This is a genomic window from Pseudomonas sp. PHC1 (genome assembly GCF_046487845.1).
Classification (GTDB): domain Bacteria; phylum Pseudomonadota; class Gammaproteobacteria; order Pseudomonadales; family Pseudomonadaceae; genus Aquipseudomonas; species Aquipseudomonas sputi.
On sequence record NZ_JBJXHJ010000003.1, the window covers coordinates 286,646 to 344,316 of the forward strand.

The window sequence follows — 57,671 nt, forward strand, 5'->3', positions numbered from 1 at the left end:
AGTGATTCCCGGATACTGGTCGGATTGGACTTGCGGCTTTCCATCGCCAGTCCCTCGTCCAGTAATCCATCGACCCTGGCGAGCAGTTGCGTGGCCTGACCGAGCAGCTGTGGTGTGGAAGCCGCAGGGGGCGTAGAGCGCATCGGCAGCCATTCCCCCTGTCTTTTCTCGTAGCGTTGAGGCGGGGCATCCGGTTTGAACGGGTCCGGAACGTGAACCGTGACGCTACCGTCCGGATCGACTTGCTTGACCCCTACCAGAACCCGGTAAGCCCCATGCTGACGGGTCCGGAAGATCTTTCGCGGGGCGCTCGGGGCGGCTGTCGGGGCGGGCTGCTGCGGCACGAAGTCCAGGTCGATGTCCTGATCGAGTGCGGGCCACTCGGTGTTGCTGTCGACCCTGGCGTAGATATCGTTCAACTGGCCTTCGATCCTCGACTCGAATGTTCCGAGTACGGAGATCGCTTCCTGCAGGTAAGGTGCCTTTATGGGCGGCAGTGCCGGCAACCGATCTGCGAAGCGGCCTTTTTCCGTTCTGATTTCATCGAGTGCCAATTGCAGGACGCCTGGCCGAGACTGGCCGGAAACGTTGTGCAGTTCTTCTACAATCAGACTGACGGCCATGTAGCTCCGTATTCCGAACGGCGGCGGGATGTTCGGGTCATCGGAGAGCAGGCGCAGGCAGAGGTTGTATCGGGTACAGTTGATCTGGTCAGCGCCGGGTATGCCTCGATTGATCTCTTCGATTTCGAGTGCAGCGCTGCGGGATACCTTGCGAACCTGATCCATTACGGCCTGGCGGTCATCGAGGATCTGCAGTTTCTTGCTCATGTGAGCGAGATTGCCTTTCAGCGCATTGACCGTCATCAGTGCAACAGTGGGGTAAGCCCGCCGATCCATGATGGCGAGCAGTTTGTTGAAATAGTCGATTCTGGCCAGCTGTTGTTCATGCAGTTCGGTTTTGTAGACACCGCCGGCTTTCATCATGACCAGCCAGTCCTTGTTGTCGATGAGTGACTGGACGTACTCGGCTTGGAGGCGGATATGTTTGAGGGTATGGACTTCAAGTCCGATCAGCGCCGCTCTTTCGATGTCGCTGCCTTCCGGCAGATGTTGGGCAACGCCCCAGAGTTCATTGAAGCGCGCGTCGGACGCTTGCAGCGCACCGAAGGCTTCCCTGACAGGCTCATACCGCTGTAGCAAAAGCGCGACATTGGCTCGGGCAGCAGGGGTTCGGGGCATTCCACCCAGAAGGCCGAAGCGGCTCGAAACCCAGCCGAGGTTGGGGGCTCGAGCAATGGCCAGGGTTTCACCGGGCCGGCTCGCGCGATAAACGTTATCGGTATCGTGGGCGACCGGATCCTTCGGGTTGACGATGCGCCAGACGTTTCTGGCGGGAGAGGAGGCATCGATGTCTCGCATGACCTGGTAGGCATGGCCCTCGATGACCGCGTATCGCTTGCCTTCAAAACCGTGCAGTCCCTCGCTGTCCGTCGATGTACCGGCGAAATCCAGAGGCGTACGAAAGCTTTCCAGGCGGTTGGGTGGCAGCGGGGAACCGATCAGGTCAGCGTCGTCGGGCAAAAACCAGCGCAGACTGAAGGGATCCTGCAACAGGATCGGCCCGGAGGGTTTCAATTCGCCGGGCAGCTTGGCGCGGTACAACCCGTTGTCGGGGTCCAGGCCCACATGCAGGACGTGGTCATCCTCGGTGCTGACGAAGAGTCGACCTTTGAGTCGGATGAGACCCTGATCGTCGGGATCCGGCAGCAAGAGACCGGGACGGATGCGATAGTCCGCCATTGAAAGTGGCACGGGAATGGCCGGTGTTCCAGCGTTCGGGATTTCGCTGACGGTCAGTGGTGGCGCCGCTGTTATCGCATCCATGTCACCGACGGTCGGCAACCTGTCCGGTCGCTGGTCGGGAAAGGGACGCGGGTTGATCGGGGGCAATCGCGAGGTCATCTCGCTCCTGGCGAGGGGGTCTGTGACCGGGCGCGAGGGCCGGGTATGTACTTCAGCGCTGGTAACACCCTTTGAAGGCGGTTTTACGGGCATGTCTTTTCATCCTTGAATGCATGATTGAAGTCTTCGGCGTCACGGCCTGGTTTTACTGCGAACCCGAAAGGTGCAGATCATCGGGAGCGGGGCCGGGGGGCGGGAAACGGCAATTGGAGAAACCGACCACAGTCGTCGGAATTGGTCAAAATTTGTGCTATATTCCGCGCCCGCGAAATTCAATGAAAGCCAACACCGGTTATCGACATGCAAGCAGCCAAGCCGTTATTTGACTATCCAAAATATTGGGCCGAATGTTTCGGGCCAGCGCCGTTCCTGCCGATGAGCAGGGAGGAGATGGATCAGCTTGGCTGGGATTCCTGCGACATCATCATTGTGACGGGTGATGCGTACGTCGATCACCCGTCCTTCGGCATGGCGATCATCGGCCGGCTGCTGGAGTCGCAAGGCTTCCGCGTCGGGATCATCGCGCAGCCGAACTGGCAGTCCAAAGACGATTTCATGAAGCTCGGTGAGCCGAACCTGTTCTTCGGCGTCGCGGCCGGCAACATGGACTCGATGATCAACCGCTACACCGCGGACAAGAAAATCCGTTCCGACGACGCCTACACCCCGGGTGGCATGGCCGGCAAGCGTCCGGATCGTGCGAGCCTGGTCTACAGCCAGCGTTGCAAGGAAGCCTACAAGCACGTGCCGATCGTGCTTGGCGGCATCGAAGCCTCCCTGCGCCGCATCGCCCATTACGACTATTGGCAGGATCGCGTGCGCAACTCGATCCTGATCGACGCCAGCGCCGACATCCTGCTCTACGGCAACGCCGAGCGAGCGATTGTCGAGGTCGCCCAGCGTCTGTCCTATGGTCACAAGATCGAAGACATCACCGATGTACGCGGCACCGCGTTCATTCGTCGTGATACGCCGGCAGGCTGGTACGAAGTCGACTCCACGCGCATCGACCGTCCGGGCAAGATCGACAAGATCATCAACCCGTACGTGAATACCCAGGACACTCAGGCCTGCGCCATCGAGCAGGAGAAGGGCCCGGTTGATGACCCGGAAGAAGCCAAGGTCGTACAGATCCTGGCCAGCCCGAAAATGACCCGCGACAAGACGGTGATCCGTCTGCCGTCGATGGAAAAGGTGCGTAACGACCCGGTCCTGTACGCCCACGCCAACCGCGTGCTGCACCTGGAAACCAACCCGGGCAACGCCCGTGCGCTGGTGCAGAAGCATGGCGATGTCGATGTCTGGTTCAACCCGCCGCCGATTCCGATGACCACTGAAGAAATGGACTACGTGTTCGGCATGCCTTACGCACGTGTTCCGCATCCTGCGTACGGCAAGGAAAAAATCCCTGCCTACGACATGATCCGTTTCTCGGTGAACATCATGCGTGGCTGCTTCGGTGGCTGCACCTTCTGCTCGATCACCGAGCACGAAGGCCGGATCATCCAGAACCGTTCCGAAGAGTCGATCATTCGCGAAATCGAAGAGATCCGCGACAAGGTGCCGGGTTTCACCGGCGTCATTTCCGACCTCGGCGGCCCGACCGCGAACATGTACCGCATCGCCTGCAAGAGTCCGGAAATCGAATCCGCGTGCCGCAAGCCGTCCTGCGTGTTCCCTGGGATCTGTCCGAACCTGAACACCGACCACTCGTCGCTGATTCAGCTGTACCGCAGCGCCCGGGCGTTGCCGGGTGTGAAGAAGATCCTGATCGCCTCCGGCCTGCGTTACGACCTGGCGGTCGAGTCGCCGGAGTACGTCAAGGAACTGGTGACCCACCACGTCGGCGGTTACCTGAAGATCGCCCCGGAGCACACCGAGGAAGGTCCGCTCAACCAGATGATGAAGCCGGGGATCGGCACCTACGATCGCTTCAAGCGCATGTTCGAGAAGTACACCAAGGAAGCCGGGAAAGAGCAGTACCTGATTCCGTACTTCATCGCCGCGCACCCGGGCACCACCGACGAAGACATGATGAACCTGGCCCTGTGGCTCAAGGGCAACGGCTTCCGGGCCGACCAGGTGCAGGCGTTCTATCCGTCGCCGATGGCCACCGCCACTGCGATGTACCACTCGGGCAAGAACCCGTTGCGCAAGGTCACCTACAAGAGCGACGGCGTGACCATCGTCAAGAGCGAAGAGCAGCGTCGTCTGCACAAGGCGTTCCTGCGTTATCACGACCCGAAAGGCTGGCCGATGCTGCGTGAAGCGCTGACCCGCATGGGCCGCGCCGACCTGATCGGGCCGGGCAAGCACCAGCTGATCCCGCTGCATCAACCGGCCACCGACAGCTACCAGAGTGCCCGTCGCAAGAATTCGACGCCGGCCGGTAGCCACAAGGTCGCGAAGGACAAGACCACCAAGATCCTCACTCAGCACACCGGTCTGCCTCCGCGCGCCAGTGACGGCGGCAATCCTTGGGACAAGCGTGAACAGGCCAAGGCCGCGGCATTCGCCCGCAACCAGCAGGCCGCCAAGGAGCGCAAGGAAGCGGCGAAAGGCAAAGGCCCGAAACCGGCACGCAAGCCGGTCGTACCACGCTGAAACGCACTTGAGCTGAACAGAACGCCAACCTTCGGGTTGGCGTTTTGCGTTGTGCCTCGCAACATTTGCGTGCAACTGTGCCAAAGCATTTCACCGCATCGCCCGATTTTGGTGCTGTACTGCCTTGAGCATTCCGGGAAAGCGCCCAAGCCTCTGCATGGCATAAGTCTTGCGCGCTTTCGAATACGCTTGGGCTCGCAGGAGGCACGCCGTGTCGATTCATGTCGCATTGCATCACGTCACGCATTACCGCTACGACCGCGCTGTCGAACTCGGCCCGCAGATCGTGCGGCTGCGCCCGGCTGCCCACAGCCGCACGCGCATTCTGTCCTATTCACTGAAAGTCTCGCCCGAGCAGCACTTCATCAACTGGCAACAAGACCCTCAGGGCAACTACCTCGCACGGCTGGTGTTCCCCGAGAAAACCGCCGAACTGCGGATCGAGGTCGACCTGCTGGCCGAGATGGCGGTGTTCAACCCGTTCGACTTTTTCCTCGAACCCTACGCCGAGAAAATCCCCTTCGCCTACGCCGCCGATGAGCGCAAGGAGCTGGCGCCGTACCTCGAAACCCTGCCGCTGACGCCGAAATTCCAGGCCTATCTGGATGCCATCGACCGCACGCCGTTGCCGGCCGTGGATTTCCTGGTGGCGCTCAACCAGCGTCTGAGCGAGGACATCAATTACCTGATTCGTATGGAACCGGGGGTGCAAACCCCGGAACACACCCTTGAACATGCCTCCGGCTCCTGCCGCGATTCCGCGTGGCTGCTGGTGCAACTGTTGCGCAACCTCGGGCTGGCGGCGCGTTTCGTTTCCGGCTACCTGATTCAACTGACCGCCGACGTGAAAAGTCTCGACGGCCCGTCCGGCACTGATGTGGACTTCACCGACCTGCACGCGTGGTGCGAGGTGTATCTGCCCGGCGCAGGCTGGATCGGCCTTGATGCCACTTCCGGCCTGTTCGCCGGGGAAGGACATATTCCGCTGGCCTGCAGCCCCGATCCGTCCTCGGCGGCGCCGATCAGTGGTCTGGTGGAGCCTTGCGAGTGCGAGTTCAGCCACGAAATGTCGGTGGAGCGGATCTGGGAAGCGCCACGGGTCACCAGGCCCTACACCGATGAGCAGTGGCTGGCGATCCAGGCGCTGGGCCGGCAGATCGATGCCGACCTGCTGGAAGGTGACGTTCGACTGACCATGGGCGGTGAACCGACCTTCGTGTCCATCGACGACCCCGACGGCGCCGAGTGGAACACTGCCGCCCTGGGCCCGGACAAGCGCCGGCTCTCCGCCGAACTGTTTCAGCGCATGCGCAAACATTACGCCCCAAAAGGGCTAGTGCACTTCGGTCAGGGCAAGTGGTATCCCGGAGAACAACTGCCGCGCTGGTCGCTTAATTGCTACTGGCGCCGCGACGGCGTGCCGATCTGGCACAACAACGCGTTGATCGCCGATGAGCAGCAGGATTACGGCGCCACGGGTGAACTGGCCGGGCGCTTTCTGGCGAGTGTCGCCGAACGCCTGAAACTGCCGACACGCTTTGTGTTCCCGGCCTACGAAGACAACTTCTATTACCTCTGGCGCGAGGGCGCCTTGCCGAGCAACGTCAGCGCCGAGGACTCGCGACTGGAAGAGCCGCTGGAACGTGCGCGACTGCGCAAGGTGTTCAGTCAGGGGCTGGACAAGATCATCGGCCAGGTACTGCCGCTGGCGCGCACCGCCAAAGGTGATCAATGGCAGAGCGGGCGCTGGTATCTGCGCGACGAGCATTGCCGGTTGGTGCCCGGGGATTCACCGCTGGGCTATCGCCTGCCGTTGGGTTCGCAGCCTTGGGTGAAGGCGGCGGAGTATCCGTTCATTCATCCGAACGATCCGAATCAGGATTTCCCCGAACTGCCCGAAACGACGCAGCTCAACGATCATGGCGAGCCCGCTCCGACCAACGAGCGTGTGCCAAAGATCGACGAGTCCGCCGACTGGCTGACCCGCACCGCGTTCTGCGCCGAGGCCCGGGAGGGCCGGTTGTACCTGTTCATGCCGCCGCTGGAACGGGTCGAGGATTATCTGGAATTGGTGGCTGCCATCGAAGCCACTGCCGAGGAACTGCATTGCCCGGTATTGCTGGAAGGCTATGAGCCGCCGAGCGATCCACGTCTGAGCAATTTCCGTATCACCCCGGATCCTGGCGTGATTGAGGTCAACGTCCAGCCGTCGGCGACCTGGGACGAGTTGGTCGAGCGTACCGAGTTTCTGTACGAAGAAGCGCGGCAGACTCGACTGTCCACCGAGAAATTCATGGTCGACGGACGGCACACCGGCACTGGCGGTGGTAACCATTTCGTGCTCGGCGGCGCGACACCGGGCGATTCACCGTTTCTGCGCCGCCCGGATCTGCTGCGTAGCCTGATCAGCTATTGGCACAACCATCCGTCTTTGTCGTACCTGTTTTCCGGCCTGTTCATCGGCCCGACCTCCCAGGCACCGCGCGTCGACGAAGCGCGCAACGATGCGCTGTATGAACTTGAAATCGCTTTCGCGCAGATGCCGGCGCCGGGAGAGGAGTGCCCGCCGTGGCTGGTCGACCGCTTGCTGCGCAATCTGCTGATCGACGTCACCGGCAACACCCACCGCGCCGAGTTCTGCATCGACAAGCTGTATTCACCGGAGGGTGCCACCGGACGTCTGGGTCTGCTGGAGCTGCGTGCGTTCGAGATGCCACCCCATGCGCGCATGAGCCTGGCCCAGCAGCTGTTGCTGCGGGCGCTGGTGGCGCGGTTCTGGCGCGAGCCTTATGCACCGCCGAAACTGGTGCGTTGGGGGACGGAGTTGCACGACCGCTTCCTGCTGCCGCACTTCATCGAGCAGGACTTCGCCGACGTCATCGTCGAGCTCAACAATGCCGGTTACCCCCTGCGTGCGGAATGGTTTGCGGCGCATCTTGAGTTTCGTTTCCCCAAGGTCGGCGATTACGCCGTCAACGGCATCGAACTGGAGTTGCGTCAGGCTCTCGAACCCTGGCATGTGCTGGGCGAGGAGGGCGCGGCGGGCGGTACGGTGCGTTACGTCGACTCATCGCTGGAGCGCTTGCAGGTCAAACTCACGGGGCTGCCACCGCAACGTTATCTGCTGACCTGTAACGGCATCCCGGTGCCGCTGCAACCGACCGGGCGGGTGGGCGAGTTCGTCGCCGCTGTGCGTTTCCGCGCATGGCAACCGGCCAACTGCCTGCAGCCGACGATCCCGGTGCATGCGCCGCTGGTGTTTGACCTGCTCGACACCTGGATGCAGCGCTCGCTGGGCGGCTGCCAGTACCATGTCGCGCATCCGGGCGGGCGCAATTACGAGTCGCTGCCGGTCAATGCCAACGAAGCGGAGAGCCGGCGCATGGCGCGTTTCTTCCGCATCGGACATACGCCGGGGAAACTTCCTATACCGAACCTGACAACCTCCGACGAACTACCGATGACACTCGATTTACGACGTTTCTAGATCGTACGCGACGCCCGGATTTTTCGTATATCCGGGCGTCATGTGCCTGCGTTAGTCTGACCGTTCCTTGCCGGCTGCCGAGCTTTCCATGCCTGACCTGCTTGACCGCTACCCGCTGACGGCGGGCACCTACCACGAACTGCTCGACGACAGCGGGGCGGTGCGCCCGCACTGGCGGCGACTGGTCGACCAACTGCAGCGCAGCACCCCGGCGCAACTGGTGCAGCGTCAGGCGCTGCTGACCCGGCAGATTCAGGAAAACGGCGTCACCTACAACGTGTATGCCGACCCCAACGGTGCGGATCGCCCGTGGGAACTGGATCTGCTGCCCCACGTGATCGCCGCTGACGAGTGGCAACAGCTGTCTGCCGGGATCGCCCAGCGCGCGCGGCTGCTCAATGCGGTGCTGGCGGACCTGTATGGCCCGCAGCGGTTGATCCGCGATGGCTTGCTGCCGGCGGAGCTGGTGTTCGGCCACAACAACTTCCTCTGGCCCTGTCAGGGCATTGCGCCGCCGGACGGAGCCTTTCTGCATCTGTATGCCGTGGATCTGGCGCGTACGCCGGACGGGCGCTGGTGGGTGACGGCGGACCGCACCCAGGCGCCATCGGGGGCCGGGTATGCGCTGGAAAACCGCACCATCGTGTCCCGCGCCTTCCCTGAGTTGTACCGGGATCTGAAGGTGCAGCACCTGGCCGGATTCTTCCGCACCCTGCAGGAAACCCTGGCCCGTCAGGCTCCCTGCGACGATGACGCGCCGCTGGTGGTGCTGCTGACCCCGGGGCGTTTCAACGAAAGCTATTTCGAGCATCTTTATCTCGCCCGCCAGCTCGGCTATCCGCTAGTGGAGGGCGGCGACCTGACGGTACGCGATGCCACGGTCTTCCTGAAAACCCTCAGCGGCCTGCGCCGGGTGCACGCGATCATGCGTCGGCTCGATGATGATTTCTGCGATCCGCTGGAACTGCGCACGGATTCGGCGCTGGGTGTTCCGGGATTGCTGGAGGCGGTGCGTCAGGGCCGGGTGCTGGTGGCGAACGCGCTGGGCAGCGGCGTGCTGGAGTCGCCGGGGTTGCTGGGTTTCCTGCCGAAGATCAATCAGTACCTGTTCGGCGAAGAGCTGATTCTGCCGTCCATCGCCACCTGGTGGTGCGGCGAAGCGCCGGTGTTGGCCCAGGCCCTGGAAAAACTGCCGGAGCTGCTGATCAAACCGGCGTTCCCGTCGCAAAGCTTTACGCCGGTGTTCGGCCGGGATCTGAGCGAAAAACAGCGTGAAAGTCTCGCTGCGCGCATGCAGGCCCGACCTTATGCCTATGTTGCGCAAGAACTTGCCCAGTTGTCCCAGGCGCCGATCTGGCAGCCCGAGGACGGGCAACTGCAACCCCGGGCGATTGGCATGCGCATGTACGCGGTGGCCAGTCACGACGGTTATCGGGTGTTACCCGGTGGCCTGACCCGGGTTGCGGCCGAGGCTGATGCCGAAGTGGTGTCGATGCAGCGCGGCGGCGCGAGCAAGGACACCTGGGTGCTGGGGGATCGACCGCCGAGCGGGGAGCAGTGGAAAGCCCAGCGCAGCATCGGCGTGCCTGATCTGGTGCGCCGCGATCCGTATCTGCCGTCGCGGGTGGTGGAAAACCTGTTCTGGTTTGGCCGTTACTGCGAGCGCTGCGACGACAGCGCGCGGCTGTTGCGGATCATGCTGGCGCGCTACGTCGACGGTGATGACCCGCAAGCCTTGCAGGCTGCGGTGGATCTGGGCGAGCGGCTGATGCTGCTGCCGGATGAAGGTGAACTGCCGGAACGCTTGCTCGCGGCACTGCTCGGCGAGGACTGGTCGTTCAGCCTGCGTTCCAACCTGCAGCGCTTGCAGTGGGCGGCATCCCAGGTGCGCGGCAAGTTGTCCCGGGAAAACTGGCAGGCGCTGGTGGAGTTGCAACGTGAGGCTTCGGAGCTGGACACCGATGAACCGGATTTTGGTGAACTGCTGGATTTTCTCAACCGGCTGGTGATGTCGCTGGCGGCGCTGTCCGGGTTTGCCTTCGACGACATGACCCGCGACGAAGGCTGGCGTTTCCTGATGATCGGCCGGCGGATCGAGCGCCTGCAGTTTCTCAGCAGCAGCCTTGCGGGTTTCCTGCGTGGCGCCGGGGCGTTCGATCAAGCCGGGCTTGAGTGGTTGCTGGAGCTGGGCAACAGCAGCATCACCTATCGCTCGCGTTATCTGGCGGTGGCGCAGTTGATTCCGGTACTCGACCTGTTGCTGCTGGATGAGCAGAACCCCCACGCGGTGCTGTTCCAGCTGAAACTGGTGACTCGCACCCTCAGACGCCTTAATGATGATTTCGCTGTACCCAGGGAGGCCGGATTGCCGCTACTGGTCGAGCGTCTGGCGCGCTTCGACCTGAGCTGTCTGGAGAACCCGCTGTTTGGCGAGTCCAGCGTGCGCGCGGCCCTCGACGGTCTGGCGGATCTGCTGCAGCAGATCGCCGACGCCAGCAGTCAGGTGTCCGACCGTCTGGCCCTGCGCCATTTCGCCCATGTCGATGATGTCAGCCAGCGCACGGTGTCCGTCTGATGAGTGCCCATTACCAGATCTTTCACGACACCTGCTATCGCTACGACAGCCCGGTGTCCCTGGCCCAGCAACTGGCGCATCTGTGGCCGCGTGAATGCGAGTGGCAGCGTTGCACCGAGCAACAACTGCTGATCAGTCCGGAGCCGACCACCCGCCGTGACGAGCAGGATGTGTTCGGCAATCCGCTGACCCGCCTGGCCTTCGAACGGCCCCACGATGAATTGCAGGTCAACGCCAGGCTGACGGTTGAAGTGCGCGTGCGGCCCGTGGTGGATTTCAATCAGTCACCGGCCTGGGAACTGACCCGCAACGCGCTGACCTACAGCAGCCAGCCGCTGTCCGCCTCGTTGCTGGAAGCCTGTCGCTATCGATTCCAGTCGCCCTACGTGCATCTCAAGCGCAGCTTCGTCGAGTTCTCGCAGAGCTGTTTTCCGGCCGGCAGACCGTTGATGCTGGGGGTGGAGGCCCTGATGCAGAAGATCTTCAGCGAATTCACCTTCGATGCCGAAGCGACGCAAGTCGCGACGCCACTGGTGGAAGTGCTGGAGCGCCGGCGCGGGGTCTGTCAGGACTTCGCGCACCTGATGCTCGCCTGTGTGCGATCACGCGGGCTGGCGGCGCGTTACGTCAGCGGCTACTTGCTGACCCAGCCGCCACCCGGGCAGCCACGGCTGATCGGCGCCGATGCGTCCCATGCCTGGGTCTCGGTGTTTTGCCCGGTGCTGGGCTGGGTGGATTTCGATCCGACGAACAATGTGCAGCCGGCACTGGAGCACATCACCCTGGCCTGGGGCCGGGATTTCTCCGATGTGTCGCCGTTGCGTGGGGTGATTCTGGGGGGAGGGAGCCATGATCCGGAGGTGCGGGTCACGGTGATGCCGCTGGAATAGGTGCGATCCATTGCAGGAGCCAGTCAGCTCCCGCAATGGAGGGTGTTCAATTTCGCGGATCAGCTCAGGCGTCGGGTGCCTGGTCTTTCGGTGCTTCAACATCATCATCGGTCGCCACTTCCCCGTCAGGGTTCAGTGCCGCTTCTTCAGCCATCTGTTTCTTGCGCTGAAGCTTTTCCTCTTTCTTCTGTTCCTTGGCCAGGTCACGTTGACGTTTGGCGAAGGAGTAATTGGGTTTGGCCATGGGCGATCCTCTGGGGTCGAAGGTGAGGTTGAGCGGCGCGTATTCTGCCCTGTATCGGTGCCCGGCGGTTAGTCGGGTTTCTGGTCGACCCACTTGGGCGTGACGGTGGGCTTCCAGGTGTCTAGGGCTTCGAGCAGCGTTTGCGGCGATTCACTCACTTGCAGCATGTCACGGTGTGGCGCGCGAACGAAGCCTTCGCCGACGATGTGATCGAGAAATGCAGTGAGTTTGCTGTAGAAACCGTTCACTTCCAGCAGGCCCAGCGGCTTGCCGTGGTAGCCGAGTTGACCCCAGGTCCAGACTTCGAACAGCTCCTCCAGGGTGCCGAGGCCTCCCGGCAGGGCGATGAACGCATCGCTGAGTTCGGCCATCCGCGCCTTGCGGGCGTGCATGCCGTCGACCACTTCCAGGCGCGTCAGGCTCTTGTGACCGATTTCCTTGTCCATCAGGCTCTGCGGGATGATCCCGATCACTTCGCCACCGGCCGCCAGTGCGGCGTCGGCGACAATCCCCATCAGACCGACGGCGCCACCGCCGTAGACCAAGGTCAGTTTGCGCTCGGCAATCGCAGTGCCTAGGGCGATGGCGGCTTCGGTATACGCCGGGGTGGTGCCGGCGTTGGCACCGCAAAATACACAAACGGATGTGAGAGACATGCCTTCCTCCTGGGTCAATCGGTCACAGGGTAATGGCTGGCACGCCTTGATCCAAGGGCTAGACTTCGCGTTTCGGGGTTTCATAGGTACCGCTGGCGCCACAGGCGTAAGCGGCGAGCAGACTGCACAACAGGCTGTTGAAGGACATGGCTGATGCTCCAGATGAGTGTTGAGCCCTGAAGATACGGTCCGGCCAAACGTCTGGCTGTTAGATTGTTTCGATGAGTGTCATAGCCTGAAAGTTGTATACAATTTTTGACTCAAGTCATAGGAACTTGCGAAGATTTCAGGCAGTCTTCCAACCACTTGTGTTTTGTTAACCCTGCCTTGGAGATTCACCATGTTTTCCAAAGTTGTTGCGGTATCCCTGCTGGCGCTGGCCAGCAGCCAATTGATGGCTGCCGAGTGCAAAACCACCGTTGATTCCACCGACCAGATGTCCTTCAACACCAAGGCCATCGAGATCGACAAGAGCTGCAAGACCTTCACCGTCGAGCTGACCCACTCCGGCAGCCTGCCGAAGAACGTCATGGGCCATAACCTGGTGATCAGCAAAGAAGCCGACATGCAGCCGATCGCCACCGATGGCCTGGCCGCCGGCATCGACAAGAACTACCTGAAGGACGGTGACGAGCGCGTGATCGCTCACACCAAGATCATCGGCGCCAAGGAAACCGACTCGTTGACCCTCGACGTGTCCAAGCTCAAGGCGGACGAGAAGTATGGCTTCTTCTGCTCGTTCCCGGGCCACATCTCGATGATGAAAGGCACCGTGACCCTGAAGTAATTCGGTTCACGGGTAACACGAAAAACGCCGCTGCAGGTGATTGCAGCGGCGTTTTTTTGTCTGCAGACCAAGGGTGTAACTGATGATGACCGTCGGTCTGAAATGCACCTCAACCTGTAATTTCTGACAGTAGGCGCAGGTTTTAAAGATGGGTCAGATGAGGAGACGCTTGGATGACTGTGCGTTCCCTTCAGAAAAAGGAGTTTTCGTATGACTGATCAAGAGAAACTGCCCGAGCAACACACTTTGGTTCAGACGGGGCAGAGGAGTACTGCGAAAAGTACAACCATTATCGAATCCGTTACTGATGGTGATGGTAAACCTGTTGAAGATGGCGGCTTCGCCGAAAATCGAAATTTATCTTTTATTGGCCGTGCTGCTCCTGATCAAAAGGCACAGCTCTTTGATTACGGTGTACCCGCACACCCTCCCGTAAATGTTGATATCAATAGCCACTTCAGCATGATCGCTACAGATCAGAAAAACGGGGCACATCACTACACCGTGAAAACCACCGACGGGCAAGTCTCTGCTCCGTACACAGTTCACGTGGTAGCGCCCGAGCACGCCAGGATTTCTTGGATAAACGATCCCCACGGAAATGTCATCGAAAATGGTAGTAGCACGACATCTGTCGATCTGAATTTTGAAGGCCGCAGTGAGCCATACTCCAGCGTCACTCTTAAGGATAAAGGAGTTCCTGTAGGCATTCTGAACGTCCCTGGAGATGGGGGGGTGGAGTGCTGCACTGGAAGGGATAACAGCCGGGACGCATGTATTCACAGTGGCAGGAAGCACGGGTGTTGAGTCCGAACCCTGGGTCGTTGTGATTGTGGACAGCGTGACGCTAACCATTCAGTTTCTTTTGGGAGAGAGCGGAAAGTTGATCGGTAATCACGAGCAAACGACTGATACATCGTTAACGGTTGTCGGTACGGCTAACCCAGGAGAAGAAGGAAAAATAGTTGATTACCAGAGCGATCTGGTTCGATTCAAGGCCGACTCGAACGGAGTCTATACGGCAAGGATTTCGAATCTGGCTGAAAAGGCTCATACCATCAGAGCGATAACGGATGATGGTCGAATCTCGTCCCCTTGGGCATTCAGGGTGGTTCCGGCAAAAGCCCGTTAAATCTGCATTGAATCCCGTTCAAAGAAAAGCCCGCTGAGGATCATTCCTCAGCGGGCTTTTTCATTCACTGACCGATCACGGCGCAAACGGCATCACGCGCTTGTGATGAGTCTTTTTGTAGGTGTTGACGATGATGTCGAACGCTTCCTGGCGCACCGGCTCGCCATGCAGGAAAGCGTCGATCTCGGCGTAGGTCACGCCGTGGGACGCCTCGTCCGGCTTGCCCGGCGACAGGTCTTCCAGATCCGCCGTCGGCACTTTTTCCACCAGCGATTCCGGTGCGCCGAAGCTGCGGGCGATGGCCCGGACCTGGTTTTTCACCAGACCGCTGAGCGGGGCGAGGTCGCAGGCGCCGTCACCGAACTTGGTGAAGAAGCCCATCACCGCTTCCGCCGCGTGGTCGGTGCCGATCACCAGGCCATGGGCCGCGCCGGCGATGGTGTACTGGGCGACCATGCGCATCCGCGCCTTGGTGTTGCCGAGCACGAAATCAACCGACACCGCGTGCTTGCCTTCGAAGGCTGCGACTTCGCTGGCCAGGGACTTCACTGCCGGCCCGATATTGACAGTGTGACGCTCGTCCGGGGCGATGAAGTCCACCGAGGCCTGGGCGTCGTGTTCATCGAACTGCACGTCGTACGGCAGGCGCACGGCGATGAACTTGTAGGCCTCGTCACCGGTGCGCTCGCGCAGTTCACGCATGGCGCGCTGGGCCAAAAGGCCGGCGGTCAGCGAATCGACCCCGCCGCTGATGCCCAGCACCAGGGTCTTGAGCCCGGAATTGGTCAGGCAATCCTGGATGAAGGTGATGCGGCGGGCGACTTCCGCTTCGAGGGCCTGGTAATCGGCGAACGGCGGCTGAACGTTGAGCTGTTCAGCAATCTCACGCTGTACGGCTTGCATGAATTCACTCCTTGCTGGAAAGGCTGGAAACGGCAGGAACCTGGAAAACGTGTCGCAAATAGGCGACGAAATTCGGGTCTTTGCAGTGGGTCTTGCCCGGCTCGTCGGAGATCTTCGCCACCGGCTGGCCGTTGCAGGCGGTCATTTTAAGCACGATGCTCATCGGTTCGACACCCGGAATGTCACAGGTCAGGTTGGTGCCGATGCCGAAGCTGACATTGATCCGCCCGCGCAGCGCCCGGAAGATCTCCAGCGACCTGGGCAGGGTCAGGCTGTCGGAAAACACCAGCGTCTTGCTCATCGGGTCGATGCCGAGCTTGTGATAGTGGGCGATGCATTTTTCGCCCCACTGCACCGGGTCTCCGGAATCGTGGCGCAGACCGTCGAACAGCTTGGCGAAGAACAGATCGAAATCGCCGAGGAAGGCATCGGTAGTGATGCAGTCGGTCAGGGCGATCCCCAGCAGGCCGCGATACTCGCGGACCCAGCAATCGAGGGCGGCGATCTGGCTGTCGATCAATCGCGGGCCGAGTTGCTGGTGGGCCATGATCCACTCGTGGGCCATGGTCCCCAGCGGTTTCATGTCCAGTTCGCGGGACAGGTGCACGTTGCTGGTGCCGACGAAACGCCCGGGGAAATCGTGCTTGAGCACATTCACCACTTCTTCCTGCACGCGGTAGGAAAACCTGCGACGCGTGCCGAAATCGGCGACTTGCAACTGCGACAATTCTTCGGCCGAGGCGTTGGCGGTCAGCCAGTCGAACTTGCGGTAAAGCTGCTCGCGGGCCTGTTCCAGCACCGTCTCGCGGTAGCGATAGCGGTTGCGCACTTCGCTGACGATCGCCAGCAGCGGCACCTCAAACAGGATCACATGCAGCCACGGTCCGCGCAGGCGGATGAACAGCTCGCCGTTCTCGATACCGGTGTGCAGGTAGCGCAGGTTGAAACGGAACAGACCGAGGAACCGCAGGAAATCCGGCTTGAGGAACGAGATGCGCTCGAGAAAACTCAACTGATCGGCGCTCAGGCTCAACTCGGCCAGACGCTCGACCTGAAAGCGGATCTCCGCCAGATACGGGCGCAGATCTTCACTGTTACGGCAACGGAACTCCCATTCGACTTCGACGTTGGGGTAGTTGTGCAGCACCGCCTGCATCATCGTCAGTTTGTAGAAGTCGGTGTCGAGCAGGTTCTGCACGATGCGATCGGCAAACACACTCTCGCTCATAACGGGGTCTCCAGGCGGGCCGCGCGGTGGGCGCGGTATCAATCAATGGCGCTAGTGGCGCATATCCGGGGTGGGGATTGCCAGCGATTTTTATCCCGGCGCAGCGCCTCAGACCGCATCAGGACTGTCGATCTGCTCCAGCATCCACTTCACGAAATCCCGCACCTTGGGCACTTCCGCCGCGTGTTCCGGGTAGGCGAGGTAATAGGCGTCGGTGCTGGGCATGGCATGCTGCCAGGGAATGACCAGTTTGCCGTCGGCCAATTCCTCTTCCACCAGAAACCTCGGCAACAACGCCACACCGCAGCCGACCTGGGCGGCGCGGATGCACATATAAAAGGTTTCGAAACGCGGGCCGTGGTAGCTGTGTTCGGTCTGGTAACCCTGGCTGTCGAACCAGTCGTGCCATGCTTGCGGGCGGGAAGCGTTTTGCAGCAAGACCAGATCGGTAAGTTGTGTCGGGTCGGTGAGCGGCGTGTCCGGCACGCTGCTCGGTGCGCAGACCGGCACCAGTTCTTCGCCGAACAGCTTCAGGCATTCGGTGCCAGGACGTGAGCCCTGGCCGAAATAGAACGCCAGGTCGCTGCGCCCTTGCAGCAAGTCATCGGCTTCCTGCTCGTTGCACAGATCCAGATGGATCGATGGATGGCGCAGACGCCAGCCCTTGAGGCGCGGCACCAGCCAGCGAGCGCCGAAGGTCGAAGGCGTGGAGACCCGCAGGACTTCGGTTTCGCCGCCGTAGGAACGCAGGTAATGGGTCGACATCTCGACCTGGGTCAGGATTTTTCTGACTTCCACCAGGTAAAGATCGCCGGCCGGGGTCATCTGCAAACGGCGGCGTACTCGGCGGAACAACAAGTGCTGCAGCAACTCTTCGAGCTGCGCCACTTGCTTGCTGACGGCGCTCTGGGTCAGGTTCAGTTCCTCGGCGGCCCGGGTGAAACTCAGGTGCCGGGTCACGGCCTCGAAGCACTGCAACGCGGTGATCGAAGGCAAGTGGCGTTTGTTCAGCATGGGCGTTCCTTTTCTTGTCTTTCTGCGCAGCATGAATAAACGGAATGATATCTCGCGTAAAGGTCGTTTGTTGCACAGCCTTCCTGACGCTACAACTAAAGGTCTGCCCGGTCGTGAAAACGCGCCCGCACACATTCAGTTTTTTGCTCGAGGAGTGACCCATGGTTGCCGCATTGCTTGATCGTCTAGGTGTGAACCCGGCCCTGTATCAGAACGGCAAAGTGCCGGTGCATTCGCCCATCGACGGCAGCCGCATCGGCGCCGTGAACTGGGAAGGCCCGGCCGAAGTCGAGCAGCACATCAGTCGCGCAGATCATGCGTTCGAACAATGGCGCAAGGTGCCGGCCCCGCGTCGCGGCGAGCTGGTGCGTCAGTTCGGCGAAGTGCTGCGTGAATACAAGACCGAACTCGGCGAGCTGGTGTCCTGGGAAGCGGGCAAGATCACTCAGGAAGGCCTGGGTGAGGTGCAGGAGATGATCGACATCTGCGACTTCGCCGTCGGCCTGTCCCGCCAGTTGTACGGTTTGACCATCGCCTCCGAGCGCCCGGGCCACCACATGCGTGAAACCTGGCACCCGCTGGGCGTGGTCGGCGTGATCAGTGCGTTCAACTTCCCGGTCGCGGTGTGGGCGTGGAACACCACGCTGGCGCTGGTCTGCGGCAACCCGGTGGTGTGGAAACCGTCGGAAAAGACGCCGCTGACCGCATTGGCCTGTCAGGCGCTGTTCGAGCGTGTACTGAAGAACTTCAGCGATGCCCCGGCGCACCTGAGCCAGGTGATCATTGGCGGTCGTGATGCCGGCGAAGCGCTGGTGGATGACCCGCGTGTCGCGCTGATCAGCGCCACCGGCAGCACCCGCATGGGTCGCGAAGTGGCGCCGAAAGTCGCCGCCCGCTTCGCCCGCAGCATTCTCGAACTGGGCGGCAACAACGCGATGATCCTCGGCCCGAGCGCCGATCTGGACATGGCCGTGCGCGCCATTCTGTTCAGCGCCGTCGGCACCGCCGGTCAGCGCTGCACCACGTTGCGTCGCCTGATCGCCCATGAATCGGTGAAAGAAGAAATCGTCACCCGCCTGAAAGCCGCTTACTCCAAGGTCCGCATCGGCCATCCGCTGGAAGGCAACCTGATCGGCCCGTTGATCGACAAGCACAGCTTCGAAAACATGCAGGACGCGCTGGAGCAGGCGCTGAGTGAGGGCGGCCGGGTGTTCGGCGGCAAGCGCCAGCTGGAAGATCAATTCCCCAATGCCTATTACGTGTCGCCGGCCATCGTTGAAATGCCGGAACAGAGCGACGTAGTGTGCAGCGAGACCTTCGCACCGATCCTGTACGTGGTCGGCTACCGCGATTTCGAAGACGCGCTGCGCCTGAACAACGCCGTGCCGCAAGGCCTGTCGTCGTGCATCTTCACCACGGATGTGCGCGAGGCCGAGAAATTCATGTCGGCGGTCGGCAGTGACTGCGGCATCGCCAACGTCAACATCGGCCCGAGCGGCGCGGAAATCGGCGGCGCGTTCGGGGGCGAGAAAGAAACGGGCGGTGGTCGCGAGTCGGGCTCGGATGCATGGCGCGCGTACATGCGCCGGCAGACCAATACCGTGAACTACTCGCTGGAATTGCCGCTGGCGCAGGGCATTACGTTCGACTGACAGTTTTCTCGAAGCTATTGATCGTTCCCACGCTCTGCGTGGGAACGCTGCACCGAACGCTCCGCGTTCGCTTTCGGGACGCAGAGCGTCCCTGACTGCGTTCCCACGCAGAGCGTGGGAACAATCTCTTAGGTGTGTTTGGCAGGTTTCTGTTGGAGTCTGGCAATGCCGTTACGCGAAGAATGTCTGTGGGAAAAACTCACGCCGCAACGACCGGATAACACGGCGCTCAGGGGCGAGGTCAAAGTCGATGTCTGCGTGATCGGCGCCGGGTTTACCGGGTTGTCGGCGGCGCTGCATCTGTTGGAGAAGGGCAAGAGCGTCTGCGTGCTCGAAGCCCATCGCGCCGGGCATGGTGGTTCCGGGCGCAACGTCGGACTGGTCAACGCCGGGATGTGGATCCCGCCGGACGAGATCGAGGCCGGCTTCGGCGAGGCGGTCGGCAGCCAGCTCAACCGCATGCTCGGTGCGGCGCCGGCGCTGGTGTTCAGCCTGGTGGATAAATACAACATCGATTGCCAGTTGCGCCGTGAAGGCACCCTGCACATGGCGCACAACGCCAAGGGTGAGGCGGATCTGCGCAGTCGTGAGGAACAATGGAAGCGCCGGGGGGCGCCGGTCGAACTGCTGACCGGCAAGGCCTGTGAACAGGCGACCGGCACGCAGAAGATTGCCGCCGCGTTGCTCGACCGGCGTGCCGGTACGCTCAATCCGATGGCCTATGTCACCGGGCTAGCCAACGCTGTAATGAGCCTTGGCGGGCAGATGTTCGATCATTCCCCGGTCGCGCGTCTTGAGCGCCAGGGCCAGCAATGGTCGGTGCAGACCGAGCAAGGTTCAGTGCTCGCCGAACAAGTGGTGATCGCCTCCAACGCCTATACCGAAGGCGACTGGACCGAACTCAAGCGCAATTTCTTCCCCGGTTACTACTATCAGGTCGCTTCGGTACCGCTGACCGAAGACGCCGCCCAGGAAATCCTCCCGGGCGGGCAGGGGTCGTGGGATACCCGCCAGGTGCTGAGCAGTATCCGCCGCGACAGGGACGGGCGTCTGCTGCTGGGCAGCCTCGGTAACGGTAATCAGAAACCGACCTGGTTCCTCAAGGCCTGGGCCGACCGGGTGCAGCAACATTACTTCCCCAATCTCAAGCCTGTGGAATGGGAATGCACCTGGACCGGGCGCATCGCGTTCACCCCTGATCATTTGATGCGCCTGTTCGAGCCGGCCCCCGGACTGGTAGCGGTCACCGGTTACAACGGTCGGGGCGTGACTACCGGCACTGTGGTCGGCAAGGCCTTCGCCGATTACCTGTGTAACGGAAATCCTCAGGCATTGCCGATTCCCTTCGCCCCGATGCAGCCGCTGGCGGGGGTGGGCTTGCGCAGTTGTCTGTACGAGGCCGGGTTCTCGCTGTATCACGCGGGCCAGTGCCTGCGGATCGTCATCTGAGTGTTGAAATATGTTGCCGGAAGCGGCGCTTTTCGATGTAGCGACTAGCCTGTAATGGTGCGGGTTGTAGCAGTCCCGCACCAGCAGTGTGCAGTTCGGTGACGCGGGCTGTTACAGGCTGGTTGCACGTCGTTTGGTGCCGCGGTTGCAATGATGGCGCGTACGGGTTGCGCCTGAAAAAATAAATGGTTTCACCTTCCGCGGTTTAGACGGTTGCACGCCCAATGAAAATGGGAACGAAACAGTCGAAATAACAAGAAAGCAGCGACTTTTTGAAGAATAAAAAACCGATGGCACGGCCCTTGCTCTGAGCATTCAAGTGAAGTCGCAGTGCCAACTAAAAAAAACCTTGGAGCACCACCTCATGTCCCAGACGTTTTACAAGAAAGGCTTTCTGGCCCTCGCAGTGGCTACTGCGCTGGGTGTTTCTGCGTTTGCACAAGCTGATGTGAAAATCGGTGTGGCGGGTCCGATGACGGGCGCCAACGCGGCATTTGGCGAGCAATACATGAAAGGGGCACAAGCGGCGGCCGACGCGGTCAACGCGGCGGGCGGCGTCAACGGGGAGAAGATCGTCCTGGTCAAGGGCGATGACGCCTGCGAGCCGAAACAGGCGGTGACGGTCGCCAAGGACCTCACCAACCAGAAAGTCGCCGGTGTGGTCGGCCACTTCTGCTCGTCCTCCACCATTCCGGCGTCCGAGATCTACGACGAAGCCGGCATCATCGCCATCACGCCGGGTTCCACCAACCCGCAAGTGACCGAGCGCGGCCTGAGCGCCATGTTCCGTATGTGCGGCCGTGACGACCAGCAAGGCATCGTCGCCGGCGACTACATCGTCGACGTGCTCAAAGGCAAGAAAGTCGTCGTGTTGCACGACAAGGACACCTACGGTCAGGGCCTGGCCGATGCGACCAAGGCTCAGCTGGAAAAACGCGGCGTGAAGCCGGTGTTGTACGAAGGCCTGACCCGTGGCGAAAAAGACTTCAGCACCATTGTCACCAAGATCCGTGGCGCCGGCGCCGATGTCGTCTACTTCGGTGGTCTGCACCCGGAAGCCGGCCCGCTGGTTCGCCAACTGCGTGAACAAGGCCTGAAAGACGTCAAGTTCATGTCCGATGACGGCATCGTGACCGACGAACTGGTGACCACCGCCGGCGGCCCGCAATTCGTCGACGGCGTACTGATGACCTTCGGTGCCGACCCACGCCTGCTGCCAGACAGCAAGGCCGTGGTAGATGCGTTCCGCAAGGCTGGCACCGAACCTGAAGGCTACACCCTGTACGCCTATGCATCGGTTCAGGCCCTGGCCGCCGCTTTCAACGGCGCCAAGTCGAACAAGGGCGAAGAGGCCGCTGTCTGGCTGAAGAAAAACCCGGTCAAGACCGTCATGGGCGAGAAGACCTGGGACTCCAAAGGCGACCTGAAGGTCTCCGACTACGTGGTCTACCAGTGGGACAAGGACGGCAAATATCACCAGCTGGAAAAACAGAAATAACGGCACCTGATCAACCGGACGCCACATTCCCTGTGGGAGCGGGCTTGCCCGCGATGACGGCCTGACAGTCGACAACTGTGTTGAATGTTCTACCGCTATCGCTGACAAGCCAGCTCCCACAAGGGGGCTGCGGTTTCCTGTCTGACATTGCTCCGACGTAAATCTGTATTTTTCCTAGAAGAACCGCGCACCTCAGGGTGTGCAGGTTCTCACTGCGTGAGATTGCGTTATGGATGGTATTTTCCTGCAGCAACTGGTCAACGGCCTGACCCTCGGGTCGGTCTATGGCCTGATCGCCATCGGCTACACAATGGTCTACGGCATCATCGGCATGATCAACTTCGCCCACGGCGAGGTTTACATGATTTCTGCTTACCTGGCGGCAATCAGTCTGGCTCTGCTGGCTTACTTCGGTATTGAATCCTTCCCGCTGCTGATGCTTGGCACTCTGGTATTCACCATCGTGATCACGGCGGTGTATGGCTGGGTCATCGAGCGAGTCGCTTACAAACCCCTGCGCAACTCCACCCGACTGGCACCGTTGATCAGCGCCATCGGCATCTCCCTGATCCTGCAAAACTACGCACAGATCGCCCAGGGCGCCAAACAACAGGGCGTACCGACCTTGCTGACCGGTGCGTGGCGTGTCGAAATCGGCACCGGCTTCGTGCAACTGACCTACACCAAAGTCTTCATCCTGGTGGCCGCATTCGTCGGCATGGGCCTGCTGACCTATGTCATCAAGTACACCAAACTTGGGCGCATGTGCCGTGCGACCCAGCAAGACCGCAAGATGGCTTCGATCCTCGGCATCAACACCGACCGGGTCATTTCCTACGTTTTCATCATCGGTGCAGCCATGGCGGCCCTGGCCGGCGTGCTGATCACCATGAACTACGGCACCTTCGACTTCTATGCCGGCTTCATCATCGGCATCAAGGCATTCACCGCGGCGGTACTGGGCGGGATCGGTTCGCTGCCTGGCGCCATGCTCGGCGGGATCATCCTCGGGATCTCCGAGTCGCTGTTCTCGGGCCTGGTCAACTCCGACTACAAAGACGTGTTCAGCTTCTCGCTGCTCGTACTTGTTCTGGTCTTCCGGCCCCAGGGCCTGCTGGGCCGTCCTCTTGTGTCGAAGGTGTAAGCGATGTCTTCAACCACTGCAAAATCCATTGATGTCAAAAAAAGCCTGGTTGAGGCGATCCTCGCCGGTCTTATCGCCCTGATCGTGTTCGGGCCGATCGTCGGCGTCGTACTCGACGGCTACAGCTTCAACCTCGAACCGACCCGCGTGGCGTGGATCATTGCCATCGTCATGGCTGGCCGGTTTGCCCTGAGCCTGTTCCTGCAAACGCCGAAGGGCCTGCGCATTCTCGACGGATTCGAGAGCACCGGTTCCGGCGTGCATGTGCTGCCCGCCGATCACAAATCCCGCCTGCGCTGGATCATCCCGCTGATGATCGCCATCGCCGTGGCGTTGCCGTTCTTCTCCAACTCCTACCTGCTGGGCGTGGTCATCCTCGGGTTGATCTACGTGCTGCTGGGGCTGGGCCTGAACATCGTGGTGGGGCTGGCCGGCCTGCTCGACCTGGGTTACGTGGCGTTCTACGCCATCGGCGCCTACGGTCTGGCGCTCGGTTATCAGTACCTCGGCCTGGGCTTCTGGACCGTGCTGCCACTGGCGGCGATCACCGCCGGACTCGCCGGTTGCATCCTCGGTTTCCCGGTGTTGCGTCTGCACGGCGACTACCTGGCGATCGTGACCCTGGGCTTCGGTGAAATCATCCGTCTGGTGCTCAATAACTGGCTGTCCCTGACCGGCGGCCCGAACGGCATGGCGGCGCCGCTGCCGACCTTCTTCGGTCTGGAATTCGGCAAGCGGGCGAAGGATGGCGGGGTGCCGTTCCATGAGTATTTCGGCATCGCCTATAACCCGGACGTGAAGTACTACTTCATCTATGCGGTGCTGTTCCTGGTGGTGCTGGCCGTGCTGTACATCAAGCATCGTCTGGTGAAGATGCCGGTCGGCCGCGCCTGGGAAGCCCTGCGTGAAGACGAAATCGCCTGCCGCTCGATGGGCCTCAACCACGTGCTGGTCAAGCTCTCGGCGTTCACCATCGGTGCATCCACGGCGGGTCTGGCGGGTGTGTTCTTCGCCACCTATCAAGGCTTCGTCAACCCGACCTCGTTCACCTTCTTCGAATCGGCGCTGATTCTCGCCATCGTCGTGCTCGGCGGCATGGGCTCGACCATCGGTGTGGTGATCGCAGCGTTCGTGCTGACGGTTGCTCCGGAACTGCTGCGCGGCTTCGCCGAATACCGCGTGCTGCTGTTCGGGATCCTGATGGTGTTGATGATGATCTGGCGACCTCGCGGGCTGATCCGCATCAGCCGTACCGGGGTCACTCCACGCAAAGGTGCCATTCACTATGAGAGGACTGCGCCATGAGTGAAGTCGTACTCTCTGTTGAAAAACTGATGATGCACTTCGGTGGCATCAAGGCCTTGAGCGACGTCAGCCTGAAGGTCAAGCGCAACTCGATCTTCGCCCTGATCGGCCCCAACGGTGCCGGCAAGACCACGGTGTTCAACTGCCTGACCGGGTTCTACAAGGCTTCCGGCGGCAAGATCGAACTCAACGTGCGCGGCCGGCAGACCAACGTTATCCAGCTGCTGGGCGAATCGTTCAAGCCGACCGACTTCGTCTCGCCGAAGAACTTCGCCAGTCGCCTTTACTACAAGATGTTCGGCGGCACCCACCTGGTGAACCGCGCGGGCCTGGCCCGGACGTTCCAGAACATTCGTCTGTTCAAGGAAATGTCGGTGCTGGAGAACCTGCTGGTGGCCCAGCACATGTGGGTCAACCGCAACATGCTGGCCGGCATCCTCAACACCAAGGGCTATCGCAAGGCCGAAAGCGACGCGCTGGATTGCGCATTCTACTGGCTGGAAGTGGTGGACCTGGTGGACTGCGCCAACCGTCTGGCCGGTGAACTGTCCTACGGCCAGCAACGCCGTCTGGAAATCGCCCGGGCCATGTGCACGCGGCCGCAGATCATCTGCCTCGACGAACCGGCCGCCGGCCTCAACCCTCAGGAAACCGAAGCGCTGAGCGCGATGATCCGGCTGCTGCGTGACGAGCACGATCTGACCGTGGTGCTGATCGAACACGACATGGGCATGGTAATGAGCATTTCCGATCACATCGTGGTGCTGGACCACGGCATTGTCATCGCCGAGGGCGGTCCGGATGCCATTCGTAACGATCCGAAAGTGATCGCTGCCTACCTGGGCGCCGACGAAGAGGAAGTCGTATGACCCAACCCATCCTCGAACTCAAGGATCTGGACGTGTTCTACGGCCCGATCCAGGCCCTCAAAGGCGTTTCGCTGCAGATCAACGAAGGCGAAACCGTCAGCCTGATCGGCTCCAACGGCGCCGGTAAATCCACCCTGTTGATGTCGATCTTCGGCCAGCCACGGGCGGCGGGCGGGCAGATTCTCTATCAGGGCGTGGACATTACCCACAAGTCCTCGCACTACATCGCCTCCAACGGCATCGCGCAATCGCCGGAAGGGCGGCGGGTGTTCCCCGACATGACCGTCGAGGAGAACCTGCTGATGGGCACCATTCCGATCGGCGACAAGTACGCCAAGGAAGACATGCAGCGCATGTTCGAGCTGTTCCCGCGGCTCGAAGAGCGCCGTAATCAGCGGGCCATGACCATGTCCGGCGGCGAGCAGCAGATGCTCGCCATCGCCCGGGCGCTGATGAGTCGGCCCAAGCTGTTGCTGCTGGACGAGCCGAGCCTGGGGCTGGCGCCGATCGTGGTGAAACAGATCTTCGCCACCCTGCGGGAACTGGCGAAAACCGGCATGACCATTTTCCTCGTCGAACAAAACGCCAACCACGCGCTGAAACTGTCCGACCGGGCATATGTGATGGTCAACGGCGAGATCCGCCTGACGGGCACCGGCCAGGAGCTGTTGGTGAACGAGGAGGTGCGTAACGCTTACCTCGGCGGGCACTGATCGGTTGACGTTGTCCACAAGCCCCGATGCGAAAGTGTCGGGGCTTTTTTGCACCTGTCTGTTCAGCGAAGCCAGACACCTTCGGGAAATTGTGGAAAACAAAATCGCCAACCTGCCAAAGCGCGACATATAGACGCTGCAAATGGCTGTTTTTCCACAGTTTTGACTTGTCCCCGTTTGCTGTGGAGCTGGCTGTGAATAACGTGGGTGTAGCTGGCTGAAAGCCTTTGAAACCGTGGCTTTCAGAGGTGTGGTTGTTTTTTGAGCAGAGTGGTTTTGCGGGCGGGAAGGTCAGTTTGTCAACCTTTTTGTGGGGGGGCAAAAAGGTGCAGATCGTTGTGGTCAGTCCTGTGGATAAGTCTGTGATTAAACTCTGGAAAGACTCGGCTGAGGGCCGTAATTGCTGGCCTCGCGCAATCATGGCCATGACCGGCCAGTCGTGCAAAATGCCCTGCCCGGCACAACTGGTTGTTCAGGGTCAAGCAAAAAACTTTCCAGATTGCCCGCAAAGCCTTGTGGGGTGCGGCTTTGCGCTTTTCCACTTGCCCCCGGAAACTGTGGAAGGGCTTGTGGATAACGTGCGTGCACATGGCTACAGGCCACGGTGCGTATGGCGTAGCGGCCGTTGATCAATTAATGAGCAGGATTCGGTGGTTGCCGGTTAAAGCGGGGCCGGGCATGCTGCCCGCTGATTTTCTATTCCAATGGCTGCCCCGGCGGCCGAAGCAAGGAGAACACGATGTCCAACACCCTGTTTATCACCGGCGCGACCTCCGGTTTTGGTGAAGCCTGTGCCCGTCGTTTTGCCGAGGCCGGCTGGAAACTGGTGCTGACCGGTCGTCGTGAAGAACGCCTCAACGCGCTGTGCGCCGAGCTGTCGAAGCAGACCGAAGTGCATGGCCTGGTGCTGGATGTGCGTGATCGCAAGGCGATGGAAGAGGCGATTGCCAACCTGCCGCCGTCGTTCGCCAAGCTGCGCGGCCTGATCAATAACGCAGGTCTGGCGCTGGGTGTGGACCCGGCACCGAAGTGCGACCTAGACGATTGGGACACCATGGTCGATACCAACGTCAAAGGCCTGATGTACAGCACTCGGCTGTTGCTGCCTCGCCTGATCGCCCACGGTCGCGGCGCCAGTATCATCAACCTCGGCTCCATCGCCGGTAACTACCCGTACCCGGGCAGCCACGTTTACGGCGCGACCAAGGCGTTCGTGAAGCAGTTTTCGCTGAACCTGCGTTGCGACCTGCAGGGCACCGGCGTGCGCGTCAGCAACATCGAGCCGGGCCTGTGCGAAAGCGAGTTCTCGCTGGTGCGTTTCGCCGGCGATCAGGCGCGTTACGACGCTACCTACGCCGGTGCCGAGCCGATCCAGCCGCAGGATATTGCCGAGACCATCTTCTGGGTGCTGAATGCACCGGCGCACATCAACATCAACCGCCTGGAACTGATGCCGGTGAGCCAGACCTGGGCGGGTTTTGCCATTGAGCGTAACAAGGCTTAACACCGTGTAACGGCTATTCGCGAGCAAGCTCGCGAAGGCGACTTATCGGTTAGCGGAGATAGTCCGCCAGGCCGGCATAACAGGTCGCCAGGTGATACGGCGTGGTCGACGGCATGTCCTTGCGGCTGACCTCGCCCTGATCGTCACGGCACTCATGCCAGCCGCCGGTATGCAGAAAGCGCTGTTGCAGCGTCTGCAACTGGCGCAGCACGGCGCTTTCGCCGTTTGGGCGCAAGGTCAGCGCCCGCAGGTACTCGGCCTGGGCCCAGATGCGCTGGGTCGAATCCTTTCCGTGCCCTTGCGGATCAAGCATGGCCAGCACCGCACCGGTGTCGGCCTCGACGCCCTGTTGTTCGGTGAAGGCAAACGCACGATCCAGTGCCGCGTGCAGTTTCGAACCGCGTAGCAGTGGAGAGGAGTCGAGCAGGAAATACCATTCGAACTGATGCCCCGGTTCAAACCAGTTATCCACAGCCCCCAGCGGTTTTTCCATCAACACGCCCTGTTGCGGTTCGATGAATCGCTTGTGCATGGCTGTGCATAACTCGCTCAGCGCCTGCTGGGTGTGGACATCTTCGCGCACAGCCATTGTGGCCAGGAAGGCTTCGGCCAGGTGCATCAGCGGGTTTTGCAGCGGGCCGGTTTCCAGCGTGATCCAGTCACGGTCGAGGCAGGCTTCGTAGAGGCCGTCGCCGGTGGCGAAGCGTCTGCCGATAACTTCCAGCGCGGCATTGAGCGTCGATTCCACCAACGGCTCACGAGACTTGTCCCAATAGTGGGCGCAGGCGAACAGGATGAAGGCGTGGGTGTAGAGGTCCTTGCGCTGATCCAGCGGTTTGCCCTGCGGATCGATGCTGTAGAACCAGCCGCCGTGCTCGGCATCGTGGAAGTGCCGTTGCAGGGAACGGAACAGTGCAGCCGCGCGTGTTTCGGCGTTATCCACAACCCCGATCAGACTGGAAAACAGATAAAGCTGCCGTGCGCAGGCCATCGCCCGATAGCGCTGCGGTGGCAGCGGTTGATGCGCGGCGTCCAGCGCCTCGTAAGGCAATGCCATGTCGGCGTTCCAGCCCGGTTCTTGCCAGAGGGGCACGATCACGTTCAGAAAGTGCTGTTGCACTTCACCGAACAGGGCGGTCAATTCAGGAAGGGAGGTGGAGCGGGAAGCGTGGGGCATGGGCGGACGTCGTCACGGCAGGGGCGATTGCGCGACATGGTAGCAGAGAGTGGCGATCGATCGTTCCCGCGCCATGCGCGGGAACGATCAGAGGTGCAATTCAGCCGGCCAGCAACCACGCGCCCGTCACCGCCGAAGCGGCGCCGGCCAGTCGAACCAGCGGCGCGGCCGCCTGAGGCAGAAAACGCACGACGGCATAACCCGCCGCATGCAGTGCAGCGGTCGCGACCACGAAACCGGCGGCATACGCCCATGGGCTCGACATGTCCGGCAACTCGAGGCCGTGGGCCACGCCGTGGAACAGCGCAAACAGCGCCGTCGCCGCCACGGCCATTACCAGTGGCGGACGCACCGCCAAAGCCACCGCCAGACCCAGGGCCAGCACCGAGGCGGCAATCCCGCTTTCCAAGGCCGGCAGCGCCAGCCCTTCAAAGCCGAGCAGGCCGCCGATCAACATGGTGCCAACGAACGTGCATGGCAGCGCCCAGCGTGCGGCGCCTTGCTGTTGCGCGGCCCACAAACCGACGGCCACCATTGCCAGCAAATGGTCGAGACCGCCGATCGGGTGGCTGATGCCGGCCACCAGGCCAGAGTCGCCGTGGCCGGGGTGGGCGAAGGCCAGGGCCGGGGTCAGCAGCAGCGCGACGGCGCCGAGAATACGTTTGAGTGTCATGGATAAGCTTCCTTGTTGAGCAGTGAATCAGGCTGCAGTCAGCAGGCCCTGGCGTTCGATGAAGGCGATGATGTCTTCCAGGCCCTGACCGGTTTTCTGGTTGCTGAACACGAACGGCTTGCCGTTGCGCATGCGTTGGGTGTCGCTGTTCATCATCTCCAGCGAGGCGCCGACCAGCGGCGCAAGGTCGATCTTGTTGATCACCAGCAAATCGGATTTGCAAATGCCGGGGCCGCCCTTGCGCGGCAGCTTGTCGCCGGCCGACACGTCGATCACGTAGATGGTCAGGTCGGACAGCTCCGGGCTGAAGGTCGCGGACAGGTTGTCGCCGCCGGACTCCACCAGAATCAGGTCCAGCCCCGGAAAACGCCGGTTCAACTGATCCACCGCTTCGAGGTTGATCGAGGCGTCTTCGCGGATCGCCGTGTGTGGGCAGCCGCCGGTTTCCACGCCGATGATCCGCTCCGGCGCCAGGGCTTCGTTGCGCACCAGAAAGTCGGCGTCTTCGCGGGTGTAGATGTCGTTGGTGACCACCGCCAGGTTGTAGCGCTCGCGCAGCGCCAGGCACAGAGCCAGGGTTAATGCGGTCTTGCCGGAACCGACCGGGCCGCCGATGCCGACGCGCAGGGGTTGTGTGTTCATGTGCTTCTCCAGATAAAAAGGCCCTAGGAACGGAACAGGCGGCTGTACTGGCGCTCATGGGCCATGCACGCCAGGGACAGACCGAACGCGGCGCTGCCGAGGTGTTCGGGATTGATTCGGGTGGCGTCCTGCTGGGCCTGTTGCAGCAGCGGCAGCAGTTCGCTGGTCAGGCGCTGGGCAGCTTGCTGGCCCAGCGGCAGGGTTTTCATCAGCACCGCGAGCTGGTTTTCCAGCCAGCTCCACAGCCATGCGGCGAGGGCGTCCTGCGGACTGATCTGCCAGGCGCGGGCCGCCAGTGCCCAGCCAAGGGCCAGGTGCGGTTCGGCGCAGCGTTCAAGGAAGTCCCGCGCAGCCTGATCGAGTTCGGGCAAGCCGTTGAGCAATTGCTGCAACGAGTAGCCCATCTGCCGGCTCTCCAGATGCAGTTCGCGGGTTTCGCGGCTGGCGCGGTGGCTTTCGCACATACGCAGCAGCTCGTCCCAGTTTTCCTGCGCAGCAGCCTGGCAATGGGCGAGCAGCATGGGCGCCTCGAATCGCGCGAGGTTGAGCAGCAATTGATCGCTGATCCAGCGCCGGGCGCTGTCCGGACTGTCGACGCGACCGTTATCCACCGCCATTTCCAGGCCCTGGGAATAGCTGTAGCCGCCAATCGGCAATTGCGGACTGGCCAGGCGCAGCAGCGCCCAGGCCGGGTTCACAAACGGACGCCGAACTGGTGGAGTTTCGGCGCGTAGTTGAAGTCTTCGTCACCGTGTCGCGAATGATGATGGCCGCCACCGTAGGCGCCGTGTTCCGGCTGGAACGGCGCTTCGATCGATTCCACAGCGGCGCCGAGCTGTTCAAGCATCGCCTTGAGCACGTAGTCGTCGAGCAGGCGCAACCAGCCGTCGCCGACTTGCAGGGCAACGTGGCGATTACCCAGGTGATAGGCGGCGCGGGTCAGTTCAAAGGCGTTGGCGCAGGTGACGTGCAGCAATTGTTCGGGGCGGGCGCAGACCCGGACGATCCGGCCATCTTCGGCTTGCAGGCACTCGCCGTCATACAGCGGCGGCTGACCGCGCTCCAGAAACAATCCGACGTCTTCGCCTTCGGCACTGAAACAGCGCAGGCGGCTTTTGCTCCGGGCTTCGAAGGTCAGGTGCAACTCGGCGGCCCAGACGGGTTGGGGGTCGATTCTGCGATGAATCACCAGCATCGGAAAGCTTCCAGCAATGGACAATGCTCAGGTTAGAGCAAGGGGCTTGCCAATCGGACGAGACGTAGGAAAACCCTGACGGAGCCGAGTGGATGTTTCAAGATGTTGCAGGATCGTGAGGTGTTTTGGTGCATTAAGTTTTTTTCATGCACCAAACAGGAGCCGACGTGGGGCCGGGGAGGACAGCTCGGTAAGAACTATTCGGTACTGCCGAGCCCTTGCCAGTGCTTTAACCCGATAAAGATGAAGCGCAGCTGCTGGGTGATCTTCGCCTGTGGCGTCAGGTGCTCGGGCAGGGCTTCGGCGGGCGGGTCGATGATGTCCGGCAGGGTGGCGAACACCGATTTGACGATCAGATCGGCCATCACGCTCAGGCCCTCGCGATTGAGGTGCTGAAGCTTGGGCATCAAGGCCAGATCCGCTGCCAGGTCGGAGCTGATGTCTTCCCGCAAACGGCCAATGGCTTGGCGCACCGGCAACGATCCGCCGTACTGCTCGCGGGCCAGAAACAGAAATTGCGAACGGTTGGCACTGACCACGTCGAGGAAGATCCTTACCGACGCATCGATGATCCCGCCCATGACGAATTCGTTGTGCCGCACCAGGCGGATGGTTTCGCGAAAGGTCTGACCGACTTCGCTGACCAGTTCCAGACCGAGTTCGTCCATGTCGGCGAAATGCCGATAGAAACCGGTGGGCACGATGCCGGCGGTTTTCGTCACTTCACGCAGGCTCAGGCTGCCGAATCCTCGGCCGCTTTCCATCAGGTGGCGGGCAGCGTCCATCAGGGCGTTGCGGGTCTGTTGTTTCTGTTCGGCGCGGGGCAGCATCGCAGGGTGTGTTCTTAGGCAAGACAAGCGCCGCACTCTAGCAAATCGGCTTTGTCGGCGTCGAACGGCAGCGGGGAGATGGAAGCGGGAAATCGCGACTTCTTTATACAGGCTGCTGAAAAGTCAAAAGCCCAATCCGGGGATTGGGCTTTTTTTCCAGGCCGCCATGGGCTTAGCTCAAAGCGCTGTTGCGTTCGATCACACGGTCACCACCGCCTTCAGCGAGGGTCTGGCCTTGTGGAGTGCGGTCGCCGCCATCCGATGCCAAGGTCTGGCCTTGTGGGGTACGGTCGCCACCATCCGATGCCAGGGTTTGGCCTTGTGGGGTGCGATCGGAACCATCAGATGCCAGGATTTGACCTTGTGGCGTGCGATCCGAACTGTCTTGAACCAGACCTTTCTCTTCCAGACGATCACGGCCGCCTTCTGCGACGAATTGGCCTTGTGGGGTCTTGTCGTAGCCGTCTTGAACCAGACCTTTTTCTTCCAGGCGGTTGCGACCGTTTTCAGCGAGGGTCTGGCCTTGTGGCGTGCGGTCACCGCCATCAGCAGCCACGGTCTGGCTGAACACCGAGTGGCTGGTTTTGACTTGCGGAGTTGCTTGATCGGCAGCTGGCAGAGCGAAAGCAGTGCTGGCCAGCATCGAGAGGGTAAGACTGAGCAGAAGTTGGCGTTTCATGATGGGTTGCTCCTTGGGAGGGCGATAAAGTGGGTACGAGGGCAATGCTACTCTCGATAAGTCGATATAAAAGTTCATAAACACAATGGTAATAATCAACAGAATTGATTGTTCGCCTGGGAGGCTCTAGCTCGGGCGTTTCAGGCGGGCGGTTTTGCACTGCAGTGGGTATTTTCCACCCACTTGCGCTCCGCAAAAGTGCGGGCCCGGTAACGTTGACTCGACCGATCGGTCAGAATGGCGACCGTTTTTCCCCCTCGACGGGGCTTTGGATTAAACCTGCGGGCTGTTTGTCAGTCACAGATTTCATGAGGGCCATCACGGCCTGCCGTCTCAGCTGCGTCGTGCCAATGGATGCAGTCGCCTTCAGGAGCTTTGTGCAATGACGCGCACGCGTAAAATCTTCGCCTGGACCTTCGCCACCCTTGTGCTGCTTCTGGCGGTGCTGGTGCTGATCATCGTGTTTTTCGACTGGAACCGGATCAAACCGCCGCTCAACGCCAAGGTTTCGGAAGAGTTGCACCGACCGTTCGCCATCAACGGCAACCTGTCGGTGGTCTGGCGGCGCGAACTCGACGAGGGCGGCTGGCGCGCCTGGGTGCCATGGCCGCATGTGGTGGCCGAAGACCTGACGCTGGGCAATCCGGACTGGTCGAAGCAGCCGCAGATGGTCACCCTCAAACGGGTCGAGCTGCGCATCTCGCCACTGGCCTTGCTGGCGCAACGAGTAACGATCCCGCGTATCGACCTGACCGAACCCAATGCGCAATTGCAGCGTCTGGCCGATGGCCGCGCCAACTGGACCTTCACGTTCGATCCCAAGGACCCGAATGCCGAGCCCTCGAACTGGGTGGTCGACATCGGTGCCATCGGCTTCGACAAGGGCCACGTCACCCTGGATGACCAGACCCTCAAGACCAATCTCGACCTGTTGATCGATCCGCTGGGCAAGCCGATTCCGTTCAGCGACATCGTCGGCGACAAAGCGGCGAAAACCGCGCAGGACAAGGGCGGCGCACCGCAGGATTACGCCTTCGGCCTGAAAGTCACCGGCCAGTACCACGGCCAGAAACTCGCCGGCCAGGGCAAGATCGGCGGCTTGCTGGCGCTGCAGGATGCGCGCAAACCGTTCCCGTTGCAGGCCCAGGCGAAGATCGGCGATACCAGCATCGAACTCGCCGGTACCCTGACCGATCCGCTGAATCTCGGTGCCCTCGATCTACGCCTGAAACTGGCGGGCGCCAGCCTCGGCAATTTGTATCCGCTGACCGGCGTAACCCTGCCGGATACCCCGCCTTATGCCTCCGACGGCCACTTGATCGCCAAGCTGCATGAGCCGGGCGGCGCGCAATTTCGCTATGAACAGTTCAACGGCAAGATCGGCAGCAGCGACATCCATGGCGATCTGGCTTACGTCGCCAGCCAGCCACGGCCCAAGCTGAGTGGCGCGTTGCTGTCCAATCAACTGTTGTTTGCCGACCTCGCACCGCTGATCGGTGCCGACTCCAATGCCAAGCAGAAGGCCCGTGGCGGTGAGAGCAAGCAGCCTGCGGATAAAGTCTTACCGGTGGAAGAATTCAAGACCGAGCGCTGGCGCGACATGGATGCCGACGTCGAATTCACCGGCAAGCGCATCGTCCACAGCGAAGAACTGCCATTCACCGACCTTTATACCCACCTGAAACTCAACGACGGCGAACTGAGCCTTGAGCCGCTGCGCTTCGGCGTGGCCGGTGGCAACCTGGATGCACAGATTCGCCTCAACGGTCGTACCGAGCCACTGGAAGGTCGGGCCAGACTGACCGCGCGCAAGTTCAAGCTCAAACAGCTGTTCCCGACCTTCGAACCGATGAAGACCAGTTTCGGCGAGCTCAACGGCGATGCCGACATCGCCGGTCGCGGCAACTCGGTGGCCAAGCTGCTGGGCGGTGCCAACGGCAACCTGAAGATGCTGATCAACGACGGCGCGATCAGCCGTGAGTTGATGGAGCTGGCCGGCCTCAACGTTGGCAACTACGTGGTCGGCAAGATCTTTGGCGACAAGGAAGTGAAGATCAACTGCGCGGCGGCGGACTTCGATATCAAGACCGGTCTGGCGACGACAAGACTGTTTGTGTTCGATACCGAGAACGCAATCATCTACGTCGACGGCACAGCGAACATGGCCACCGAGCAACTGGATCTGACGGTGACGCCGGAATCCAAGGGCTGGCGCCTGATTTCCCTGCGCTCGCCGTTGTACGTGCGTGGCAAGTTCATCAAGCCGGATGCCGGGGTGAAAGCGGTGCCGTTGATGTTGCGCGGGGCAGGGATGGTGGCGCTGGGCGTGATCGCTGCACCGGCGGCGGGGCTGCTGGCGCTGGTGGCGCCGAGTGGGGGCGAGCCGAATCAGTGCGCACCGTTGCTGGAGCAGATGAAGGCGGGCAAGGCGCCGGTGACCGTCAAACCCACCCAATGATTTTCCGGATCGTCAGATCGTTCCCACGCAGAGCGTGGGAACGATCAGCTTGCGGGGATTAGAGGTCTTTCAGGATATCGGCCATGTCATCGGCATGCTCTTCTTCCTGAGCCAGGATGTCTTCGAAGATCCGGCGCGTGGTCGGATCCTTTTCACCGATGTACTGGATGATCTCGCGGTAGCTGTCGATGGCGATCCGTTCGGCGACCAGGTCCTCATAGACCATCTCTTTCAAGGTGTTGCCGGCCACGTATTGCGCGTGGGACATCTTCGACAGCAAGTCCGGGTTGAACTCGGGCTCGCCGCCCAGTTGCACGATGCGCTCGGCGAGACGGTCGGCGTGTTCGGCTTCCTGAGTGGCGTGCTCGAGGAACTCGTCGGCGGCCACGTTGGCTTTCAGGCCGTTGGCCATGAAGTAGTGGCGCTTGTAGCGCAGGACACAGACCAGTTCGGTGGCCAGCGACTCGTTGAGCAGACGCAGCACTTCTTCACGGTTGGCGCTGTAGCTTTCGGTCACCGCGCCATTTTCCACGTGCTGGCGGGCGCGCTCGCGCAGGGTTTGAACATCAGACAAATGCAGATCACTCATTTCAGTCTCCTGGAGGCTAATCCGATTGGCGTCACGTTCTGCTGACGTGATCGTTACCTGGTTGTGAGTGATGAACGCTGCAAAAAGTTTTGTCGGATTCAGCGCGGCACATGTCCGGAAAGCTGCGCCTCTTCGCGCAACCAGGCAAAAAACGCTTTCACCGGTGGATGCCGCTCGCGGCCCGGTACGCAAAGTGCGCTGTAACCGGCGCCATCGACCTGCACCTCACCCTTGTACGGCACCAGCAGACCGCTGGCGACGCTCTGCGAAACGAGGATGTTGCTCGCCAGCACCAACCCTTGTCCGGCAATGGCCGCCTGCAGGGCGTAATGCTCTTCGTCGTATTCGCGGATGGCCGGGTGCTGATTCAGCCAGTTCTCGCCTGATTGCGCGCACCACGCTTCCCAGCCGTGGGCGTACAGTTTCGAGTTGTGCCAGTGCACGCTGATCAGCGCCGGGGTGCGGCGGGCGGCCAGTGCCACTTGTTCCGGCGAGCCGTACACGCCGAACGATTCATCGAACAGGCACAGCCCGTAGAGGTTCGGGTAATCGTCGAGGCTGTAGCGCAGCACCAGATCGACGCTGGCGTCCTGGTGCAGGTCGATCACTTCGCAATGCGTATCCAGCCGCACATTGATGTTCGGGTGTTTTGCATAAAACCGCCCCAGGCGCGGCACCAGCCACAACGCGGCGAACGCGGCGGTGGTCGACAGCGTCAGGCTGCTGCCACTGCGTTGCGGGCGCAGGGTGTCGACGCTTTGCGCCACCTCCAAAAATGCGCCGTGCAGGCTGCGGAACAGCCGCTCGCCGCCCTCGGTCAGGCGCACCTGACGCGGCAGGCGTTCGAACAGCGCCACGCCGAGCCAGTCCTCCAGCGAGCGGATCTGATGGGAAATCGCCGTCGGCGTCACCGCCAGTTCTTCGGCGGCCGCCTTGAAACTCAACAAGCGCGAGGCGGATTCGAACGCGCGCAGGGCGGTCAGGGGCAATGAAGCGAACATGAAAACTCCACGGATGAAATCAATTCATCCCGACTGATTTTTGCTCATTTGAGGCGATACCTGAGTGGCTGCAATCTGGCGCCACACCGTCACTCAAGTCTAGTCCCAAGGAGATTCAGATGAGCAAGATTCTTGCGATTCATGCCAGCCCTCGCGGTGAGCGTTCCCATTCGCGGCGTCTGGCAGAAAGCTTTCTCAGCGCCTGGCAAGTCCGTCATCCACAGGCTCAGGTGACCCGCCGGGAGGTGGGGCGGGCGGTGATTCCGGCGGTCAATGAAGCGTTTGTCGCGGCGGCGTTTTACCCCGAACCCGAGGCTCGACCGCTGACGATGCAGGCCGATCTGGCCCTCAGCGACCAATTGGTGGGCGAGGTGTTCGATCACGACCTGCTGCTGATTTCCACGCCGATGTACAACTTCAACGTGCCCAGCGGCCTTAAGGCTTGGGTCGATCAGATCGTGCGGTTGGGCCTCACGTTCGATCACACCCTCGACAACGGCATCGCCCAATACACGCCGCTGTTGCACGGCAAGAAGGCGCTGATCGTTACCAGTCGCGGCGGTTTCGGATTTGGCCCGGGTGGCGAACTGGAGGCGCTGAACCACGCTGATCCATGGTTGCGCACCGCGCTGGGTTTCATCGGCATCAACGACGTCACGGTGGTCGCCGCCGAGGGCGAGGAATCCGCCGAGCGCACCTTCGCGGTGTCAGTGGCCGAGGCCGAGCAGCGCTTGCTCGACCTGGCCCGGGCGTTCTAGGTGGCCTGGCTGTTTCTGCTGATCGCGGCCGGGTTCGAGGTCACCTTCGCCATGGGCATGAAGTACGCCGAAGGTTTCACCCGGCTCTGGCCGTCGCTGATCACCGTGGGGGCGGCGGTGGGCGGGGTGTACTTCCTGACCCTGGCGATGCGCGAGCTGCCGGTGAGCATCGCCTACCCGATCTGGACCGCCATCGGCTCGCTCGGCACGGTGTTTCTCGGTTTCGCGCTGCTGGGCGAGAGCCTGACGCTGGTGAAGGTGCTGTCGGTGGGGTTGATTGTGGCGGGGGTGGTGGGGCTGAAGTAGGCTGGTCGTGGAGTTGTCATCATCGAAGAGGATGCTTGGCGGGCGTTTTGCACGCCCTGCATCCACTCACCGACCACAAGGATGTTTGCCCATGTCGCAAGGTTCGGCCACACGTTATCCACTGGTGCTGGTGCCGGGAATGCTCGGTTTCATCCGTCTGGTGCTGTACCCGTACTGGTACGGGATCATCAAAGCATTGCGCCGGGGTGGTGCGACGGTGATTGCAGTGCAGGTGTCGCCGCTCAATTCCACCGAAGTGCGCGGCGAGCAGTTATTGGCGCGTATCGATGAGATTCTGCGCGAGACCGGCGCGGCCAAGGTCAATCTGTTCGGCCATAGCCAGGGCTCGCTGACGGCGCGTTATGCGGCGGCCAAGCGCCCGGATCTGGTGGCCTCGGTGACCTCGGTGGCCGGGCCCAATCACGGTTCGGAACTGGCCGACTACCTGGCGAAACACTATCCGGCGGACAGCGCCAAGGGCCGAATCCTTGAAGCGTTGTTGCGCTTCGTCGGCTGGCTGATGGCGCTGCTGGAAACCGGCTACCACGGGCCGAAACTGCCGGTGGATATCCACGCCTCGCACCATTCCTTGACCACCGAAGGCGTGGCGCTGTTCAACCAGCGTTATCCACAGGGCCTGCCGCAGACCTGGGGCGGGCACGGGCCGGAAGAGGTCAACGGGGTGCGGTATTTCTCGTGGTCCGGCACCTTGCAGCCGGGCAAGACCGACCGTGGCGGTAACCTGTTCGACGGCACCAACCGCAGCTGTCGGCTGTTCGCCAAGACCTTCGTGCGCGAGCCGGGGCAGTGCGACGGCATGGTCGGACGCTACAGCTCGCACCTGGGCACCGTCATCGGCGATGACTACCCGATGGATCACTTCGACATCGTCAACCAGTCGCTGGGACTGGTTGGCAAGGGGGCGGACCCGGTGCGGCTGTTCGTCGAGCATGCGGCGCGGTTGAAAGCCGCCGGGGTCTAGGCAGCCCTCGGGGCGCGACCGAGGACGGTGGTCCAGCGCTCGGAAAGAATCACTCCACCCAGCGTCAGCAGGCCACCGACCAGGTGATACATCGCCAGTTGTTCCTTCAGCACCACCGCCGCAATCAGCGCGGTGATCAACGGCAGCAGATTGAAGAACAGCGTGGTCCGGCTCGGCCCCAGGCGCTGCACGGCCTGCATCCATGCCAGCGGCGCGAGCATCGAGGCCAGCAGGCACGCATACAGCACCAGCGGAATGTTCTGCAGGGTCAGGCCGGTTTTCGGCGACATGGCGTACAGCGGATACAGCACCACCACCGCCACCAGCACCTGCAGATACAGCAACACCAGCGGCGGCAGGCGCAGCTGCCATTTTTTCAGCAAGGTGCTGTAGATCGCGTAGGCGAGGGTGGCGATCAGCATCATCGCGTCGCCCAGGTTCACCCCGTGTTGCAGCAAAGCGCCGAGGCTGCCGGACGACACCACCACCAGCACACCGGCAAACGACAGCACCGCACCGACCAAGGCACCGGCGGTCAGGCGCTGGCCGAGGCTGATGATCGCCATGGCCAGCGACATCAACGGCATCAGCGACAAGATGATGCCCATGTTGGTGGCGCTGGTCAGAGTCGCCGCGAAGTAGGCCAGGCTCTGATAGACCGCCATGCCGAGCACGCCGAGGATAAAAATCTTGCCCAGGTTCGGACGGATCTGCGGCCAGTGCGCAATCACCTTCCCGAGCATGAACGGGGTAAACAGCAGGCCGGCAAGCAGCCAGCGGTAGAAGCCGATCTCGGCGGGGAAGATTGCACCGACCGCGAGCTTGTTGATCACGGTGTTGCCGGCCCAGATGAAAATCGCCAGCAGGGGAAACGCGTATTGCATGGGAGGAGAAACCAGTACGTTGATGAACGGTGATTATCCCCTGTCTGGATGCAGGCCTATACTGCGAACCGGACAACCCGCCCCTGATTCCGGACAGCATGAACAGTAAACACATCGATCTGCTGGATTTCAGCGAACTGCCGTCGGCGGTGTATTTCCGCTATGCCGACTTCAACGCCCACGAATACGCCGCGCCGCACCGCCATCCGTGGGGCACGCTGGAGTACGCAGCCCACGGCGTGCTGCACATGGATGTCGACGGCAGCCGTTTCATGTCGCCGCCGCAGTACGCGGTGTGGGTGCCGCCGCAGGTCGAGCACAGTTTCTACAGCCATCAACCGGTCAATTATCGGGCCGTGTGCCTGGCGCCGGAGGTGTGTGGCGACTTGCCGGCGCAGGCCTGCACCCTGGCGATCAGCGACATTCTCAAGGCAATCCTCAAGGATTTCGCTGCGCGCGATGTGAAGATCCCCGCGTTCGAAGCCGACCAGCGCCTGGCCCAGGTGCTGGTGGATCAATTGCGCCAGGCGCCGGTGCATCAATGCTATTTGCCCTACGCCAGCAGCCCCGGATTGCTGACCATCCTCGAAACCCTGCAGGCCGAACCCGGCAACAACCAGCCGCTGGCGCACTGGGCGGCGCAGGTGCATGTCAGCGAGCGCACCCTGGCCCGCCAGTTCGTGCGGGAGCTGGGGATGAGTTTCGGCGAATGGCGCCAGCGGCTGCGTTATCTCGCGGCGATCGAGGCGTTGGAAAGTTCGCGTAGCGTGCAGGAAATCGCCTTCGATCTCGGCTACAGCACTGGCTCGGCCTTCATCGCCATGTTCGCCCGGCAGGCTGGGTGTACGCCGGAGCAGTATCGGCGCAGCCATCTTGAGGCGAGGAAGGTGTAACAAGCTTTGACTACACTCAGCCCGAGGCCACCTCCATCGAGGCGGCGACAAGGAGAAAACTCCATGAAGATGTTGCGTGTCCCTTTGTTGATGATCGGTCTGCTGCTGTGCTCCCAGGGTTTCGCCGCCACGGCGCAACAGAACAAGATGACCACGTGCAACGCCGACGCCACGGCCAAGAGCCTCAAGGGCGACGAGCGCAAAGCCTTCATGAGCACCTGCCTCAAGGCAGCACCGGCGGCCAACGACGCCAAGGCTCTGACCCCGCAGCAGGAAAAGATGAAAACCTGTAATGCCGATGCCAAGACCAAGGCGCTGACGGGCGATGCGCGCAAGACGTTCATGAGTGATTGTCTGAAGAAAAAATAAGATCGACAGATCGCAGCGAGCGGCAGGGCATCCGCTCGCTTCGGCGCCGGATCGCTGGCAGACTGCCAATCCTTTTACGCCGTTCGTTTTGAGGCTGTATGCCAACGTTTTCTGAGCGTCATGTAGTGTTCTGGGTCAGTTGCATCATCATTTTCGGCGGTCTGTTACTGGTATTGCCATTGCGTCTGCTGCCCAGCCTGCTGGCCGGGCTGCTGGTGTTCGAACTGGTCAACATGCTCACCCCGCAACTGCAACGGCTGATCGAAGGTCGTCGGGCACGCTGGCTGGCAGTGGCGCTACTGGGCACGCTGGTGGTCAGTGTGCTGGCGCTGATCTTTGCCGGGGCCATCAGTTTCCTGTTGCACGAGGCGGAAAACCCCGGGGCTTCCCTCGACAAATTCATGGGCGTGGTCGACCGCGCGCGCGGGCAACTGCCGCCGTTTCTCGACAGTTACCTGCCGGCCAGTGCCGCCGAGTTCCGGGTGGCCATCGGTGAATGGGCAAGCAAGCATTTGTCCGACCTGCAACTGGTGGGCAAGGACGCGGCGCACATGTTCGTGACGCTGCTGATCGGCATGGTGCTCGGCGCGATCATCGCCTTGCAGCGGGTACCGGACGTCACCAAACGCAAGCCGCTGGCGGCTGCGCTGTTCGACCGTCTGCACCTGCTGGTTCAGGCGTTTCGCAACATCGTCTTCGCACAGATCAAGATTTCCCTGCTCAACACCTTCTTCACCGGAATTTTCCTGGCGGTGGTCCTGCCGCTGTTCGGGATCAAGCTGCCGCTGACCAAGACCCTGATCGTCCTGACCTTCCTGCTCGGCCTGCTGCCGGTGATCGGTAACCTGATGTCGAACACGCTGATCACGATAGTGGGGCTGTCGCTGTCGATCTGGGTGGCGATTGCGGCGCTGGGCTACCTGATCGTTATCCACAAGCTGGAATACTTTCTCAACGCGCGCATCGTCGGCGGGCAGATCAGTGCCAGGTCCTGGGAGTTGCTGCTGGCAATGCTGGTGTTCGAGGCTGCGTTCGGCCTGCCGGGGGTGGTGGCGGGGCCGATCTATTACGCATACCTGAAGAGTGAGCTGAAGCTGGGCGGGATGGTTTAGTAGGTGATCGTTCCCACGCAGAGCGTGGGAACGATCACCGGGCGGCTTTAAACGCCATAGCGTTTCATGGCTTCAATCGCCAGACCGCTGCCGATGCTGCCAAAGATGTTCCCTTCCACATGCCGCGCGTTCGGCAGCATTGCCGAAACGCTGTTGCGCAGTGCCGGAATGCCGCTCGAACCGCCGGTGAAGAACACCGTATCGACCTGACCCACCGCCACATTGGCGTCCGCCAGCAACCGGGTGACGCTGCCGCGCACGCGCTCGAGCTGCGACTCGATGGCCGACTCGAACAGCGCCCGGGTCAGTTCCACGCTCAGGCCTGACTCGATACGGTCCAGCGGTACATGGCGGCTGTCGTTGTGGGTCAGCTGGATCTTGGTTTCTTCCACTTCCATCGCCAGCCAGTGCCCGGCGCGCTGTTCGATCAGCTTGAACAGACGGTCGATGCCGCCGGTGTCCTCGATGTCGTAACGCATGCTGCCCAGGGCCAGGGTCGATTTCTGCGAATACACCGAGTTGATGGTGTGCCAGGTTGCCAGGTTCATGTGGTGGCTGGTCGGCATGAACGCACCGCTCTTCATCCGGCTGCCGTAGCCAAACAATGGCATCAGGCCTTGCAGGCTCAGCTGTTTGTCGAAGTCGGTCCCGCCGATGTGCACGCCGCCGGTGGCGAGGATGTCGTCGTGGCGGTTATCCACACCACGACGCTCGGGCGACAGGCGCACCAGTGAGAAGTCCGACGTACCCCCGCCGATGTCGACGATCAGGACCAGCTCTTCTTTTTCGATGGTCGACTCATAGTCGAAGGCCGCAGCGATCGGCTCGTACTGGAACGAAACGTCCTTGAAACCGAGCTTGCGCGCCACTTCCACCAGGGTGTCTTCGGCTTCCTGGTCGGCCAGCGGATCGTCGTCGACGAAAAACACCGGACGGCCCAGCACCACTTGCTCGAACTCACGACCGGCGGCGGCTTCGGCGCGGCTCTTGAGCTGGCCGATGAACAGCCCGAGCAAGTCCTTGAACGGCATCGCCGTGCCGAGAACGCTGGTGTCGTGCTTGATCAGCTTGGAACCGAGCAGGCTCTTGAGCGAGCGCATCAACCGGCCTTCGTAGCCTTCCAGGTATTCGTGCAGCGCCAGGCGGCCGTAAACCGGACGGCGCTCTTCGATGTTGAAAAAGACCACCGACGGCAGGGTGATCTTGTCGTCTTCCAGCGCGATCATTGTTTCCATGCCGGGGCGCAGCCAGCCGACGGTGGAGTTGGACGTGCCGAAGTCGATGCCGCAGGCACGGGCTGGAGAGGCGTCTTTCATGGTCTTTCGGTTCCGGTCAAAAAAACGGCCGCGCAGTGTATGTCAGTGCGCGACAGATTCGAAGGCCGGTCATCTGCTATTTCACGACTAAGCTTGCTTGAAACTCGGCGCTTTGCCCCAAACTTGCTGGCATGGGCCGGCAGACATACCGGTGGTCGCAAGAACCGCCGTCCACTGCCGATAAACTTCTGCTGCGCCACCCGGTCACACACTTGAGATCGGTCAACCCGGCACGCGCGAATCGGCGCATGCTGGCATCGGCGCGAAATCGATAACGGATGGTGATTCCTTCGATGGACTTCAAAGACTATTACAAGATACTCGGCGTGGAGCCGACGGCTGACGACAAGGCAATCAAGGCTGCCTATCGCAAGCTGGCGCGCAAATACCACCCCGATGTCAGCAAGGAAAAGGACGCCGAGGCCAAGTTCAAGGACGCCTCGGAAGCCTATGAAGCGCTGAAAAGCGCCGACAAACGCGCCGAATACGACGACCTGCGCCGTTATGGCCAGCACGGTCAGCCGTTTCAGGGCCCGCCGGGCTGGCAGAGCCGTGGCGGCTTTGGCGGCGGCGGTGGCGACACCGGCGACTTCTCGGACTTCTTCAGTTCGATCTTCGGCAATCGCGGCCCCGGTTTCGGTGGCGGCGCTGGCCGGCAATCCCGCAGCGCCGGACGGCGAGGGCAAGACGTGGAACTGGAACTGCCGATCTTTCTGGAAGAGACGCTTTCGAACGAATCAAAAAAGATCAGTTTCCAAGTACCGCAATACAACGGTTCGGGCCAGCACGTCAGCAACACCAGCAAGAGCCTGAACGTGAAGATCCCGGCGGGCGTGACCGACGGCGAGCGCATCCGCCTCAAGGGCCAGGGCGCACCGGGCATCGGTGGTGGTGCCAACGGCGATCTGTACCTGACCATCCGTTTCGCGCCGCACCCGAAATTCGACGTTGAAGGCGAAAACCTGATCATCACCTTGCCGCTGGCGCCGTGGGAGCTGGCGCTGGGCGCCGAAGTGGCCGTGCCGACCCTGACCGGCAAGATCAACCTCAAGGTGCCGGCCGGCAGCCAGAACGGTCAGCGCATGCGCGCCAAGGGTCACGGTCTGCAGAACAAGGCCGGCGAGCGCGGTTACCTGTTCGTCCAGCTCAAGGCCGTGATGCCCAAGGCCAACGGTGATGACGTCAAGGCGCTGTGGCAGGAACTGGCGAAGAAAGCCGCCTTCAATCCGCGCGAGAACTTCTGATACTGACGACGGAGTAGCCCATCATGAGCAGCCCCCTGATCGTTCAACTGGACATGGCAGAATTCTGTGAGGCGGCCGACCTGGCGGACGTCTGCGTGATCGAAATCGTCGAACACGGCATCCTCGAACCTCAGGGCTCGCAGCCCAGGGAATGGCGCTTCACCGACTACGAACTGGCCCTGGCCAAACGCGCCGCCAAGCTGCGGCGCGATCTGGACCTGGAATGGGAAGGCGTCGCCCTGGCGCTGGACCTGCTGGAAGAAGTGCAGGAACTGCGGGCCGAGAACCGGATGCTCCGTCAGCGTCTGGGGCGACTGGTGGTTGAATAGTTTCTCGGATGTCATTGAGCCCCATCGCGGGCTTGCCAGCGATGAAATCGCCTTAAACCTGTCTGGGCAGTGTCACGCTGAACAGCGTTCCGTCGGCTTCGCTTGAACTGACTTCGATCGTTCCGCCGTGGGCGGTCACCACTTCCTTGACGATGAACAGGCCCAGACCGAGGCTGGTTGACGCCTGCCCGAGCTCTTCGTCTGCACTGCGCACCAGTGGATCAAAAATAGTCCCGATGGCTTCTGCGGGAATAGGGGCCCCGTAATTGTGTACTGTCACATGTACTGTTTCGGTCTCACCGCGCAGTGCCACGATCACCTCTCGTGGGTGAGAGCCATGTTGCAGGGCGTTGCCGATCAGATTCTGCAGCAGTTGATCGATTCGTCCGGCATCCCAGACGCCACGGGTATCACCTTCGATTTTCAGGGTCGGATCACACTCCGGATTGCCGGCTAATGCTTCGGCGAGGGCCGCGCGCGCCGCGTCGGCCAGATCCATTGGCGCGGGCTCGATCGGCAGGCTTCTGCCCAGGCGACTGCGCACCAGTTCCAGCAGGTCGCTGACCATCGCCGCCATATGCCGCGCACTCTGTCTGATGTTCAGCGCGCGGGTCAGCGCATCGCCTTCCAGGGTGGTTTTGCGCATCAGCAGTTCGCTCGACATGCTGACCGCTTGCAAGGGGGCGCGCAGGTCATGGCCGAGGATGGCGAGAAAGATGTCCCGGGAACGCTCGACCTGTTCGGCGTAAGCCGCGGTCGATTCGGCCAGGGCTTCATCGATGGCTTCGTTGAAGCGGATCATGTCCTGGAAATACGCCATGTCCGGTGATTTCAGTTGCCCGACCCAGAGCCGAATCACGCAGGCGCGCAGATGGCGGAATTCGGACGTCATCTGTACCAGATCAAACCCCACGGTATGGCGCAACTCGCCGTGGCTGGCGCCGGCTTCGTCCAGGCTTGGGGTTTTCTCCGGGCCTTCGCCTTTGGCCTTGGCAATCTGCTCGCGGGCGGTCTGTGCGGTTTCCATATCGCGGGCGGCGGCCAGCAGAATCGCCCTGGCATGATCGCGCAACGCTGCGCGATCCATGGTGTCCGCCGCCGGGGTGATGGTCCTGGCGAACTGCTCCCACTCCTCGACGATGTGATCCGCGTGTTGCCTGATGAATTCGGATAAACGCATGTACTGGTTCCTGAAAATTCAAGGCGGGGCGTGTCGAATATTAGCCCCTTTGCGCGGGAAAGAAAGCGCCGCTCGGGCCTGAAATTTCCGCTGACAAGAGGCTGCGCCGCGAGACCTATGTACCGCAGTCGCACCGCGTCGCCATGGTCTGCTTTCGCTCCATTTCAAGGAGCGAAACCATGTCCGAAAATCCCGTCACCTCAGCTTCGCCAACGAATGTTGCACCGCCCTCAGGGCCGGTCGTGACACAGAGTCGGCATGCCGGGTTCCTTCAGCAGGCCAGCCCAGACTGGTTGATCGACGCAACGGTTGAACAGCGCGAAGCCTTGAAGGGGACCGGCTCCGCCCCGCCGGTCTGGTACAGACGCGCATCGCGGGATCAACGCAAGGCAATCGGTGACGCCGTGGCTGCCAGTGTCGCTGCCCGGAAGCGCCTGGACAACGTCATGTCGAGCGTTCAGGACATCGACAGCTTCGCTGCGCCGTTGCTGACCAGAGCCCTCAAGGAACGCTTCAACGTAACGCTGGACGTCAACAAGACCTGGCTGGTACTGAACAAACCGGTGGAGTCGGGGATTTTCGCCATCGAGATCGACTTCTTCGAAGTCATGAAACTGCCTTTGCTGCAAGCGGCTCTGCACAATTTCGAAGCTCGTGAATGTAAAAGGGGCGCCTTCCATGAAACGTCGGGGTTTCGCAGTGAAACCTCGACCCCCGGTACCCTGGCGCCATTGAATACGCCTCTGACGGTCGAGCAGTTCACCGGTTTGTGCCGCTCGCTGGACATCGGGGCGAAATACCAGGATTACCTCAAGGATTTCCTGCGCCCCAGGGACGCTGCCGCCGAGCAGCTGCTGCGTGACACATTTATCGATGCCCATAAAACCGCATTGCGCGCGGCGGCAGAGCTGGCGTTGGTCAAAGGCGATATCGGACGCGAAGACTACGATTCGATTCGCTCGATCCTCGACGCAGAGCTGGCACCGCGTCAGGGCCATCGGCAGATCTGGTTTCGCGATCTGGGCCTGATGGGCCGGCGCCTGACCGGCTGTGTAATGTTCACGATCTGCGAGAAGTACCGCTACAGCGACGATTCGATCCTGTACATCCCGGGCGATCCTTACCATCCGCTCAAACGCTACAAGGGGCGGGAAATCGCAGCGATGTTCAAGCAGCGCTTCACCGCACGCGACGCCACTCAGGCTCATCCTGGCGAACCGAATGCCTACCAGCGGTTTTTCAGCCGGTTCGTCGCCTATGCCGACCGACCGCACTACTTCGCTCAATTCACCGAGGACAGCCCGAACCGCACGTTTTCACAAAACCTGGCCCCCTACGAGCCGTTGCTGAACGAGATTTTCAAGGCGCTCAATCCGATCAGTGCGGTACTGACCGGCGTTCGCCAGCTACCGCCCGCGCCGCCCGTCGAGCAGATACAAAATGCAGATCCGTATCTGAATCCGGTGGGCCTGGCCCGCAAGGGACACGGGATCTGGGCGGACAACACCGACCTGTGGCGCTACCAGTTCGAGCAGCATCGCGACCGTCTGCTCGCCGATGCCCGCAGTCACGCGGTGCCCACGGTGGATGTAGACGCCAAGGCGCGTTCGGCAAAACTCGCCGCGTTGCTGAACATCGGCATGCTGGTGCTGATGGGCGTTTCGATGTTCGTGCCGGTGCTCGGTGAAGTGATGATGGCGGTGATGGCCGTGCAACTGCTCGAAGAAACCTTTGAGGGCGTTATCGAGTGGAGCGAAGGTGATCGCAAGGCCGCCAGGGCGCATCTGATCGATGTCGCGCAAAATCTTGCGTTGGTTGTCCTGATGGCGGGAGCCGGAAAAGGGTTCGCGCGGCTGACGGCTGCCAGATCGGTGCCGATCATCGAAAATCTGCATCCGGTAGAAATGCCCGACGGCACGACCCGTCTGTGGAAGCCTGACCTGAAGGGCTACGAAAGTCCGGTCGCGCTCGATCCGCACGCGCGACCGAATGCGCTGGGGCAGTACGAGGTTGAAGGGAAAACCTGGATCCGGCTGGATGGCAAGACCTATCAGCAGACTTACGACACATCGCTCAAGGCCTGGCGCATCCGTCATCCGCACGATCCGCACGCCTATCAGCCACCCCTGACTCATAACGGCGCCGGCGCCTGGCTGCACACCCTTGAGCGCCCGCAAGACTGGGACCGCCTGACGCTGTTGCGACGCCTCGGCCCCGGCACCGAACCGTTCACTGACGCGCAGTTGCTGAGGATGGCCGACGTCGCCGGTGTCAGCGACAACGCCTTGCGCAAGATGCACCTGGACAGTGCCTTGCCGCCAGCGGAACTGGCGGACGCCATGCAACTGTTCAACGCCGAGCGCGATGCCGGACTGATCGTCGAACAGGCCGCGGGCACGCAGGCGATCGATTCTCGATTCATGCACCTGCTGCCGTTGCTTCCCGACATGCCGCGTTGGCCGTCCGGGCGCATGTTGAAGGTTTATGACCGCCCCGATCTGTCAGGCCGGGCATCCGGTTTCGGGACGAAACGCGAGGGCAAGGCGCCGATCCGGATCAGTCGGGCCGAGGTGTTGAGCGGGGCCCTGCCGGCGCGAATACTCGCGACGCTGGATGAAGCGGAGACGGTTCGCCTGTTGGGCGGCGAGCCGGCTCGCGTTCGGCAGACCCGGCCCCTGGAACTCTCGAGACAGATGGCCGACTTCGCCAGCGCGCAACAGCCCGCGCTCTTCAACAGCCTTCTCAAGGAAGGCGGGCCTGTGGGTCCCCGGACGGCAAGGCTGCAACGCGCCGTACCCGGCCTGACCGAGCGTGCGGCCGCCGCTGCGCTGGAACAGGCCGACGCCGCGGAACTGACGCGGCTGGAAAGCGCGGCAACGGTCCCGCTGCATTTGCAGGAGCTCGCCCGCTGGTACGGCGGTGAGCAGCGCCTGAGCCGTGCTCTGGCCGGGTTGTGCAGTGAAACCATGGCCTCGCCCGACAGCAGTCATCTGGCCTTGCAGACGTTGGGCCGGCTGCCAGGCTGGTCCGATGAGGTGCGTCTGGAAATCCGTGAAGGCAGTCCCAACGGTCCGATGCTCGATGCCATCGGCAGCGAAACGGCTTCCACACGCAAGTATCTGGTCAAGTATGCAGATGCCTATCAAGCCGCCAATGAGCTTGGCGAGCCGCTCAACAGCATTGCGCACAAGGGCGACAATTTTTTCGCCTCGCTGATGTACGCCTTGCCCGATCAGGCACGTCGCGCGTTGGGGCTGCCGAACGTCGGGCAGAGCGTCGAGTTGCAAGGCGCGATCATTGAGCGAGCGTTTGCCGACCGCAGTCAATCGGCCCGTATCATGCGTGCAGGTACCGCCGAAAAGCCGTGGTTCAAGGCGCCGCAACGCATCGCTGCCGGATTGCGCGGGTATCCCGCCAGTGGCGATGGGCCGGGGCCCAGCCCGGCGTTGACTGCTCATGTCCAGAGCGTCTACCCGGGGCTGACCGATGTGCAGGCTCGCGGCTTCATCCTGGAACAATGGCGTCTGGGCAAGACCGACCAACAGATCTTTCATCTGCTCAACAACCGTCTGAGCGAGTGGCTGGAGCTGGAAACAACCCTTGAGCAATGGCGGGTATCGCAGAACATGCGTCTGCGCACCACCCGTGACGAGTTCGCCAGCGTGGTGCAGAGCATCAAGGCGTGTTGGCGCAATGAACCCTTGGCCGCCCACGACCGGCAAGCAGCCAGCCTGACGCTGATCAGTAATGCGCCGCTGCCGCCATTGACGGCGAGCTTTGCCCACGTTCGCGAACTGACGCTGAGCGCGCCGTTGCCTGGTGAAACGCTTGCGGCGTTTCCCCACGTCGAGAAGCTGGTCCTGACCGCAAACGTTGCAGAATTCGACAAAGTGCTCACGACGTTGAAGACGTTGCGCCACATGACCCGTCTGAAGCTTTCGACACCCATCACCGGCCAGGTAGCGATGCGGCTTCGGGAGTTGACCCGGCTCGAGGAACTGGAACTGCGCTGTACTGCCAGCGGCCTCAATCCAGTGGTGCCCATGACGCTCGACGTCGGGGGCATGCACCAGTTGCGCCGGCTTGAGGTCGGCAGTCCGCAAATGCACCTGTGGCCCAACGGTGTTCTGGAATTGCCACGACTGGAGCGCCTGAACCTGCGCTCGACCGCGATCAGTCACCTGCCAATGGAAGTCTATGAAGGTCACCAGCGACTGTTGACCGGCCTTTCGCTGGACTGGTCGAAATTCCCGCGTCGCACGTTCAAGCCGATCTACGAATTCGTTCGGAGTCAGCCTCGGCATCTGATCGATCTGGACGAGATGGTCGCGGATTATTGCCGCGGAGAACTCAAGCGTTTTGTCGGTATGGAGTCGAGCCTGTTCGATGTCTTGAGTGCGGGTTTCCGGGCGCATTGGACGGACGCCGCCAGCCGTTTCACCGCGATTGAATCCTTGAGTGAGCAGTACAGTGAACTCAACCGTCTGGACACATGGGTCGGCTCCGAACCGAATGCGCGTTCGGCGGTGGCCGTTGCGCTGAAAGCCAGTTGGCGCGCCGGATTGTTCCAGCGCTATGGCGCGCGTACCGACAGTATCTTTTTCAATCTGTACGTCAGCCTGCCCAACGATGCCTCGGTGCTGGAGATTCCCGGCTCGCCGCTGGACAGCCTGCCGACACTCTCGGCTGACGGGTTCACCCATGTCAGAAGTCTGCAACTGCCCGGGTTGCAGGCCCCGGTCGAGCAGTTGCGCAGTTTCATCCTTACCTTTGGCGGGGTCGAAACCCTCGATCTGAGCCATTGTGGCCTGGCAGAGCTGCCGCTCGAGTCAAGCGATCTGCCGGCACTTGAAACCCTCAACCTGCATGGCAACCCGCTGAGCACTATCGACGTGCGCGGGATGAATCGTCTGAAGGCCCTGGACCTGAGTGCGACGGCCCTGCGCGAATGGCCGGTGGGGGCGGAGTTTCTGCCGGAGCTGACCTGGCTGGATCTCAGCGACAGCCAGTTGACCTCGCTGCCGGAGGCGTTGCTTGGGCGTGAAGCGTTGTTGCTCGATACCAGCCTCACCGGTACCCCGCTGAGTGCGCAGGCCGAAATGTCGCTGGCTACCGCGCGCCAGCGTATCGAAGAGGCCAGAGGCCTGTTGCCGGGGTCGTTGCAACGCTTTGCACTGGAAGAGCCGCGTCATCGTACGCCGCCCGCCGAAAGCGGCTCGGTAATCGTCCGGCGGTTGCTGCCGCTTGCGCCGCGCCCGGCAGACGTGGGGCCGACCGGGTGGGGGCCGCGCATCCGGCGGCTGTGCCCGTCATCCGACGAGACGCAGGCGCAGCAGACGATCGAGCGGATGCAGCGCGCAGGGCTGACCGAGGCGCAGATCGGTGTACAAATCGATGCGTGGGAGCAGGCATTCGAGGCGCTGACGCGGCGTCTGAACGATTGGCTGTTCACCCATGAAACCCGAGGCATGGACTGGGTCGTGTCATCGCGCACCCGCCAGCTCGCCGCCCGGCGCATCATGGAATGCTGGCGTGAAAGTACCGTCGACTGGGATGGCGTGTCTGACCGAGAGCTGAACCTTGACGGTCTGCAGGTGGGCAACTTGCCCGCACTGGACGAAACATTCGCGGCGGTTCGTTCCCTGAGTCTCTCGGGCGTCAAGCTCACCACCGATGGCTCCAACGCTTTCCTCAGCGCCTTTACCCAATTGCGCAGGCTCAATCTGAGCGGCAATCACTTGCTGGTGATCCCTGAGCCTGTCGGACGAATGCTGCAACTGGAGCGACTGGAACTGTCGCTCACCGGCCTTGTGGATTCCCAAGCGCTGGATCAAACGCTCGAGGGCCTGCCGCACCTGCAGTGGCTGGACCTCAGCCATAACGGCCTGCGTACCCTGCGCGTCGATCGTCTGCAGCGCCTGGAGCGGCTGGACCTGCGTGACAACCTGCTGACCGCCTGGCCGGAGGGGCTGCTGCAAGCCCCGCGTTTGCAGACGGTCGACTTGAGCAACAACGAGATATCGTCAATCCCCGCCGAGTTGTATGACGGCACTCATGCACCGCTGATTGCCGGCAGCGATCTGTCGGAGAACTTCGAAATCTCGCAGCAAAGCCTGATCCGTCTGCGTGAATACGCCGATGCCCATGGACGTGACGATGTGCTGGGTCTGAGGTATGCCGAGATTGACCGGATGATCGATGACATGAACAGCAGCACCGAGAGTGGAGACGAAGACACGGGGAGCGAAAGTGATGTGGAACCGGATGAAGTGGTCCCGACACTCGCCGAAAGTGTCCTCGAACGGCAAGCGACGCCGTGGATTGAAAACATTCCGCAAGAAGACGCCGCACGCTATCGGGCCATGTGGCAGCGGTTGGCAGCGGAACCCGATAACGGGGCGTTCTTTCATCTGCTTGCGCGGATGCCGGACACCGAGGAGTTCCGGGTGTTTCGTGCTGACCTGACACGCCGGGTGTGGGAGGTTGTCGAGGCGGCCGATGGCAGTCAGGAACTGCGCGATACGCTGTTTTCCATGGCCTCCACGCACACGACCTGCGTCGACGGACGCACCCTGGCGTTCAGTGAAATCGAGGTCAAGGTGTTCGAGTACAACGCCCTGCGACACTTGCAGCCAGGTCTTGCTGCCAAGGGGCGGGCATTGCTCGACTTGTCGCGTCAACTGTTCCGCCTGGGCGAGGTGGAAAAACTGGCTGCGCGCAGCATGGGTCGTCACGCGGATCCTGCGGAGGTGCGCCTGCAGTATCGGATCGGCCTGACTTCGGGCTGGGAGGACGGACTGCAACTGCCGGGGCAGCCCACTCATATACGCTTCGCCGGGCCGCTCAGGGGAGAGGCGCTGACGATTGCGCGTGATGCGGTCGTGAAGGCGGAGAAAAGCGAGCGCTTCTATGAAGAACTGATCAGCCGTGATTACTGGGTGCAGTACTTGAACGAGAAGTACCCGGACGAACTCGACGCGCTCAAGCGCAGCGCAGATGAAAAGCTGCAACGCCTTGAAGAGGCATTTGACGACGTGACCAGCACGGCTTATCAGGAGGCAGTGCAGATGCTCGAGGTTGAACGCAGCATTGAGCGCAATCAGCAACTGATTGCCCTGTCGCGCCTGGAAACCGGTGAGCCGGCGACGGTCGGGCTCGATGAGGAGCAGCCCGGCCCTTCGCGTTATTTGCTGGACACCTCAACCGGCTGAGGTGCCGCCAACCCCGGTCGTCGAACGCTTCGCCGACCGGGGCGCTGACTCAGAACAGAAAGTAACGCTGCGCCATCGGCAGGGTGTCGGCCGGTTCACACCAGAGCAACACACCATCGGCCTTGACCTGATAGGTCTGCGGGTCGACGTCGATGTTCGGCAGGTAGTCGTTGTGGATCAGGTCGGTTTTCTGCACCTCGCGGCAACCTTTGACCACGGCGATTTTCTTCTTCAGACCCAGCGCTTCGGGCAGTCCGGCTGCCTGCGCGGCCTGGCTGATGAAGGTCAGGCTGGTGGCGTGCAGCGAACCACCGTAACTGGCGAACATCGGTCGGTAGTGCACCGGTTGCGGGGTCGGAATCGAGGCGTTGGCGTCGCCCATCAGGCTGGCGGCGATGGCGCCACCCTTGAGGATCAATGTCGGTTTCACGCCGAAGAACGCCGGGCGCCAGAGCACCAGATCGGCCCATTTGCCGACTTCCACCGAACCCACTTCATGGCTGATGCCATGGGTGATCGCCGGGTTGATGGTGTACTTGGCGATATAGCGTTTGGCGCGGAAGTTGTCGTTGCCTTCGCCGTCCTGAGGCAGCGGGCCGCGCTGCTTTTTCATCTTGTCGGCGGTCTGCCAGGTGCGCGTGATGACTTCGCCGACGCGGCCCATGGCCTGGCTGTCGGAGCTGATCATCGAGAACGCGCCGAGGTCGTGGAGGATGTCTTCGGCGGCAATGGTTTCGCGGCGGATGCGGCTTTCGGCGAACGCCACGTCTTCGGCGATGCTTGGGTCGAGGTGGTGGCAGACCATCAGCATGTCGAGGTGTTCGTCGATGGTGTTGCGGGTGAACGGCCGGGTCGGGTTGGTCGAACTCGGCAGCACGTTGGCGAAACCGCAGGCCTTGATAATGTCCGGCGCATGGCCGCCGCCGGCACCTTCGGTGTGGTAGGTGTGGATGGTGCGACCCTTGAACGCGCCGAGGGTGGTTTCAACGAAACCGGACTCGTTGAGGGTGTCGGTGTGGATGGCCACTTGCACGTCGTACTGGTCGGCGACGCTCAGGCAGTTGTCGATGCTCGCCGGGGTGGTGCCCCAGTCTTCGTGCAGCTTGAGGCCGATGGCGCCGGCCTTGACCTGTTCGATCAACGGTTCCGGCAGGCTGGCGTTGCCCTTGCCGGTGAGGCCGATGTTCATCGCAAACGCATCGGCGGCCTGGAGCATCCGCGCCAGGTGCCAGGGGCCGGAAGTGCAGGTCGTTGCGTTGGTGCCGGTGGCCGGCCCCGTACCGCCACCGATCATGGTGGTGACGCCGCTCATCAGCGCCTCTTCGATCTGCTGCGGGCAGATGAAGTGGATGTGGGTGTCAATGCCGCCGGCGGTGAGGATCATGCCTTCGCCGGCAATGACTTCGCTGCTGGCGCCGATGGCGATGGTCACGCCGGGCTGCACATCCGGGTTGCCGGCCTTGCCGATGGCGGCGATGCGCCCGTCCTTGAGGCCGACGTCGGCCTTGACGATGCCCCAGTGGTCGATGATCAGCGCATTGGTGATGACGGTGTCGACCACTTCGGCCGCCAGCAACTGGCTCTGGCCCTGGCCGTCGCGGATCACTTTGCCGCCGCCGAATTTCACTTCTTCGCCGTAGGTGGTGAAGTCCTGTTCGACTTCGATCCACAGCTCGGTGTCGGCCAGGCGCACCTTGTCGCCGACGGTGGGGCCGAACATGTCGGCGTAGGCTTGTCTGGAAATCTTCATTCGTTCGCCTTGGTATTGATCGTTCCCACGCTCTGCGTGGGCATGCCGCCATGGACGCTCTGCGTCCGCCATGATGTGACGCGGAGCGTCACGGGATGCATTCCCACGCAGGCGGTTCGACGCCTCGACATGGGAGCGATCAGTCAGTCGAGCTCACCCATGACCCGCCCGGCAAACCCGAACACCCGCCGGTGCCCGGCGTAGTCCACCAGTTCCACCTCGCGGCTCTGCCCCGGTTCGAAGCGCACGGCGGTGCCCGCCGGGATGTTCAGGCGCATGCCACGGCTGGCGGCGCGATCGAAGGTCAGGGCGTCGTTGGTTTCGAAAAAATGGTAGTGCGAGCCGACCTGGATCGGCCGGTCGCCGCTGTTCGCCACTGTCAGGCTGACGGTGCGGCGACCGACGTTGAGTTCGATGTCGCCGGGCTGGATCCGGTATTCGCCGGGAATCATCAGTTCGCTCCTTGCAGGACTTTGTAATAGAGGGCCGTCGGGCGATAGGTGCCGTTCGGGTCGCAGGCGTAGTCGGGGATTTCCCCGGCGCGGGTGTAGCCCAGGGCCTTGTAGAAATCTTCGGCGGGGGAGCCGGCCTCGGTGTCGAGGTAAAGCATGCCGCGTTTGTACTGACGCGCGGCCTGTTCCAGCGCTTGCATCAACTGCTGGCCAAGTCCACGTCGCCGGGCGTGTTCACGCACCAGCAATTTCTGCACCTCGGCACGGTTCAGGCCGTTGGCTTTCTGGCACAGGCTCAACTGGACGCTGGCCTGCACCTGTTCGTCCTTGACCACCACCCACAGCAAAACGTTGCCCTTGTTCAGGTTGTCCTGCACATCGTCGAAATAGGCGCGGGCCTGCGTGGCATCGAGGTCGGCCATGAAACCGACGCTGGCGCCATACCCCACGGCGTCGAGCAGCAGGTCGATCAGGCCCTGACGATAGTGCGCAAAACTTTCAGCGTTGACGCGTCGCAGTTGGGCGGGGTTCATCGGTGTCACTCCTTGTTGGCGGGCGGCGGCTCCGCGCCAGGATTGAGGGTCAGTTGCATGAACGTCAGATCGAGCCAGCGGCCGAACTTGGTGCCCACCTGCGGCATCTGCCCGGTGGTGATGAACCCGGCACGTTCGTGCAGGCGGATCGACGCGGCGTTGCCGCTTTCAATGGCGGCAACCATGACGTGCTTGCCGCAGGTTCGCGCGCGTTCGATCAGTGCGCTCATCAACTGCGGGCCGAGGCCGTTGCCGCGCTGGTCGCTGCGCACGTAGACCGAGTGCTCGACGGTGTGGCGGAAACCGTCGAACGGCCGCCAGTCACCGAACGAAGCGTAGCCGAGGGTGGTGTTGTCGGCGTCGACAATCACCAGGATCGGATAACCCTGAGCCTGCCGCGCACTGAACCAGGCCTGGCGGTTGCCGAGGTCGACGGCAGACTCGTTCCAGATCGCCGTGGTGTTGAGCACCGCGTCGTTGTAAATGTCGCGGATCGCCGGCAGGTCAGCGTGCAGTGCATCGCGGATGGTGTAAGTCATGGCGCGGCCTCAGACGATCGGTTGGTGGACGGTGACCAGTTTGGTGCCGTCGGGGAACGTCGCTTCGACCTGGATCTCCGGGATCATTTCCGGGATGCCTTCCATCACCTGGTCGCGGGTCAGCAGGGTGGTGCCGTAGTGCATCAGTTCGGCCACGGTCTGGCCGTCACGGGCGCCTTCGAGCAGCGCTGCCGAGATGTAGGCCATGGCTTCCGGGTAGTTGAGCTTCACGCCACGGGCCAGTCGCCGCTCGGCAACGAGGCCGGCGGTGAAGATCAGCAGCTTGTCTTTTTCGCGTGGGGTCAGGTCCATCGTTTGAAATCCATTGTCGGCAGTTGAAGAAATTCAGGTGTTCCAGATTCGCGGAGGCAGGGCTTCGCGGCCTAGCAGCACAGGCCGGAGCAATCGCCAGAGCTCGATCAGCCAGGCCCGCGCCAGCAGCGCTTCACTGGCCAGGCAACGCGCAACCAGCAGCCCCGGCAGTTGCGTCAGATCCCCACGCACGTCGTGGCCCAGCGAGCGGCAGCGCTCCAGCAGTTCGGCATCGATTTCGCCGGTCACCAATAGCGTCGCAAACACCGGATTGCCATCCAGTCCGATCGGCGAATCCAGCAATCCGTCATCGCCGACGATGCGCTGGCGCTCATGCCACAGCAACCGGCCATCGCGGCGAATATCCAGATGTGCCTGGAAATGCCCGAGGTCGAAACGCTCGCCACTGGCCGGGCGACCCAGCGCCACCACGTCCCAGTAGAACAGCCGCGCATCGCCTTCAAGATCAATCGAGGTCGTGAGTTCCGCCTGGGCGGCGCTGTAGACGATGGTTTCCTGAGGCTGCCATTCCAGTGTCGCGCCATCGGCGACATGCAGGTTCAGTGACTGATAAGCGGGGCCTGCCGCGCGATACCACTTGGCTGCGCCGGGGCTGGTGATCTGTGCCCAGGCGCCTTG

Annotated in this window: 47 protein-coding genes and 1 pseudogene (2 of these 48 running past the window's edge); 24 read left to right on the forward strand and 24 right to left on the reverse strand. The window is 61.7% G+C overall.

Annotated elements, in window-relative coordinates:
• On the reverse strand, positions 1 to 1,964 hold the 5' portion of the coding sequence (locus ACKJSM_RS06300; protein WP_410236966.1) for a hypothetical protein. It extends 556 nt beyond the left edge of the window; the window shows 1,964 of its 2,520 coding nt (coding positions 1-1,964); its start codon is at positions 1,962 to 1,964; its stop codon lies beyond the left edge, outside the window.
• A gap of 300 nt (positions 1,965 to 2,264) precedes the next feature.
• Between ACKJSM_RS06300 and ACKJSM_RS06305 the strand changes: the two genes are divergently transcribed.
• The 4 genes from ACKJSM_RS06305 (at position 2,265) to ACKJSM_RS06320 (ending at position 11,520) form a co-directional block, all read left to right on the forward strand.
• Positions 2,265 to 4,568, forward strand: coding sequence for a YgiQ family radical SAM protein (locus ACKJSM_RS06305; RefSeq protein ID WP_410236967.1), 2,304 nt, complete (start codon positions 2,265 to 2,267; stop codon positions 4,566 to 4,568).
• Between the two features lie 211 nt (positions 4,569 to 4,779).
• Positions 4,780 to 8,055: a DUF2126 domain-containing protein gene (locus ACKJSM_RS06310; protein ID WP_410236968.1), complete on the forward strand. Its 3,276-nt coding sequence runs from the start codon at positions 4,780 to 4,782 to the stop codon at positions 8,053 to 8,055.
• An 88-nt stretch (positions 8,056 to 8,143) separates the two neighbouring features.
• The gene (locus ACKJSM_RS06315) at positions 8,144 to 10,630 is read left to right on the forward strand and encodes a circularly permuted type 2 ATP-grasp protein (protein ID WP_410236970.1); all 2,487 of its coding nucleotides are present in this window, start codon (positions 8,144 to 8,146) and stop codon (positions 10,628 to 10,630) included.
• Positions 10,630 to 11,520, forward strand: a complete 891-nt coding sequence (locus tag ACKJSM_RS06320; RefSeq protein WP_236181931.1) for a transglutaminase family protein — start codon at positions 10,630 to 10,632, stop codon at positions 11,518 to 11,520. Before ACKJSM_RS06315 ends, ACKJSM_RS06320 begins: the two co-directional genes overlap by 1 nt.
• Positions 11,521 to 11,584: 64 nt before the next feature.
• On the opposite strand, the gene ACKJSM_RS06325 is transcribed toward ACKJSM_RS06320, so the two are convergent.
• Positions 11,585 to 11,764, reverse strand: coding sequence for a hypothetical protein (locus ACKJSM_RS06325; protein ID WP_007950694.1), 180 nt, complete (start codon positions 11,762 to 11,764; stop codon positions 11,585 to 11,587).
• A 68-nt stretch (positions 11,765 to 11,832) separates the two neighbouring features.
• Positions 11,833 to 12,420, reverse strand: a complete 588-nt coding sequence (locus tag ACKJSM_RS06330) for a TIGR00730 family Rossman fold protein (protein WP_410236972.1) — start codon at positions 12,418 to 12,420, stop codon at positions 11,833 to 11,835.
• A gap of 340 nt (positions 12,421 to 12,760) precedes the next feature.
• Between ACKJSM_RS06330 and azu the strand changes: the two genes are divergently transcribed.
• Together azu and ACKJSM_RS06340 are read left to right on the forward strand one after the other, a co-directional pair.
• Complete coding sequence (gene azu / locus ACKJSM_RS06335) at positions 12,761 to 13,207, forward strand: azurin (RefSeq protein ID WP_236181933.1); 447 nt, start codon at positions 12,761 to 12,763, stop codon at positions 13,205 to 13,207.
• Between the two features lie 210 nt (positions 13,208 to 13,417).
• On the forward strand, positions 13,418 to 14,014 hold the full coding sequence (locus tag ACKJSM_RS06340) for a hypothetical protein (protein WP_410236973.1): 597 nt from the start codon (positions 13,418 to 13,420) through the stop codon (positions 14,012 to 14,014).
• A 400-nt stretch (positions 14,015 to 14,414) separates the two neighbouring features.
• Here ACKJSM_RS06340 and nadE read toward each other — a convergent pair whose 3' ends face one another.
• From nadE to ACKJSM_RS06355, 3 genes are all read right to left on the reverse strand, one after another.
• On the reverse strand, positions 14,415 to 15,242 hold the full coding sequence (gene nadE / locus ACKJSM_RS06345) for an ammonia-dependent NAD(+) synthetase (protein WP_085611050.1): 828 nt from the start codon (positions 15,240 to 15,242) through the stop codon (positions 14,415 to 14,417).
• A gap of 4 nt (positions 15,243 to 15,246) precedes the next feature.
• On the reverse strand, positions 15,247 to 16,470 hold the full coding sequence (gene pncB, locus ACKJSM_RS06350) for a nicotinate phosphoribosyltransferase (protein WP_410236975.1): 1,224 nt from the start codon (positions 16,468 to 16,470) through the stop codon (positions 15,247 to 15,249).
• Positions 16,471 to 16,578: 108 nt separating this feature from the next.
• Entirely contained in the window at positions 16,579 to 17,484 is a 906-nt protein-coding gene (locus ACKJSM_RS06355) for a LysR family transcriptional regulator (protein WP_236181935.1), read from the reverse strand.
• 161 nt (positions 17,485 to 17,645) lie between these two features.
• Between ACKJSM_RS06355 and ACKJSM_RS06360 the strand changes: the two genes are divergently transcribed.
• The 8 genes from ACKJSM_RS06360 to ACKJSM_RS06395 all read left to right on the forward strand — a co-directional run bounded on the left by ACKJSM_RS06360 (position 17,646) and on the right by ACKJSM_RS06395 (position 27,618).
• Positions 17,646 to 19,136: an aldehyde dehydrogenase family protein gene (locus ACKJSM_RS06360; RefSeq protein WP_410236976.1), complete on the forward strand. Its 1,491-nt coding sequence runs from the start codon at positions 17,646 to 17,648 to the stop codon at positions 19,134 to 19,136.
• Between the two features lie 165 nt (positions 19,137 to 19,301).
• Positions 19,302 to 20,585, forward strand: coding sequence for an NAD(P)/FAD-dependent oxidoreductase (locus ACKJSM_RS06365; protein WP_410236977.1), 1,284 nt, complete (start codon positions 19,302 to 19,304; stop codon positions 20,583 to 20,585).
• 364 nt (positions 20,586 to 20,949) lie between these two features.
• Positions 20,950 to 22,083 carry an ABC transporter substrate-binding protein gene (locus tag ACKJSM_RS06370; RefSeq protein WP_236181938.1) on the forward strand — a complete coding sequence of 378 codons (1,134 nt, stop codon included), beginning with the start codon at positions 20,950 to 20,952 and terminating at the stop codon, positions 22,081 to 22,083.
• 229 nt (positions 22,084 to 22,312) lie between these two features.
• Positions 22,313 to 23,227 carry an ABC transporter permease subunit gene (locus tag ACKJSM_RS06375; protein ID WP_236181939.1) on the forward strand — a complete coding sequence of 305 codons (915 nt, stop codon included), beginning with the start codon at positions 22,313 to 22,315 and terminating at the stop codon, positions 23,225 to 23,227.
• Positions 23,228 to 23,230: 3 nt separating this feature from the next.
• Positions 23,231 to 24,532, forward strand: coding sequence for a high-affinity branched-chain amino acid ABC transporter permease LivM (gene livM, locus ACKJSM_RS06380; protein WP_236181940.1), 1,302 nt, complete (start codon positions 23,231 to 23,233; stop codon positions 24,530 to 24,532).
• The gene (locus tag ACKJSM_RS06385) at positions 24,529 to 25,401 is read left to right on the forward strand and encodes an ATP-binding cassette domain-containing protein (RefSeq protein WP_064593137.1); all 873 of its coding nucleotides are present in this window, start codon (positions 24,529 to 24,531) and stop codon (positions 25,399 to 25,401) included. The genes livM and ACKJSM_RS06385 overlap by 4 nt, the downstream gene beginning before the upstream one ends.
• Positions 25,398 to 26,114, forward strand: a complete 717-nt coding sequence (locus tag ACKJSM_RS06390; protein WP_011332208.1) for an ABC transporter ATP-binding protein — start codon at positions 25,398 to 25,400, stop codon at positions 26,112 to 26,114. The genes ACKJSM_RS06385 and ACKJSM_RS06390 overlap by 4 nt, the downstream gene beginning before the upstream one ends.
• A 739-nt stretch (positions 26,115 to 26,853) precedes the next feature.
• On the forward strand, positions 26,854 to 27,618 hold the full coding sequence (locus ACKJSM_RS06395; protein ID WP_236181941.1) for an SDR family oxidoreductase: 765 nt from the start codon (positions 26,854 to 26,856) through the stop codon (positions 27,616 to 27,618).
• A gap of 49 nt (positions 27,619 to 27,667) precedes the next feature.
• Here the strand turns inward: ACKJSM_RS06395 and ACKJSM_RS06400 are convergent, their stop codons facing one another.
• From ACKJSM_RS06400 to ACKJSM_RS06430, 7 genes are all read right to left on the reverse strand, one after another.
• Positions 27,668 to 28,795, reverse strand: coding sequence for an AGE family epimerase/isomerase (locus ACKJSM_RS06400; RefSeq protein WP_410236979.1), 1,128 nt, complete (start codon positions 28,793 to 28,795; stop codon positions 27,668 to 27,670).
• A gap of 100 nt (positions 28,796 to 28,895) precedes the next feature.
• Positions 28,896 to 29,468, reverse strand: coding sequence for a HupE/UreJ family protein (locus ACKJSM_RS06405; protein ID WP_236181943.1), 573 nt, complete (start codon positions 29,466 to 29,468; stop codon positions 28,896 to 28,898).
• Between the two features lie 27 nt (positions 29,469 to 29,495).
• Entirely contained in the window at positions 29,496 to 30,110 is a 615-nt protein-coding gene (ureG, locus tag ACKJSM_RS06410; protein ID WP_007950645.1) for an urease accessory protein UreG, read from the reverse strand.
• A gap of 23 nt (positions 30,111 to 30,133) precedes the next feature.
• Positions 30,134 to 30,808 (reverse strand): urease accessory protein UreF, encoded by a 675-nt coding sequence (locus ACKJSM_RS06415; protein ID WP_236181945.1) that lies wholly within the window; start codon positions 30,806 to 30,808, stop codon positions 30,134 to 30,136.
• Complete coding sequence (gene ureE / locus ACKJSM_RS06420) at positions 30,805 to 31,305, reverse strand: urease accessory protein UreE (RefSeq protein ID WP_007950631.1); 501 nt, start codon at positions 31,303 to 31,305, stop codon at positions 30,805 to 30,807. Before ureE ends, ACKJSM_RS06415 begins: the two co-directional genes overlap by 4 nt.
• 197 nt (positions 31,306 to 31,502) lie before the next feature.
• Positions 31,503 to 32,135: a TetR family transcriptional regulator gene (locus ACKJSM_RS06425; RefSeq protein ID WP_236181946.1), complete on the reverse strand. Its 633-nt coding sequence runs from the start codon at positions 32,133 to 32,135 to the stop codon at positions 31,503 to 31,505.
• Between the two features lie 172 nt (positions 32,136 to 32,307).
• Positions 32,308 to 32,814: a hypothetical protein gene (locus tag ACKJSM_RS06430; RefSeq protein WP_410236980.1), complete on the reverse strand. Its 507-nt coding sequence runs from the start codon at positions 32,812 to 32,814 to the stop codon at positions 32,308 to 32,310.
• Between the two features lie 382 nt (positions 32,815 to 33,196).
• On the opposite strand from ACKJSM_RS06430, the gene ACKJSM_RS06435 reads away from it, so the two are divergent.
• A complete protein-coding gene (locus ACKJSM_RS06435; protein WP_410236981.1) occupies positions 33,197 to 35,272 on the forward strand; it encodes an AsmA family protein in 2,076 nt (691 codons plus the stop codon).
• Between the two features lie 58 nt (positions 35,273 to 35,330).
• Here the strand turns inward: ACKJSM_RS06435 and ACKJSM_RS06440 are convergent, their stop codons facing one another.
• Positions 35,331 to 35,861 (reverse strand): bacterioferritin, encoded by a 531-nt coding sequence (locus ACKJSM_RS06440; RefSeq protein ID WP_064379129.1) that lies wholly within the window; start codon positions 35,859 to 35,861, stop codon positions 35,331 to 35,333.
• Positions 35,862 to 35,892: 31 nt separating this feature from the next.
• Positions 35,893 to 36,862 (reverse strand): annotated as a pseudogene (locus ACKJSM_RS06445) (LysR substrate-binding domain-containing protein).
• Positions 36,863 to 36,981: 119 nt separating this feature from the next.
• Here ACKJSM_RS06445 and ACKJSM_RS06450 point away from each other — a divergent pair.
• From ACKJSM_RS06450 to ACKJSM_RS06460, 3 genes are all read left to right on the forward strand, one after another.
• Positions 36,982 to 37,620 carry an FMN-dependent NADH-azoreductase gene (locus ACKJSM_RS06450; RefSeq protein WP_236181950.1) on the forward strand — a complete coding sequence of 213 codons (639 nt, stop codon included), beginning with the start codon at positions 36,982 to 36,984 and terminating at the stop codon, positions 37,618 to 37,620.
• Positions 37,621 to 37,926: a DMT family transporter gene (locus ACKJSM_RS06455; protein ID WP_410236982.1), complete on the forward strand. Its 306-nt coding sequence runs from the start codon at positions 37,621 to 37,623 to the stop codon at positions 37,924 to 37,926.
• A 91-nt stretch (positions 37,927 to 38,017) separates the two neighbouring features.
• Entirely contained in the window at positions 38,018 to 38,908 is an 891-nt protein-coding gene (locus ACKJSM_RS06460; RefSeq protein ID WP_410236983.1) for an alpha/beta fold hydrolase, read from the forward strand.
• Here the strand turns inward: ACKJSM_RS06460 and ACKJSM_RS06465 are convergent.
• The gene (locus tag ACKJSM_RS06465; protein WP_339488871.1) at positions 38,905 to 39,792 is read right to left on the reverse strand and encodes a DMT family transporter; all 888 of its coding nucleotides are present in this window, start codon (positions 39,790 to 39,792) and stop codon (positions 38,905 to 38,907) included. The genes ACKJSM_RS06460 and ACKJSM_RS06465 overlap by 4 nt on opposite strands.
• Before the next feature lie 98 nt (positions 39,793 to 39,890).
• On the opposite strand from ACKJSM_RS06465, the gene ACKJSM_RS06470 reads away from it, so the two are divergent.
• The 3 genes from ACKJSM_RS06470 (at position 39,891) to ACKJSM_RS06480 (ending at position 42,166) form a co-directional block, all read left to right on the forward strand.
• Entirely contained in the window at positions 39,891 to 40,685 is a 795-nt protein-coding gene (locus ACKJSM_RS06470) for an AraC family transcriptional regulator (RefSeq protein ID WP_236181954.1), read from the forward strand.
• A 63-nt stretch (positions 40,686 to 40,748) separates the two neighbouring features.
• A complete protein-coding gene (locus ACKJSM_RS06475) occupies positions 40,749 to 41,054 on the forward strand; it encodes a PsiF family protein (RefSeq protein ID WP_064379136.1) in 306 nt (101 codons plus the stop codon).
• Between the two features lie 98 nt (positions 41,055 to 41,152).
• A complete protein-coding gene (locus tag ACKJSM_RS06480; RefSeq protein ID WP_410236985.1) occupies positions 41,153 to 42,166 on the forward strand; it encodes an AI-2E family transporter in 1,014 nt (337 codons plus the stop codon).
• Between the two features lie 47 nt (positions 42,167 to 42,213).
• On the opposite strand, the gene ACKJSM_RS06485 is transcribed toward ACKJSM_RS06480, so the two are convergent.
• The gene (locus tag ACKJSM_RS06485; RefSeq protein WP_339488866.1) at positions 42,214 to 43,482 is read right to left on the reverse strand and encodes an Hsp70 family protein; all 1,269 of its coding nucleotides are present in this window, start codon (positions 43,480 to 43,482) and stop codon (positions 42,214 to 42,216) included.
• Between the two features lie 293 nt (positions 43,483 to 43,775).
• Here ACKJSM_RS06485 and ACKJSM_RS06490 point away from each other — a divergent pair, with 293 nt between their 5' ends.
• Positions 43,776 to 44,726, forward strand: a complete 951-nt coding sequence (locus ACKJSM_RS06490; RefSeq protein ID WP_007950610.1) for a DnaJ C-terminal domain-containing protein — start codon at positions 43,776 to 43,778, stop codon at positions 44,724 to 44,726.
• Between the two features lie 23 nt (positions 44,727 to 44,749).
• A complete protein-coding gene (locus ACKJSM_RS06495) occupies positions 44,750 to 45,055 on the forward strand; it encodes a chaperone modulator CbpM (RefSeq protein ID WP_339488865.1) in 306 nt (101 codons plus the stop codon).
• 52 nt (positions 45,056 to 45,107) lie between these two features.
• On the opposite strand, the gene ACKJSM_RS06500 is transcribed toward ACKJSM_RS06495, so the two are convergent.
• On the reverse strand, positions 45,108 to 46,235 hold the full coding sequence (locus ACKJSM_RS06500; protein ID WP_410236987.1) for a sensor histidine kinase: 1,128 nt from the start codon (positions 46,233 to 46,235) through the stop codon (positions 45,108 to 45,110).
• A 179-nt stretch (positions 46,236 to 46,414) separates the two neighbouring features.
• Here ACKJSM_RS06500 and ACKJSM_RS06505 point away from each other — a divergent pair, with 179 nt between their 5' ends.
• Positions 46,415 to 53,446 (forward strand): NEL-type E3 ubiquitin ligase domain-containing protein, encoded by a 7,032-nt coding sequence (locus tag ACKJSM_RS06505; protein ID WP_410236988.1) that lies wholly within the window; start codon positions 46,415 to 46,417, stop codon positions 53,444 to 53,446.
• A 49-nt stretch (positions 53,447 to 53,495) separates the two neighbouring features.
• Here ACKJSM_RS06505 and ureC read toward each other — a convergent pair whose 3' ends face one another.
• The 6 genes from ureC to ACKJSM_RS06535 form a co-directional block, all read right to left on the reverse strand.
• Entirely contained in the window at positions 53,496 to 55,196 is a 1,701-nt protein-coding gene (gene ureC / locus ACKJSM_RS06510) for an urease subunit alpha (protein WP_236181960.1), read from the reverse strand.
• 143 nt (positions 55,197 to 55,339) lie between these two features.
• Complete coding sequence (locus tag ACKJSM_RS06515) at positions 55,340 to 55,648, reverse strand: urease subunit beta (protein ID WP_410236990.1); 309 nt, start codon at positions 55,646 to 55,648, stop codon at positions 55,340 to 55,342.
• On the reverse strand, positions 55,648 to 56,181 hold the full coding sequence (locus ACKJSM_RS06520) for a GNAT family N-acetyltransferase (protein WP_410236991.1): 534 nt from the start codon (positions 56,179 to 56,181) through the stop codon (positions 55,648 to 55,650). Before ACKJSM_RS06520 ends, ACKJSM_RS06515 begins: the two co-directional genes overlap by 1 nt.
• A gap of 5 nt (positions 56,182 to 56,186) precedes the next feature.
• Positions 56,187 to 56,720 (reverse strand): N-acetyltransferase family protein, encoded by a 534-nt coding sequence (locus tag ACKJSM_RS06525; protein ID WP_410236992.1) that lies wholly within the window; start codon positions 56,718 to 56,720, stop codon positions 56,187 to 56,189.
• A 9-nt stretch (positions 56,721 to 56,729) separates the two neighbouring features.
• On the reverse strand, positions 56,730 to 57,032 hold the full coding sequence (gene ureA, locus ACKJSM_RS06530; RefSeq protein WP_039766748.1) for an urease subunit gamma: 303 nt from the start codon (positions 57,030 to 57,032) through the stop codon (positions 56,730 to 56,732).
• A gap of 33 nt (positions 57,033 to 57,065) precedes the next feature.
• On the reverse strand, positions 57,066 to 57,671 hold the 3' portion of the coding sequence (locus tag ACKJSM_RS06535) for an urease accessory protein UreD (protein WP_236181963.1). The gene runs 234 nt beyond the window's last position; 606 of the gene's 840 nt are visible here — the last part of the coding sequence; its start codon lies beyond the right edge, outside the window; the stop codon is at positions 57,066 to 57,068.

Coding starts and splice junctions, on each gene's coding strand:
- ACKJSM_RS06305 (WP_410236967.1), top strand. CDS start 2,265: ATGCAAGCAGCCAAGCCGTTATTTGACTATCCAAAATATTGGGCCGAA.
- ACKJSM_RS06315 (WP_410236970.1), top strand. CDS start 8,144: ATGCCTGACCTGCTTGACCGCTACCCGCTGACGGCGGGCACCTACCAC.
- ACKJSM_RS06320 (WP_236181931.1), top strand. CDS start 10,630: ATGAGTGCCCATTACCAGATCTTTCACGACACCTGCTATCGCTACGAC.
- ACKJSM_RS06325 (WP_007950694.1), bottom strand. CDS start 11,764: ATGGCCAAACCCAATTACTCCTTCGCCAAACGTCAACGTGACCTGGCC.
- ACKJSM_RS06330 (WP_410236972.1), bottom strand. CDS start 12,420: ATGTCTCTCACATCCGTTTGTGTATTTTGCGGTGCCAACGCCGGCACC.
- azu (WP_236181933.1), top strand. CDS start 12,761: ATGTTTTCCAAAGTTGTTGCGGTATCCCTGCTGGCGCTGGCCAGCAGC.
- ACKJSM_RS06340 (WP_410236973.1), top strand. CDS start 13,418: ATGACTGATCAAGAGAAACTGCCCGAGCAACACACTTTGGTTCAGACG.
- nadE (WP_085611050.1), bottom strand. CDS start 15,242: ATGCAAGCCGTACAGCGTGAGATTGCTGAACAGCTCAACGTTCAGCCG.
- pncB (WP_410236975.1), bottom strand. CDS start 16,470: ATGAGCGAGAGTGTGTTTGCCGATCGCATCGTGCAGAACCTGCTCGAC.
- ACKJSM_RS06355 (WP_236181935.1), bottom strand. CDS start 17,484: ATGCTGAACAAACGCCACTTGCCTTCGATCACCGCGTTGCAGTGCTTC.
- ACKJSM_RS06360 (WP_410236976.1), top strand. CDS start 17,646: ATGGTTGCCGCATTGCTTGATCGTCTAGGTGTGAACCCGGCCCTGTAT.
- ACKJSM_RS06365 (WP_410236977.1), top strand. CDS start 19,302: ATGCCGTTACGCGAAGAATGTCTGTGGGAAAAACTCACGCCGCAACGA.
- ACKJSM_RS06370 (WP_236181938.1), top strand. CDS start 20,950: ATGTCCCAGACGTTTTACAAGAAAGGCTTTCTGGCCCTCGCAGTGGCT.
- ACKJSM_RS06375 (WP_236181939.1), top strand. CDS start 22,313: ATGGATGGTATTTTCCTGCAGCAACTGGTCAACGGCCTGACCCTCGGG.
- livM (WP_236181940.1), top strand. CDS start 23,231: ATGTCTTCAACCACTGCAAAATCCATTGATGTCAAAAAAAGCCTGGTT.
- ACKJSM_RS06385 (WP_064593137.1), top strand. CDS start 24,529: ATGAGTGAAGTCGTACTCTCTGTTGAAAAACTGATGATGCACTTCGGT.
- ACKJSM_RS06390 (WP_011332208.1), top strand. CDS start 25,398: ATGACCCAACCCATCCTCGAACTCAAGGATCTGGACGTGTTCTACGGC.
- ACKJSM_RS06395 (WP_236181941.1), top strand. CDS start 26,854: ATGTCCAACACCCTGTTTATCACCGGCGCGACCTCCGGTTTTGGTGAA.
- ACKJSM_RS06400 (WP_410236979.1), bottom strand. CDS start 28,795: ATGCCCCACGCTTCCCGCTCCACCTCCCTTCCTGAATTGACCGCCCTG.
- ACKJSM_RS06405 (WP_236181943.1), bottom strand. CDS start 29,468: ATGACACTCAAACGTATTCTCGGCGCCGTCGCGCTGCTGCTGACCCCG.
- ureG (WP_007950645.1), bottom strand. CDS start 30,110: ATGAACACACAACCCCTGCGCGTCGGCATCGGCGGCCCGGTCGGTTCC.
- ureE (WP_007950631.1), bottom strand. CDS start 31,305: ATGCTGGTGATTCATCGCAGAATCGACCCCCAACCCGTCTGGGCCGCC.
- ACKJSM_RS06425 (WP_236181946.1), bottom strand. CDS start 32,135: ATGCTGCCCCGCGCCGAACAGAAACAACAGACCCGCAACGCCCTGATG.
- ACKJSM_RS06430 (WP_410236980.1), bottom strand. CDS start 32,814: ATGAAACGCCAACTTCTGCTCAGTCTTACCCTCTCGATGCTGGCCAGC.
- ACKJSM_RS06435 (WP_410236981.1), top strand. CDS start 33,197: ATGACGCGCACGCGTAAAATCTTCGCCTGGACCTTCGCCACCCTTGTG.
- ACKJSM_RS06440 (WP_064379129.1), bottom strand. CDS start 35,861: ATGAGTGATCTGCATTTGTCTGATGTTCAAACCCTGCGCGAGCGCGCC.
- ACKJSM_RS06450 (WP_236181950.1), top strand. CDS start 36,982: ATGAGCAAGATTCTTGCGATTCATGCCAGCCCTCGCGGTGAGCGTTCC.
- ACKJSM_RS06460 (WP_410236983.1), top strand. CDS start 38,018: ATGTCGCAAGGTTCGGCCACACGTTATCCACTGGTGCTGGTGCCGGGA.
- ACKJSM_RS06465 (WP_339488871.1), bottom strand. CDS start 39,792: ATGCAATACGCGTTTCCCCTGCTGGCGATTTTCATCTGGGCCGGCAAC.
- ACKJSM_RS06470 (WP_236181954.1), top strand. CDS start 39,891: ATGAACAGTAAACACATCGATCTGCTGGATTTCAGCGAACTGCCGTCG.
- ACKJSM_RS06475 (WP_064379136.1), top strand. CDS start 40,749: ATGAAGATGTTGCGTGTCCCTTTGTTGATGATCGGTCTGCTGCTGTGC.
- ACKJSM_RS06480 (WP_410236985.1), top strand. CDS start 41,153: ATGCCAACGTTTTCTGAGCGTCATGTAGTGTTCTGGGTCAGTTGCATC.
- ACKJSM_RS06485 (WP_339488866.1), bottom strand. CDS start 43,482: ATGAAAGACGCCTCTCCAGCCCGTGCCTGCGGCATCGACTTCGGCACG.
- ACKJSM_RS06490 (WP_007950610.1), top strand. CDS start 43,776: ATGGACTTCAAAGACTATTACAAGATACTCGGCGTGGAGCCGACGGCT.
- ACKJSM_RS06495 (WP_339488865.1), top strand. CDS start 44,750: ATGAGCAGCCCCCTGATCGTTCAACTGGACATGGCAGAATTCTGTGAG.
- ACKJSM_RS06500 (WP_410236987.1), bottom strand. CDS start 46,235: ATGCGTTTATCCGAATTCATCAGGCAACACGCGGATCACATCGTCGAG.
- ACKJSM_RS06505 (WP_410236988.1), top strand. CDS start 46,415: ATGTCCGAAAATCCCGTCACCTCAGCTTCGCCAACGAATGTTGCACCG.
- ureC (WP_236181960.1), bottom strand. CDS start 55,196: ATGAAGATTTCCAGACAAGCCTACGCCGACATGTTCGGCCCCACCGTC.
- ACKJSM_RS06515 (WP_410236990.1), bottom strand. CDS start 55,648: ATGATTCCCGGCGAATACCGGATCCAGCCCGGCGACATCGAACTCAAC.
- ACKJSM_RS06520 (WP_410236991.1), bottom strand. CDS start 56,181: ATGAACCCCGCCCAACTGCGACGCGTCAACGCTGAAAGTTTTGCGCAC.
- ACKJSM_RS06525 (WP_410236992.1), bottom strand. CDS start 56,720: ATGACTTACACCATCCGCGATGCACTGCACGCTGACCTGCCGGCGATC.
- ureA (WP_039766748.1), bottom strand. CDS start 57,032: ATGGACCTGACCCCACGCGAAAAAGACAAGCTGCTGATCTTCACCGCC.